Raw genomic sequence first — 57,671 nt, forward strand, 5'->3', positions numbered from 1 at the left:
CGACCACATCCGGTCGGCCGCCGTCCGGTCGGCGTCGCTCGGACCGAACACCGACCGGTCGGCCAGTGCCGCGAGACCCGTGCCGCCCTCACCCGGCGCTCCGACGACCGCTTCCCGGCGGGTCGCCGACCGCGCGACGTCGTGCCCGCGGTCGACCAGGGCATCCCGGTACTCGTCCCACGCGCCGACGATGCGCCCCCGGGGCGTCGGGGCTCGACGACGACGTCGGCGACGGATGCGCTTGAGCAGCACGATGACGCCGAACGGCAGCAGCACGAGCGCGGCGAGGCCCAGCACGGCGAGCAGCCACGGCAGCACCGCGAGCAGGATCTGCAGCCAGAGCGGCTGCACGGGTGGCGTGTTGCGGTCGCTCTGCGGCGGCGCCTGCTGCGACTGGTCCTGCTGCTCGGCTGGGGGCGGCGGGACGACCGTCTCCGGTCGCGTCACCGGCTGCGGCGTCTGCTGCTGCTCGTTCGGGATCTCGCGGACCGCGGGGTTCGGGTCGATCATGACCCAGCCCCACTGCGCCGTGTCGACCTCGATCCGTGCGGTCACGTCGGACCCGCGGAACGTCGTCGTCCGGCCGGAGGTCGCGTCCGCTCCGGTCCCGCCGCCGGCGTCGCCGCCCGCGGTGAACCCCATCACGACGCGCGCCGGGAAGCCGAGCTGGTCGGCCATCAGCGCAGCCGCGACCGCGTACTGCTCCTGGTCACCGATCATCAGCGGCGAGGTCAGGAGCTCCTGGATCCGGTCGGCCCCGTGCCCCGAGCGGCTCGCCCGGTCGTCCCCCACGCCGTGGCTCACGTACCCGTTGCGCTTCAGCGCCTCCACCGCGGCGACGAGCTTCGCCCCGTCGGTGCCCGCGTCGGCCGTGGTCGCCTCGACGGTGGACCGGACGGCATCCGGAACCGATCGCGGCGTCGGCACCGAGGCGCTGCCCGGACGGGCCGATGCGAGCTCCTCGTCGGTCGGCTGCCCGGGCAGGACGGCCGTGAGGTCGTACTGCGTTCCCTCGCCGACACCCCCGACCACCGCGCCGGTGCCGGTCGAGCCGTTGTAGAAGAACGCGCCGCGCTCCTGCTCGGCGTCGGAGCCCGAGAACTCGACGCGCTCGAGGTCGCCCACCGTCGGCAGCCAGACCCCGCGGTACCCGTCGACCCGGACACCGACGCGCACCGTCGTGCCGTCGACACCGCGGACGTCCACCGAGGTCGGGACGCGCTCGAAGGTGCCGGACGCCGCGGCGCCGTCGGACCCGCCCACGCGGTAGACGACGCCGTCGTACGTGTCGAGCGTGGCGATCCGGACGAACCCGTTCTCGGGCAGACCCGTCACCGTCAGCTGCGGCGTGTCCGACGCCGTGTCCTCCTCGTACGCGCGGAAACCGCTGAGCGGGCTGATGTAATCGCGCGGGTCGAAGGGCTTCACGACGTCGGTCCGGGCCACGGTCCGCCCGACCGAGGGCGGCGCGACGAGGCCGAGCCCCGTGGCGACGACGGCCGCCGCGACGATCGTCCCCGTCCCGACGAGGGCCGGACGCAGCACCGACCGCGCCACCGGCACACGGGCCCCGATGGTCGTCGCGACGGCCACCGCACGCCGGGCGTGCCGCACCGTCAACGCCCACACCAGGGCGATCCCGGTGAGCGCGACGGCCGTCGCGATCGACGTGTCCAAGCGAGCGGGTCCGACCACCACACCGGCCGCGAAGACGACCAGCGCCGGGATGCTGGCGAGTTCCTGCCGGGAGGCGCGGGTCGCCACGCTCACGCCGGTCACGGTGGCGACGAGCATCGTCACGAAGTACGGCACGAGCAGCGACTCGTAGGAGCCGACCGGCAGGCTGATGGTGACGAGCTGCTTCCAGCCGAGCGCCACGCCGGCGAACAGGTCGACCAGGCCCTGGCCCGTAGGCAGGACGCCGTTCACGCCACCAGGCACCGCGGCCGGCACGCCCGTGAGGGCGAACACCGCGACGGTCGCGACCGCCACGACCGCGGTCGGCAGGCGGAACACCGTGCCGACGAGCGCGACGAGGGTGCCGGACACGACCGCGGTGACGGCGGCGACGACCATCGCGTCGTCCCGGTAGACCGGCCACCACGCAACGCTCGCGACGGCGAGGACCAACCACACCGCGAGCGTCCCGCCCACGAGCCGCGAGGGTGCGAAGCGACGGGCGTCCCGGCGCGCGTCCCGCCGGACCGTCTTCCGTGCCCGGGTCTCCGGGCCCGCTGCGACGCTCATGCCGCCGAGGCCGATCGGTGCAGGGCGTAGCGGAGGTCGTCCAGGTAGCCGATCGTCATCACCGTGAGGCCGGCGACGCGGAGGAACCGTGGCTGCGCCTCGGGCTCGCAGATCACCGCGACGACCTCGACCCCGATCGGGAACCGCGTCGCGGCGAGGCGCAGCGCGGGCAGTTCGACCGTCGAGCCCACCACGAGGAAGGCGACCGAGATCCCGGCGGTGTCCGTCCCGACGATGCGTGCGACCTCGGCGATCGGCAGGCAGGCGTCTGCGAGCCCGACGGACGCGAACTCGTCGAGCAGGCGCGTCGGGGTCACCGTCGGCAGCGGGTGCACGGCGTACACCGGGCGCTTGGCGAACTCCGGCGTCCGCTCCGACACCACGACCGTGACCTCGCGGCCGTCGCGGATCGCCCGGGCCCCGAGCGACGCCGCCGCGCTCACCGCGAGCTCGAACTCCTCGTCGTCGGCGAACTCGGCGCGCGACAGGCCGAGCGCGACCACGAGGTGCGAACGCCGCGTGTCCTCGAACTGACGCACCATGAGCGCCCCGGACTTCGCGGTCGACTTCCAGTGGATCGTGCGGGGGTCGTCCCCGGGCATGTACTCGCGGATGGCGTGGAAGGCGATGTCCGACGGGGACAGGTCGGTCGTGGCCTGGCCCTCGAGGTCCCGCACGAGGCCGGTGCTCGTCGACGGGATCGCGATCGTCCGGGGATGCACGATGACCTGCTCCCGCGCCGTCCACACGATCTCACGCCGGACCAGCCCGACCGGGTCCGCGCGGACACCCGTCACCGGACCGACGTCCAGCACGCCGCGCCGGACGGTCGGGACCGGGACCTCGCGCTCGAACGTGCCGCGAGGACCGATCGACGGGATCGCCACGTCCACGAGGCCGGAGCCCACCGGCACCTCGACCGTCGTCGGTACCGACGGCAACCGCACGGGGTTCTCCGCCGTGACCACCACGCCGGCCGCATCCCCCACCGCCACCCGGTGCTGCGGCAGACGCATCCGGATCACGAGTCGCGACCGACCGATCAGCGCGACCGCGGCGACCACCACGAGGAGTGCCCCGGCGAAGCCGACGACCACGACCTCGCGCAGGCCGAAGCGGTACCCGACGACGAAGGCGACCAGCGTGAGCGCCGCGACCGTCCAGCCCAGGCCGGTGACCACGGACGAGACCTCTGCCCACCCGCGCTTGACGAGCCTCCAGGCCGTCGACCAGGCCCGTGCGAGACCGACGACCGCATCCGCTGCCACGCCGTCACGGTCCCCGACCAGGCGTGTGCGGACGTTGGTGAGGCCGGCGACCGTCCCGGTGCGCTCGTACGCCGTCGAACCGCGACGCGACCGCGTCGAGGACGGACGGCGCGAACGCGTCGAGACGGGCCGGCGGTCGGTCACGACGCGGCCCGGTCCGCCGGCGGCGGGGTCTCGACCAACAGCTGTGCGATGACGCTCGTCGCGCTGACGCCGTCGAACTCGGCCTCGGCGTCGAGCACCAGGCGGTGCGCCAGGATCGGCACCGCGAGGGCCTTCACGTCGTCCGGTGTCACGTAGTGACGGCCGGTCAGCGCGGCGAAGACACGGGAAGCGCGCATGAGGCCCATGGCGCCGCGGACGCTGACGCCGAGCCGGACCTCGCTCGCCGAGCGCGTCGCGTCCACCAGCCGGGCCACGTAGTCCGCGATCGTCGGGTCGACGTGGACGGACCGCGCGAGCGTCGCCATCTCGGTGATGGTCGCCGCCGGCACCACGCTCGCCAGCGGGACCGAGCTCGACGGCGCCGACGACGTCTCGAGGATCTTCACCGTCGCCGCGTGGTCCGGGTAGCCGATCGACGCCTTCATCAGGAAGCGGTCCAGCTGGGCCTCCGGCAGCCGGTACGTGCCGGCCTGCTCCACGGGGTTCTGCGTCGCGATCACCATGAACGGCGCAGCGAGTCGGTGGTTGACGCCGTCGACCGTGACCGCGGACTCCTCCATCGCCTCGAGCAGGGCCGACTGGGTCTTCGGGCTCGCGCGGTTGATCTCGTCAGCCAGCACGATGTTCGAGAACACCGGACCCCGGTGGAAGTCGAACTCCTGGGTCTTCTGGTCGTAGACGCTGATGCCCGTGATGTCACCCGGCAGCAGGTCCGGCGTGAACTGGATGCGGTTCGTCGACCCCTGCACGCTCTGGGCCATCGCGCGCGCCAGGCTCGTCTTGCCCGTGCCGGGGACGTCCTCGAGCAGCAGGTGCCCCTCGCTGAGCATCGCCGTGACCGCGAGACGGATCACGAACGTCTTCCCGAGGAGCACCTGCTCGACGTTGGTCACGATGCGGCCTGCGACGTCGGCGAACCAGGTGGCCTGCTCCGGGGTCATGCTCATGCGGTGTCGTTCCTCGTTCTCGGGGATGGCAGTAGGGGCAGCGTAGGGCAGGTCAATTCCCGGTCGAAGCCGCGTCAGCATCGTACGAGTACGTGTAAGCGTGGTTGTCGACGGTCACTGTGATTTCGATCCTGGTAGGGATGAGCAGGCGCCGTTCCGGCACCACGGAGTTGATCGTGTAGGTGGTCGGCGGGTCGGTCGAGACGTCCGAATCTTGGCCGTTGAACTTGACCACGTAGGTCGGTTGCAGGTCTCCGTTCGACGGCCCCTGGACCTGGAGCGCCTGGCCTTCTGTCTTCTGTGTGACGTTGATGACTGTCGTGATCGGCGTGACGGTAGCGGCTGCTGGTGATGCGGGACCGCAGTAGTCGTAAGTCGGGCCCGAGCAACCCTGGACCTGCACGTTCACCTGCGATCCGTATCCGAGACCGCTCGTGTCAGTGTTCGGGACATCGCGCCAGACGTCGGACTCTGAGTACCGGATCCGGTACCGGTCTGCATCAGTTCCGTCGGTCAGGCCGTAATTGCTGATCCTGAGCTTGAACGTCCCATCTCTTTCATCAACGACGTCGACCTCTGGGGTCGCGGCTTGCGCAGGCTTGACGTAGGACGTCGCCGTGTCTGCACTGACCCCGTACGAACAGAACCCCTGTGAGTTTCGCGCAACCACGACGTAGCGGAAAGCGCGGCCGGGATCGGCGCCCGAATCCTGCATGGACCCGCCACGCGGACCCGCGGTGTCGATCGGCCCGGATGCCGAGGAGCAGTTGAACGACGAAGATGGGTTGATCCGGTAGAGCTCGTACCCGCTCAGCGGTGCACCCTGTCCATCTGCTGTCACGTACGTCACGTCGACGGTCGTTCTGTCAGAACCTGGCCGAGCATTCACGGTGACGCCCGAAGGAGCGGTCGGGTTACCGACGGCGGTCCCGGACCCGGTTCCCTCATTCCATTGCACTGCGGTGCCGTTGCGGTCCGCGCCGTTCCGCGCCGAGATCTTCACGGTGTACGGCTGCCCGCTCTGCACTCCCGTGAAGGAGGTGTTCGTGGCCGTGCCCGTGCTGCGGGTCGTCGAGAGGCCCGCTCCCTCGATCGAGACGACGTAGTTGTCCACGGCGCTTCCGTTGTTCGGCGCCGGCACCGCGTTCCACTTCACGTCGAGCTGGTTCGGCGTGCTCGTGCTCGGGGTGACGCTGATGCCGGTGGGCGGCGCGGGGACGAAGTCGGCGCTGATCGGCGCGGAGTTCGCGGAGGCAGCCGAGTCGCCGACCGCGTTGGTCGCCACGACGGAGAACTGGTACGAGCCCTTCGGGTCGAGCCCCGTGATCGTGCACACCGTCGCGGTCCCGCAGTCCTTCGCGACCCCGTTGGTGCCCTGCAGTCGGTAGCCCGTGATCGGCGAGTTGTTCGCCTGCGGCGTCGACCAGGTCAGGGTCGCCTGCCCGCCCTGGTAGGAGCCGGTGCGGGTGGGGGCACCCGGTGCGTCCGGCACGTCCTGCACCGAGATGGTGACGTCGCCCCAGACGTAGCGGTCGGGGTCGTCCGTCGCGTCGGCCACCTGGTACTGCAGGTGGGTGTCGACGGGCTTGGCGTTGTCCGACACGCTGACCTGCAGGCGGGACTTGTCGGCGCTCGGCGTGACGGTCACGCCGCCGGGCAGCCCGCCACCGAGCCCGCGGATGTTCACGACGCGCAGCCGCTGGCCCGGGAACGGGTTCGTCGGCTGGTCGTTGGCGAGGACGTCGATCGTGGTCGTCTGGCCACGCTTCGTGACGGACGTGTCGGCTCCCGGCTGCACGAGCGGTCGCGTCGAGGCGACGACGTCCACGGTGATGACGCCCGACCGGCCGGCATTGGCGTCGTCGGCGACCCCGATGCCGATCGAGGCGGTGGTGTTCTTCTTCGCGGTGTCGGCGACCGTGATGGTCAGGGTCTGGCCGCTGATCGTCGCGGTGGTCCCGTCGCTCGGCTTGCTGACGACCGAGTACTTGAGCTCGGGCAGGTCCTGCGGGTACGGGTAGTCGGTGAGCTTGCCGAGGTCGATGGTGCGCGACTCCCCCGGCTGCATGTCGACCGCGGAGCCGGTGAACGCGGGCGGCTGGTTGGACCGGGGCGTCACCTTGATCGGCAGCACGAGTGTCGCGACCCGGCCCTTGCCGCCGTTGGCGTTCGACCCGTCGGTGACCTCGAACGAGATCGACGCGTTGCCGTAGTAGAGCTTCGACGAGGTGAACTGCAGCGTCGAGGAGTCGACGACGAGCCCCTGGCCGTTCGCGTGCGTCGCCTTCACCGTGCCGCGGTCGGTGATCTTCGCGGTCTGCCCGTTCGCGGTGACGACGTACTTCGACAGCGGGATCCGGACGGTGGCCTCGCTCTTCACGGTGATGGCGCCGGCGGTGCGGTTCACCTGGGGCAGGGCGTCGTCGAAGCCGGGGACGTGGATGAACCCGTAGGAGATGATGTCCGGGTGGTCCACGCGGGCGACCGAGAACGGGATGACCTGCGAGTCGTCGGACAGCCGGACGACGATCCGCCCGTCGTCGGTGGTGCGGGCGTTGTCGCCGTACCCGTCGACGACGCCCACCTTGAGGTCGGCGGTGGTCCCCTCGGCGAAGAAGACGTTCTCGAGCACGTCGACGGTCACGCTCTGCCGGTGCAGGATGTCCTGCAGGTCGAGCGTGGTGTCGTCGACCTCGGGGCGGAGCGGCTGCGCGTCCGGGTCGACCGTGACGGTGAGGAAGGCCGTGCTCGCGCCGCCGTTCTCGTTCGTCACTGTGTACAGGACCGCGTAGTCGCCGCGCTTCGCCGACTTGGGCGGCGTCACCCGGACCTGCTGCTTCTGCAGGATCTTCGCCGAGACGCCGTCGGCGGTGGGCTCGGCCTTCGTGACGGTCAGCTGGCCGCCCTCGGGGTCGGAGTCGTTCTGCAGCACCCTGACGGTCACCGATCCACCCGGACGGATCGTCACGTGGTCGGCCTCGGCGACGGGGTTCGACGCCTGTTCTGCCCGCGGCGCGATGCCGACGCGCACGGTGCCGGTCGCGCGGGCGCCGAGGGCGTCGACGACCGTGTAGGTGAACTCGTCGGTTCCCGCCGAGTAGTCGCCGGCCTCGTACGTCAACGCGTCCGTGGAGACGTCGGCGACGGAGCCTTTGTCGGGGTTGGACGCGACGCCGACGAGCTGCACGGAGTCACCGTCGGGATCGATGCCGTTCAACGGGATCGACACGCGGACGGACTGTCCGGCGACGACCCGCGCGGTCACGGTCTGCGGGACGGGCGGGTTGTTCGTCGCGGCGTCGCGTTCGCGCACCGAGATCGACACGGTCGCGTCGGCGTTCTGCCCGTCGGGTCCGGCGACCCGGTACACCGCGGTGTAGTTGCCGGGGGTCGTCGGCGCGAGGTACCGCAGGTGGTCGCCGGAGACGAACAACAGGCCGCCGTCACCGGGCACGTTCTGCACGAGGTCGGGCTGCAGCGTGAGGGGCTCCCCCTCGGGCTGCGTGTCGTTGTCGAGCACGTCGATGTTCGCGACGTCGCCCACGCGGACGGTCGCGCTGTCCGGCTGCGCGACGGGCGGCTGGATCCGGTCCGGCTTCGGGATCTCGACCACGGTGATCGTTCCGGTCGCCGAGGCCAGACCGTTCGTCTCGGTGTAGCCGAACGAGACCGGACCGTCGAGCGGCGCGGTGAGGGTCACCCGCACGGTGTGCTGGTCGAGGATGCTCGCCTCGACGCCGGCGCCGCGTTCGGGCCCGTCGAGCGCGGTCACGAGCAGGACGCCGCCGGCCGGGTCGATGTCGGTGGCGGTGACGTCGGTGTCCTTCGTCGACAGGGTGTTGACGAACACGGTCTTCGGCGTCGTGATCGGCGCGGTCGACGCGTCCGGCGGGGCGAGGATCGTCACGCGCACGATGCCGCTCGACGTCTTCGTGCCGTCGGTCACGGTGTACTCGAGCTGGTGCTCGCCCGCACCGGCGCCCTGGACGCGGAACGTCCCGGAGTCGTAGCTCGGAGTGACCGTCAGGCCGGTCGACGAGGACACACTCGTGAGCGTGACCGTGCCGTTGCCGCCGCGGACGTGGTCGAGCGGGTCGACCGTGAAGGCCTTGCCCGCGTAGCCGCGCACGGGGAACGGGTCGGCGTACAGCGGCACGCTCCCCTGCTTCGCGACGTGGATCGTGACCGAGCCCCGTCCGTCGGCACGTCCGTCGCTCACCACCAGCTGGACCGCACGGTCACCGGTGCGCGCGCTCGTGTTGCGGTAGTCGAGCAGGCCATCGGGCGTCGTCGACACCCGGTCCCCGTCCGCTGCGGTCGCCGACTTCAGGTACACCGGGTCGCCGTCGGGGTCGACCCAGTCGCCGAGCACGTCGGAGACGACGTGGCCGTTCTGCACGACGTCGGCCGAGGTGTCGCGGACCTGACGGGGTGCCTCGTTCTCGGACTCGGGCCGGACGGTGACCCGCACCGTGGCGGTGTCCGACCCGCCGTTGCCGTCGGTGATCGTGTACGGGAACGACACGGTGCCCGTTGCACGCCCGGAAAGGGTGATCTGCAGCCGCTGTCCGTCGCCGACGATGGCCACCTTGCCGATCGCGTCGTCGATGGTGCCGACCTCGCTCACGATGATCGGGTCACCGTTCGGGTCGTAGTCGTTCAGGAGGACCGGGAGGCTCGTGGTGCGTCCAGGACGAGCGCCCAGGTCGTCGTCGACCGCCACCGGCGGCTTCTGGTCCTTCTCGACCTCGGGGTCGTCGTCGGAGATCTGCTCCTGCTGCTGGTCCTCGTCCTTCTTGATGAGGTCGGCCCAGTTGTCGATGAGCTGCCCGCTGCGGTCGATCGCCCAGGAGCGTCCGCTCTGCGGGTCGTTCGCGACGACCGTCTCGCCGTTGTGCAGGATCTGCAGGTCGCCCGTGCCCGCGGTGCTCTGGAGCCGCTGCAGCCCGGATCCCCTGCAGGTGTCCATGGCCTGCCCGCCGGCCCACGCCGCGTACGTGCAGGTGCCCACGACGGTGGGTCGCGCGGCCCGGCCGGACACCTGGAGCGCGGTGGAGCTGACGTCCCCGGAGGCCGAGACCCGGACGAGCCCGGCGGTGCCGGCGACGACGACCTCGGATGCGTCGTCGGCCGAGTGCTGCAGGGCGGGTGCGCTGCCGACCCGGTCACCGAGCTCGACCGTGCGACCGTCCACGGACATCCGGCCCGAGGTGCGGTCGAGGACCGCGAGGTGGTCCCCGAAGGACGCGACCTGGAAGTCGTCGGCACGGTCCATCTTGACGGTCCACCGCTTCGCGACGGTCGGCGTGGTGCCCACCTCGACGAGCGCTGCGGAGCCGGTCCGCGGCGAGTAGACGGCGACGTGCTCGTCGGAGGCGTCGAAGACCGCATCGGCACCGAGGGTGAGGTCGGCCTTGGTGGACGCGTCGAACTCGCCGAGGTCCTTCGCGGGGGTCGCCCAGAGCTCGCCGGTGTCCCCGTTGCCGATCACCGCCGTGGACCCGGCGAAGAACACCTGCGGGGTCCCGGCCGGCAGTGTGACGGGATCGGCGACCGTGGCGTCGGCGACGTCGACCTTCGCCACGGTGCCCTTGGTCTCGTCCACGCTGTAGACCGTCGACCCACGCTGCAGGACGGACAGGTCGTCGCTCGCGGTCTCGACCGCGGTGTTGAGCTGCAGCACCCCGGTGTTCGCACGACCGACCGCCCCGTACTCGGCGGACGGCACCCAGACGGTGCCGTCGCCGAGGTCGACCCGCTGCGTGTGGTACCCGCTGGAGACGACGGCCGCGGTCGCGACGACCGCACCGACGACGACCGAGGCGCCGACCGTCACCGCTGCGGACCGGTGCTTCGCGAGGAACGCCCGGATCACCCGGCACTCCCGATCGTGGCGCACTTCTGTGCGCTCGCGACCCCGGTCTTGCCGTCACGGTTGACCGCGACGGCGATGCACTCCTCGTCGCCCTCCTGCCCGGAGACGACGAAGCTGGTGCCCGTCTGCTGGCTGGCGGCGCCGTTCGACGAGATGACGTAGGTGTCACCCGAGCGCAGTCCGGGGTCCGCCCAGGTGAACGTGACGGACGACGGCGACGGCTCGGCTCGGACGTCGGCGACGACCGGGATCGCACCCGAACCGAGCCGCCCGATCACGAGCACGGTGGCGACGGCGAGGGCCGCGACCACGACGACCGCGATCGAGGTCGCCCAGACCAGGGTCGAACGCGTCCGACGACGGGCGCGGGTGACGGAGCCGGTGCGGTGGACCGTGCCGACGCTCTGCCCCGCCGACACCGCGGACCCGCCCTGCACCGCCTTGCGGGTCCGACGGCGTGCCCCGACCCGGGTCGGGGGCTGGAGTTCACGGATCATCGTCCGGTCGCCGGCAGGGGTGGGCGTCGCGACGGCCCACGCCTCGACCGCCACGTCCGCCGACGTCTGCGGGATGCCGAGCTCGGCCTCGACCTGCTGGAAGCCGCGGACGAGCTCCATCACCGTCGTGGGCCGCCCGGCGACCTTGCGGGACATCGCGGCCGCGAGCAGACGTTCGAGGGAGGGCGGGACGTCGGTCCGGCCGGTCGGCTTCACGCCGCCCTTGTCGATCCGGCCCATGAGGTCGGCCGCGCCGTTCTTGCCACCGCGGACCTCGAACGGGCTGCGACCGGCGAGCAGGGAGAAGACCGTGGCGGCCAGCGAGTAGACCTCGGACTGGATCGTGCCGCGCGACTCGTCGATGAGCACCTCGGGCGCGGACCACGGGATCGACATGCCGATCGGCTCGTCCGGGTCGGCCTCGCCGATGGTCGCCGCGATGCCGAAGTCGGAGAGCACGGGGTTGCCGTAGGCGGTGAGCAGGATGTTGGACGGCTTGATGTCGCGGTGCAGCACCCCTTCACGGTGAGCCGTCTCGAGGGCGGAGCCGATGCGGATGCCGATCGCGAGGACCTCGGACACGGGGATCGGCTCGCGCCGGTACCGCTCGCTGAGCGACGACGAGCAGAGTTCCATCACCAGGTACGGTCGACCGTCGGAGGCCACGCTCGCCTGGAACACCGTCAGGATCGACGGGTGCGTGCTGAGGCGTGCCATCAGGTTCGCCTCGGCCTGGAACATCTGCCGGACGCGGTCGTCGACGACCTCGTCGAGCAGCACCTTCACCGCGACCTGCCGGCGCGGCATGTCCTGCTCGTAGAGGAAGACGTCGGCGAAGCCGCCGGAACCGAGGACGTGCACGGGGCTGAAGCCCGCGATGACGGGCGGGGTGGACGGCAGGCGTCGCGCCATCGTCACTCCTCCCCGGCCGAGCGGCCAGCTCTCTCGTCACGGCCATGCCATTGTACGAACCGTGGGTGACCGACATTCCGCACTCCGCGCACGGCCGCTGGCCACCCGCCCCCCAGTTCGGGGGGCACTCAGTGTCGGGGCAACGTGTCCTCGACGTCGCCGTCGTCGGGGGCCGCGTCCACCTGCAGCACGACGACGGTGACGTTGTCACGACCGCCCGCGACGACCGCGTCGCCGACGAGTCGTTCGGCGAGGTCCTGTGCCGCCGGCACGCGTGCGGCGATCCGGGCGATGCCCGCGTCGCCGAGCTCCTTGGTGAGCCCGTCCGAGCAGACGATGTACCGGTCCCCCGCACGGAGCGGCAGGGTCCACCAGTCCGGCTCCGGCGGCTCGCCGAAGCCCACGGCCCGGGTGATGACGTTGCTGTCCGGGTGGCGTTCGGCGTCCTCGGCGCGGAGCAGACCGGCGTCGACCATCTCCTGGACGACCGAGTGGTCGACGGTGACGCGTCGGAGCACCCCGCCCTCGATGCGGTAGGTGCGCGAGTCGCCGACGTTGAAGACCAGCGCGGCGGGCTGTCCCTGGGCCGCGACGAGCGCGATGCCGGTCACGGTCGTCCCGGCGCCGATGGCGTTGCCGCCGGCGGCCCGCTCGATGTCGGCGGTGGCGAGCAGGAGCGCTCGCTGGATCGACTGCCGCGTCGTGAACGGGCTCTCCGTCGCCTGTTCGAGCCGACGGACCACGGCATCGCTCGCACGGTCGCCGGCGAGGTGGCCGCCCATGCCGTCGGCGACCACGAAGAAGGGGGCGCCGACGATGTAGCTGTCCTCGTTGTGGTCACGACGTCGACCGACGTCGGTCGCCGCTCCCCACGAGAGCGTCAGGGTGGCGCCGTCGGCACCGGGGACGTCGATGGCGTGCGCAGTCGCTGCTCGGCCGAGTTCGGTCACGTTTCAGGATCGCTCTCTGGGGGTTCGGGGCGTGCCGGCGGGTGGGTCGGTCGGCCACGTGGGAAGGGGTGGGAGGTCCCTCGACGACGGTGCGACCCGCAGGTGTGGCGAGAGGACCTCGATCACGTTGCCGTCACCGATCTCGACAACCGTACCCGTCAGCACGACGTTCGACGCACCCGACGGCATCCGGAACGGTGCCGAGCCGGCGGGCCGGACGACGGTGCCGTTGGTGGAGCGGAGGTCGTCGACCACGGCCGCCTCGCCCTCGGCGTGCAGGAGCACGTGCGAGGACGACACCTGGCCGCTCGGCGACGGGACGGACACCAGTTCCGGCGACGGGCCGCGCAGGATCCGCGGCAGCGCGGGCCGTCGGCCCACGATCACCGGGTGGTCGAGTCGGATGACACGGCCGCCGATCCGCACGGACGGCACCCTGGTCGAGGGTCCGGGACGCTCGGACGGGAGGCGCGGGTCGCCCTGGGCGGGCACGCCGGCCTGGTCGCCCGGTTGCGTCCGGCCGCCCACCACGGTGTCGTCGACCGCGTCGTCCGACGGGCGCGGCGCCCGACCGGGTCGCACCAGGGTGTCGTCGACCTGGTCCGTCTGCGCGGCGTCGGACGCTCCCGGCGCGGCGGGCACCGACCGCACCGCACGGATCACCGTGTCGTCGACGTCATCAGACGACGGCGGCGAGGCGTTCGTGCCCGGGATCGGCGGCACCGGGCGGATCACCGTGTCCCCGAACGGATCGTGCGACGGGTCCGGCACGCTCGGCACGCCCGGGAGGGGCGGGACCGGACGGATCACCGTGTCCCCGAGTGCATCGTCGAGACGATCGTCGGAGTGCTCCGTACGGGGTCGACGGACGACGGTGTCGTCGATGTCGTCGTCGCGCACCCGAGCCCTCCAAGCGTGGTCGAGACAACCGTAGACGATCCTGTCCGCCGTCCGTCATCCGCGGTCCCACGCGGGCCCGCTCCGTGCCCGCACCGACCGGAGCACGAGGGCCGCCAGGGGGTCGTCCGCCCGGGTGTCGAGCGCGTGCTGCGCACGGGTCTGTGCCCGAGCGGTCGACCCGAGCGCCCAGGAGCACCACGCCGCCACCGCCAAGGCCCCGGCGGCACCGGCGGCCGAGTCGGCACCGGCGTCCTCGGCGCGCCAGAGCCGCCACGCGTCGGCGCACCGGTCTCCGGCGGTCCGGAGTCGATGACTCTCCGGAGCGGGCCCGAACCCGCGGAGCGCCGGTGGCGTCAGGTCGTGGAAGGGGTCGAACGGCCGAGCCGCGCGCGGGTCGACCGGGGACCGTTCGGCCAGGAACCGGATCACCCCGAGCCGGGTCGACAGGGCGGCGCAGGCCGTGACGATCGCGATGGACCCGGCGCGTGACGTCGGCGCGTCCGGCGGCGCGACGAGCGCCGCGCAGGCGGCGGGGAGGGTGACGGCGGCCGCGATCTCGCGCGGGTAGCGCACTGCGGCATCGGGACGGCTTCGTGTCGTGACGGGGATCATGCACGTCATCGAAACGCATGCCGCGCCTCCGGGCCCCGTGATCGGGAGCACCTGTGGAAGGGGAACCGCCCCACCCGTGCTGTGGAGGACGAGTGGGGCGGCGCGGCGGATCAGACCGTCGCGGGTTCGAGGCTCTCGGCGACGAGGTCCCAGGCGCCGTCGTGGCGCTCGAGGACGACCCCGTGCGCGGCGGCCCAGTCGAGCAGGTCGTCCGACGTCGCGATCGCCGCGCCCGACCGGGCGAGGAGTGCGACGAGCCGTCCCTTGGCGGTCTTGTTCCAGTGGTTCAGGGCCTTGCGGCGGCCGGACGCGTCCACGCTCACCACACGCGGGACCACGGCACCGGCAACGGGACCGAGCTGGCGGTACCCCTCGGACCGCAGGTCGAGCACGAGACCGTCGGCCGTGTGCTCCGCCAGCGCCCGAGCGGCCGGCTCCGGCCAGAGCGACGCGAGCCGCACGGAACCGAGCCGCGAGTCGTGGGACAGGCGGTAGGCAGGGACGAGGTCACCGCCCCGGATCGGGCCGAACATGGCGGACTGCACCACGACGTGGTCGAACCACCACGTCCGGGTCGCCAGGTCGGCGTCGAGCGCGCCGAGCGGGTCGTAGAGCACGCCCGTGTACCGGTCGATCGCCGCCATCGTGCCCGAGGTCTCGAGTTCGAGGTTGCGCACGCGCTCCCCGATCGACTTTGGGCCGAGCTTGAGGGCCGTCCGGGCAGAGGACTCCTCGGAACTGACGGAACGGGCCGCGGTGATCACCGCGGCCCGTTCAGCAGCCAGCTCCGGGAACGAGAGCGCACGCAGGTCGAGCGTGTGCTCCGTGTCCCCACCCTCCCGCTTCGTCTCCGAAGGCGGGAGGAGGACGGTCAGTCCGGTCAGGACGCCAGCGCGGCCTGCCGCGCCACGATCGTGACCGTGTCGTGCTCGACCGACAGGAAGCCGTCCTCGGCGTCCGCGGCCACCGTCGAGCCGTCGGCTCGGGTGATGCGGACCTGTCCCTGCGCGAGGGTCGCGAGCAGCGGCTCGTGTCCCGCGAGGATACCGATCTGGCCTTCCGTCGTGCGTGCCACGACCATGGTGGCGTCGCCTGACCAGACCTCACGGTCGGCCGAGACGACGCTCACGGTGAGTGCCGCCATGTCAGCGGTTCTCCTTCTGGATCTGCGCCCACTTCTCTTCGACGTCGTTGATGCCACCGACGTTGAAGAAGGCCTGCACGGCCACGTGGTCGAACTCGCCGTCGGCGATGGCACGGAAGGACTCGATGGTGTCCTTCAGCGGAACGGTCGAACCCTCGACGCCCGTGAACTTCTTCGCCATGTACGTGTTCTGCGAGAGGAACTGCTGGATCCGACGAGCGCGCTCGACCGTGATCTTGTCCTCTTCGGAGAGCTCGTCGACACCGAGGATGGCGATGATCTCCTGCAGTTCCTTGTTCTTCTGGAGGATCTGCTTGACGCGCGTGGCCGTCTCGTAGTGGTCGGCACCCAGGTACCGGGGGTCCATGATCCGAGAGGTCGACGTCAGCGGGTCGATCGCCGGGTAGAGACCCTGCGAAGCGATCTCACGCGACAGCTCGGTGGTGGCGTCCAGGTGCGCGAACGTGGTGGCCGGCGCCGGGTCGGTGTAGTCGTCGGCCGGGACGTAGATCGCCTGCAGCGAGGTGATCGAGTGACCACGCGTCGAGGTGATGCGCTCCTGGAGCACACCCATCTCGTCGGCGAGGTTCGGCTGGTAGCCCACCGCGGACGGCATGCGGCCGAGCAGCGTGGAGACCTCGGAGCCGGCCTGCGTGAAGCGGAAGATGTTGTCGATGAAGAGGAGCACGTCCTGCTTCTGGACATCGCGGAAGTACTCCGCCATCGTCAGCGCCGACAGGGCCACGCGCAGACGCGTTCCCGGCGGCTCGTCCATCTGGCCGAACACGAGGGCGGTCTTGTCGAAGACGCCCGCCTCTTCCATCTCGCCGATGAGGTCGTTGCCCTCACGGGTGCGCTCGCCGACACCGGCGAACACCGACACACCACCGTGGTCCTGCGCGACGCGCTGGATCATCTCCTGGATGAGGACCGTCTTGCCGACGCCCGCACCACCGAAGAGGCCGATCTTGCCACCCTGCACGTACGGGGTGAGGAGGTCGATCGACTTGATGCCGGTCTCGAACATGGAGGTCTTCGACTCGAGCTGGTCGAAGGCCGGGGCCTTGCGGTGGATCGGCCAGCGCTCGGTGATCTCGAGCTTCTCGTCGGTGTTGAGCACGTTGCCCAGCACGTCGAAGACCTTGCCCTTGGTGACGTCGCCGACGGGGACCGAGATCGGAGCGCCCGAGTCACGGACCTCCTGGCCACGGACCAGACCGTCGGTCGGCTTCAGGGAGATGGCGCGGACGAGGTCGTCGCCGAGGTGCTGCGCGACCTCGAGGCCGATCTCCTGCGACGAGTCACCGATGGTGATGGTCGTGAACAGGAGGTTGTACATCTCGGGGATGGCGTCGTGCGGGAACTCGATGTCGACGACGGGGCCCGTGACACGGGCGATCCGGCCGACACCGGGCGCCGACGACGTCTCGACCGCGGTGGTTGCGGTGTCGGTCATGGCTGGTGCCTTCCTGAGGGTGGGTAACTGTCCGCGAACGACGCGGACTACTTCTTCTTCGACGAGAGGGCGTCGGCGCCGCCGACGATCTCGGAGATCTGCTGGGTGATCTCGGCCTGTCGGGCGTTGTTCGCGAGACGCGTGAAGTCGCGGATGAGCGAGTCGGCGTTGTCGCTCGCCGCCTTCATCGCCTTCTGCCGGGCGGCGTGCTCGGAGGCAGCCGACTGGAGCATGGCGTTGAAGATGCGGCTCTCGATGTAGACCGGCAGCAGCGCGTCGAGCACCGCGTCGGCGTCCGGCTCGAACTCGTAGAGCGGGAGCGGCTCGTCGTTCGACGGGGCCTCGACCCCCTCGACGACCTCGAGCGGGAGCAGCCGGACGACCTGCGGCTCCTGCGTGGCGAGGCTCAGGAAGCGGTTGAAGACGATGTGGATCTCGTCCACGCCGCCCTCGGCCGTGTCCTGCAGGAACTTCGCCACGACGGCGTCGCCGATCGACTTCGCGGTCGAGAACTCCGGCTGGTCGGTGTTGCCGACCCACTGCTGCTCGGACGAACGCTCACGGAACGCGAAGTACCCGACGGCCTTGCGGCCGACCAGGTAGAACACGACGTCCTTGCCCTCGCTGCGGAGCAGGGAGGCGAGCTCCTCGCCCTGCTTGAGGACGTTCGTGCTGAACGCGCCGTTCAGACCGCGGTCCGACGTGAACAGCACGACGGCTGCGCGCGTCGACGACTCCGGCTCGGTGGTCAGCACGTGGTCGACGTTCGAGAACGTCGCCACGGCCGACACCGCACGCGTCACGGCCCGCGAGTACGGACCCGACGCAGCCATGCGGGCCTGCGCCTTCTGGATCCGCGACGCCGAGATCAGTTCCATCGCGCGAGTGACCTTCTTCGTGGTCTTCGCGGACTTGATTCGCTGGCGGTAGACCCGGACCTGCGCTGCCATCTAGCGACGACCCTTGACGATCTGCTCCTGGTCGACGTCCTCGGCCGAAGCGGCCTCGAACTGCTCGGACCCGAGCGTCTTGCCGTCGCTCGTCTGGAAGCTCTTGGAGAACTCGTCGATCTGCTTCGTCATCTCGGCGACGGTGTCGTCGCTGAGCTGGTTCGTCTCACGCAGGGTGGTGAGCACGTCCGAGTTGCGGCGCAGGTGGTCGAGCAGCTCCGACTCGAAGCGCAGGACGTCGGCCACGGGGACCTCGTCGAGCTTGCCGTTCGTGCCGGCCCAGATCGAGACGACCTGCTCCTCGACCGGGTACGGCGAGTACTGCGGCTGCTTGAGGAGCTCGGTCAGGCGGGCACCGCGCTCCAGCTGGCGACGCGACGCCTGGTCGAGGTCGGACGCGAACATCGCGAACGCCTCGAGCGAGCGGTACTGCGCCAGCTCGAGCTTGAGCGTGCCGGAGACCTTCTTGATCGACTTGACCTGCGCGTCACCACCGACGCGGGACACCGAGATGCCCACGTCGACGGCCGGACGCTGGTTCGCGTTGAACAGGTCCGACTGCAGGAAGATCTGGCCGTCGGTGATGGAGATCACGTTGGTCGGGATGTACGCCGAGACGTCGTTCGCCTTGGTCTCGATGATCGGGAGACCCGTCATCGAACCGGCGCCGAGCTCGTCGGACAGCTTCGCGCAACGCTCCAGCAGACGGGAGTGCAGGTAGAAGACGTCACCCGGGTAGGCCTCGCGGCCCGGCGGACGACGCAGGAGGAGCGACACGGCGCGGTAGGCCTCGGCCTGCTTCGAGAGGTCGTCGAAGATGATCAGGACGTGCTTGCCCTGGTACATCCAGTGCTGACCGATGGCCGAGCCGGTGTACGGGGCGAGGTACTTGAAGCCGGCCGGGTCGGAGGCCGGGGCGGCGACGATGGTGGTGTACTCCATCGCACCGGCGTCCTCGAGCGCACCCTTGACGGAGGCGATCGTGGAGCCCTTCTGACCGATGGCGACGTAGATGCAGCGGACCTGCTTGTCCTCGTCGCCCGACTCCCAGTTGGCCTTCTGGTTGATGATCGTGTCGATCGCGATGGCCGTCTTGCCGGTCTGGCGGTCGCCGATGATCAGCTGACGCTGACCGCGGCCGACGGGGATCATCGCGTCGATGGCCTTGATGCCGGTCTGGAGCGGCTCGTGCACCGACTTGCGGGACATGACGCCGGGCGCCTGCAGCTCGAGGGCGCGGCGGCCCTCGGCCTTGATCTCGCCGAGACCGTCGATCGGGGCGCCGAGCGGGTCGACGACGCGACCGAGGAAGCCGTCGCCGACGGGAGCCGAGAGGACCTCGCCGGTGCGGGTGACTTCCTGGCCCTCTTCGACACCGGCGAACTCGCCGAGCACGATGGCGCCGATCTCGTCCTCGTCGAGGTTCTGCGCGAGGCCGAGCGTGCCGTCCTCGAAGCGGATGAGCTCGTTCGCCATGACGCCGGGGAGGCCCTCGACGTGCGCGATGCCGTCGCCGGCGTCGATGACGTGCCCGACCTCGGCCGTGGAGGCCTTCGTCGGCTCGTAGTTCGAGACGAAGTCCTTCAGGGCATCACGGATCTCATCGGGGCTGATGGTGATGTCTGCCATGGGATTTTCCTTGTTGGTTTCCGGGGCCGTACGGCTCCGAGAGGGTGACGCTGCCTGACTCGGCAGTTCCCGTTGTGGACTTGGGAGGGGCGGCTTCGACCGTACGCTCAGCCGGCGAGCTGGAGCCGGAGCTCCGAGAGACGCGTGGAGACGGTGCCGTCGATGACGTCGCCGCCGATCTGCACCCGGACCCCGCCGACGACCGAGGGGTCGACGACGTGGTTGATGCTGATGTCCTTGCCGTGCTGCTGCGCGAGCGCCCGGGCGACGCGAGCCGCCTGGCCGTCGGTGAGCGGCGTCGCGGTGATGACCGTCGCGACGAGCTTGCCGGCCTGCTCGGCCACGATGCGCGAGGCGTCGCGGACGAGTTCACCGATGCGCCGACCGCGCGGCTGCTGCACGAGGTGCGACAGGATCACGATGGTCTGCTCCGTCGCCTTGCCGCCGAGCAGCCGCTCGACGAGGGCGCTCTTCTCCGACGGGCTGCCGAGCTTGGTGCCCAGTGCCAGTTCGAGGTCGGCGTCCGAGCGGACGGCGGTCTCGAAGGAGAACAGCTCGGCTTCGATCGGCGTGCCCGCGGGGGCGGTGGCGGCGACGGCGCGGATGCCCGCGTCCTCGATGCCGACGAGCAGGTCCTGGTGCGAGGACCAGCGCGAGCCGGCGACCGCGGTCAGGACCGCACGCGTCGCAACCGACTGGCCGGCGAAGACGCGGTCGATGACGACCTTCTTGCCGGCCGGGTCGGCCGTCGGGTCGGACAGCAGACCGAGCAGCTGCGGCGCACCGGCGATCGCACGCCCTGCGGCGAGGATCTCGGCACCGGCGGCGAGGTCGGCTGCACCGCCGAGGTCGGCGAGCACCGCCCTCGTGGACGCCAGTGCTTCCCTGGTGGCGCTGCGCATGCTCAGCGCTCCCCGGCCGATGCCGACGAACCCTGCGAGGCCTCGAGGTCGGCGAGGAAGCGATCCACGACCGCGGTCGACTTCGCGTCGTCCTTGAGGGACTCACCGATCACGCCGGAGGCGAGGTCGAGCGCGAGCGTGCCGACCTCGGCACGGAGCGACTGGAGCGCGCTCTGGCGCTCGGCCTCGATCTGCGCCTGCGCGTTGGCGGTGATGCGTGCTGCATCGGCCTGCGCCTGCTCACGGAGCTCGTTGCCGATCGCGTTCGCGTCGGAACGAGCCTGCTCACGGATGCGGGACGCCTCGGCGCGAGCCTCGGCGAGCTGCTTGTTGTACTCGTCGAGCGCGGCAGCGGCCTGCTCCTGAGCAGCCTCCGCCTTCTTGATGCCACCTTCGATGGCCTCGGTGCGCTCGTCGAGCATCTTCGTGATCCGCGGGATGATGACCCGCCAGAAGACCAGCAAGATGACGACGAACGCGACCGCCGACCACAGGATGTCGTACAGCGGAGGGATCAGCGGGTTGTGCGTCTCCTCCGCCGCGAGGATCAGTGCGTTCTGCATCGAGAGGCCTTAGTTGGTGAAGATGAAGTACGTCGCGATACCGATGAAGGCGAGGGCCTCGGTGAAGGCGATACCGATGTACATGAGGGTCGTCAGACGGCCCTGGAGCTCCGGCTGGCGAGCGACGGACTCGATCGTCTTGCCGACGACGATGCCCACGCCGATGGCCGGGCCGATCGCCGCGAGGCCGTAGCCCACGGTCGCGATGTTGCCGGAGATTGCCGCGAGAACGGTCGTTGCGTCCACGTGTTTTCCTTTCAGGATGCGGCCCGACGGATGCCGTGCCGTATTGGGGGTCAGTGCAGGTCGTTGGTCAGTGCTCGTCAGCCAGCGCGAGCTGGATGTACACAGCGGTCAGCAGCATGAAGACGTACGCCTGCAGCAGCGCGACCAGGATCTCGAAGAAACTGAACGCGATGCCGAACGCGAGCGTCCCGACTCCGAAGGCCTTGAAACCGAGCGAGGCGTCGACGAAGAAGAACTGCGTGGCAGCGAAGAACAGGACGAGCAGCAGGTGGCCGACGACCATGTTCATCAGGAGTCGCAGGGTCAGCGTCACCGGTCGGAGCACGAAGGTCGAGACGAGCTCGATCGGCGTCACGATGATGTACAGGTACCACGGGACCCCCGGCGGGAACAGCGAGTTCCGGAGGAAGGTGCCCGGGTGCTTGCGCAGACCCGCGTAGATGAAGGCCACGTAGGCGACGATCGCGAGGATCATCGGGTACGCGATGCGGCTGGTGCCCTGGAGGTTGAACCCCGGGATGAGACCCGTGAGGTTCAGGAACAGCACGGAGAAGAAGATCGTCGCCAGCAGCGGGAGGAACCGCTTGCCGTCCTTCTCACCCAGGTTGTCGAAGGTGTTCCGGCGGACGACGTCGAACGCGTACTCGATGAGCGCCTGGCCGCGGCCGGGGACGAGCTTGAGCGAACGGGTCCCGATGATGCCGATCAGCAGCAGGACCGCGACGGCGATGAACCGGATGATGACGAGTCGGTCGATCTCGAAGGGCGTCCCGGCGAAGAAGATCGCTTCCGGGAAGAACTCGTTGATCGACGGACCATGGAACTCGGCGGCCTTGCTGCTCCCCGCCGCAACGGTGTTACCCGCAGCGGTGAGGGACAGGGGAAGAGCGTGGGATAGCAGCGCTGTCTCCTGTGTCGGCGCGCGCACGCATGGCACGCGATGGTGGACGTTGTGGAGGCTCGTCCGCTCCGAGCTGTGCTCCGGACGCGGACTTCGAGAAGCCTATCAGGTGCTGGAGGCTTCCCGGGCTCTCAGTTGCGGGGGTCGCGCTTCTCAGGAGACGCGGAGTCTCCGGGGAGCGAGACCCCGATCGGGATGCGGGCCTTGGCGACCGCGACGACGTCGATCACGAGCGAGCCGACGACCCCGACGATGATCGCGACCGCGAGCACCGGGAAGTCCACCCAGTCGCGGTCCCGCAGCAGCACGAGCACGACGATGAAGACGACGAACTTGAGCAGCCACGTGCCCATCACGATGCCGAAGAAGGCCCCGGAGATCATCTGTCCCTTCGAGACGCGCAGCGCCACGAGCACGCTCACGGCGGTGAGGCCGAGGAACACCACGCTGAGCACGGCGCCGAGCAGCCCGCCGGCGAGCCCCGGGCCGCCGGCCACGAGCAGGCCCACGACTCCCCCGACGACGGCGAGCCCGACGGCCAGCAGCGCGCCCCAGGTGATGATGCGGCGGAACACCGGCCGGACGTGGTCGAGCGCGTTCGGTGCGGTCACGAGTTGTCTCCTGGGATCGATCGGTCGTTGGCGGCCCGGTCGAGCGGGTCGAGGCTGGCGTCCACCACGGCGGTGGACCGGGTGGCGACCTGAGCGGCGAACTCGGCGCGCTTGCGGCCGAGCGGGGCGAACGTGGCCACCGCGCAGACGGCGAAGCCGACGGCGACGAAGACGACCACCCAGTACCAGTCCACGAAGAGGAACAGCAGGCAGCCGACCGCCACGGTGGCCGTCCACGCGTAGAATATGAGCACGGCGTGGAAGTGCGAGTGCCCCATGTCGAGCAGGCGGTGGTGCAGGTGCTTCCGGTCGGCCGAGAACGGTGACTTCCCGGCGCTGAGCCGGCGCGTGACGGCGAGCCCGAAGTCGAGGATCGGCACGATGAGGATCGCGAACGGCAGCAGGATCGGGATGAACGCCGGCAGCAGCGCCTGGCGCGTCTGCACCGCGGCCGGGTCGATGTTCCCGGTGACGGAGACCGCGCTCGTGGCCATCAGGAAGCCCACGAGGAGGGCACCGGCGTCCCCCATGAAGAGCTTCGCGGGGTGCCAGTTCAGGATCAGGAAGCCGAAGCAGGCGCCGACGAGCACCGCGGTCAGCAGCGAGGGCAGGTTGAAGAAGAACTCGGTCTGCACGACCACGCGGTTGATGAAGAACGTGTAGAGGAAGAACACGCCACCGGCGATGATCGCCACGCCCGCGACCAACCCGTCGAGTCCGTCGATGAAGTTCACGGCGTTCATCACGAGCACGACCGCGAGCACCGTGAAGATCAGGCTCATGTACGACGAGCCGACGCCGAGCGTGTTGCCGATCGGCAGCGACACGATCGCCACGCCCTGCCACGCGAGGATGCCCGCGGCGATGATCTGCCCGGCGAGCTTCGTCATCCAGTCGAGGTCCCAGATGTCGTCGGCGACGCCGAGGACCACGATGATGGTCGCCCCCGCGAGGACGGCGATCACGCGCCCCGGCTCCGAGAACACCAGCCGGAAGTAGTCGGTGCCGGCGATCGACGGGAACAGGAACCACGCCGCGAGCATCGCCACGATGACGCCGAGGTACATCGCGATGCCGCCGAGCCGCGGGGTCGGCGTGCGGTGCACGTCACGCTCGCGGACCTTCGGGTACCACTTGTACTTCAGCCCCAGCTTCCAGACGACCCAGCTGACGCAGAAGCTCACCACGGCCGCGATGGCCCCGGCGAGCAGGTAGTACTTCATCCGACCAGGTCGGCTCCGACGACCCTGGTGATCTCGTCGTCGGGGATCACACCGTGGCGCACGATCCGGAGCTTCCCGCCGTCGGACAGCCCGGTGGCGTCGACGATCGTGGAGCCCGTGGATGCCTCGAAGCCCTCGTGCGCGGTGATCGGACCGCCGTCGAGGTACACGGCGACGCTGTCGCCGAGCATCGCCTCGGCCTGGTCCGCGTCCATCGCGGCCGGGTCCCCCGTCGAGTTCGCGGAGGACACCGCGAGCGGCCCGACCTCCTGCAGGAGCTCGAGGGCGATGCGGGAGTCCGGCATGCGGAGCGCGACCGTGCCGCGGGTCTCGCCGAGGTCCCAGTCGAGCGACGGCTGGGCGCGGAGGATCACGGTGAGGCCACCCGGCCAGAACTCGTCGACGAGGTCCCGCACCTGCTGCGGGATGTCGCTCGCGAGCGCGTCGAGGGTGGGCGGACCGGGGATGAGGACCGGCGGCGGCGACTGCCGGGTACGGCCCTTCGCGTCGAGCAGGCGCTGGACGGCGGCCGCGCTGAAGGCGTCCGCGGCCACGCCGTAGACGGTGTCGGTGGGGACGACGACGAGCTCCCCGCGTCCGAGAGCGGCACGTGCGAGCCGCATCCCGGTCAGGAGCCCGTCGGAGTCGGTGCAGTCGTATCGGGATGCCATGACTCGACGATGATAGTGCGACACAATGGGTGGCATCGTGAACGAGACCCCTGCGCCCCGCCTCCTGTTCCTCTTCGACATGGACGAGGTCCTCGTCCGGTACGACTGGAAGGTGCGGATGGCCGCCCTCGCCGAGTTCACCGGGCACGACTTCGACGAGCTCCGTCGGCGGTGGTGGGACTGCGGCAACGAACAGCGCGCCGAGGCCGGCGGGTACGCCGACGGCGACGAGTACCTGGCCGCCTTCGCCGAGGCGATGGACTGCGACGTCCCCGAGGCCGAGTGGGCGCGGATCCGCGGCGCCGCGATGACCGAGCTGCCCGACCGCATCGAGGCGGTGCGCGTCGCGAGCGAGCACGGACGGGTCGGGCTGCTGACGAACAACGGCCCGCTGGCCGGCCGGTGGATCCACCGCTGGGCGCCGTCGCTCGCGCCGCTCTTCGGCGAGCACCTCGACACGACGAGCAACTTCGGTGCGCGGAAGCCCGAGCCCGAGGTCTACCGCCGGGCCCTCGAGCACCACGGCGTGCCCGCCGAGCGCACGTTCTTCGCGGACGACATGCCGATCAACGTCGAGGGTGCCCGGAGCGTGGGCATCCACGCGGTGCTCGTCGAGGAGCACACGGACCTCCGACAGGCGGTCCTCGCCTTCGTCGCGGAGCAGCAGGAGGTCGTGCCCGCCTGACGCGGGCCAGGAGGCGCGGCTCGGCCCCGGCTAGCGGGTCGCGGTGGTCGTGCGGTCGCGGCCGGTCAGGTCGACGTGCGTCTCCGGGGACCGGAACCCACGGCGCGTCAGGACCTCGCGCACGCCGGCGCCCTGCGGTTCGGCGTGCTCGATGACGAGCACTCCCCCGGGCACCAGGAGGCGCCAGGCGGTGTCCGCCAGGGCACGCACCGCGTCGAGGCCGTCCGGCCCGCCGTAGAGCGCCATCGCGGGGTCGTGGTCGCGGACCTCTGGATCGATCGGCACCGCGTCGTCCGGCACGTAGGGCGGGTTCGACACGACGACCGACACCGTGCCGTCGAGCTCCGGCAGCGCGTCGGCGAGGTCGCCCTCCACCAGGCGGACCGTCCCACCGTGGGCCGCGACGTTGCGCCGGGTCCACGGCAGTGCCTCTGTCGAGCGTTCGACCGCGTACACGACCGCGTTCGGCACCTCGGTGTCCATGGCGATCGCGATCGCGCCGCTGCCGGAACCGAGGTCGACCGCGACCGGTGCCGGCACGGCCACCGCGCGGAGTGCGTCGATGCCGAACTGCACGACGCCCTCGGTCTCGGGCCGCGGGACGAACACGCCGGGTCCGACGGCCAGCGTGAGCGCGCGGAAGTGCGCCTCGCCGGTGATGTGCTGGAGCGGCTCGCGGGTGGCACGTCGGGCGACCGCGTGCCGGAAGCGCTCGACGTGCTCCGGAGCGATCGCACCCCCGGTCATCGCGCGGGCCTGCACGGCGCCGCGCGAGGTGTCGGTCGCCCAGGCGAGCAGCAGCTCGGCGTCCACCTGCGGGGTCGGGACGCCGGCCGCGTCGAACGCCGCGGCCGCCTCACGCAGGAGGCGGTCCGCGGCGAACGCGACGGGCGTGTCGGAGGTGATCCGTGCCTCCAGGGCTACGCGTCCTGGTCGCCGATGGCGGCCAGTCGTGCTTCTTCGTCCGCCTGGATGGCGGACTGGATGACGGGCTCGAGGGCGCCGTTCATGACCCGGTCGAGGTCGTACGCCTTGTACCCGGTGCGGTGGTCCGCGATGCGGTTCTCCGGGAAGTTGTACGTGCGGATGCGCTCCGAACGGTCCATGCCACGGATCTGCGACTTGCGCGCGTCCGAGGCGATGGCGTCGAGCTCCTCCTGCTGCTTCGCGAGGATGCGGGCGCGCAGCACGCGCATGCCGGCCTCGCGGTTCTGCAGCTGCGACTTCTCGTTCTGCATCGCCACCGTGATGCCCGTGGGCAGGTGGGTGATGCGGACCGCGGAGTCGGTCGTGTTGACGGACTGCCCGCCGGGGCCCGAGGACCGGTACACGTCGATCTTGAGGTCGTTCTGGTTGATCTGGACCTCTTCGGGCTCGTCGACCTCGGGGAAGACGAGGACGCCGGTCGTCGAGGTGTGGATGCGCCCCTGCGACTCGGTCGCCGGCACGCGCTGCACGCGGTGGACGCCGCCCTCGTACTTCAGGTGCGCCCAGACACCCTGGGACGGGTCGGTCGCGTTCGACTTGATCGCGACCTGGACGTCCTTGTAGCCGCCGAGGTCGGACTCGGTGCGCTCGAGCATCTCGATCTTCCAGCCCTTGGACTCGGCGTAGTGCGAGTACATGCGCAGGAGGTCGGCCGCGAACAGCGCCGACTCCTCGCCGCCCTCGCCGCCCTTGATCTCCATGATCACGTCGCGCCCGTCGTCGGGGTCGCGCGGGATGAGCAGCCGGCGGAGACGCTCCTGGCGCTCCGTCAGCTGCTCCTCGAGCGCCGGGACCTCGTCCGCGAACGCCTCGTCCTCACGCGCGAGCTCCTGGGCGGCGGCGAGGTCGTCCCCCGCCGCCTTCCAGGACTCGTACGCGGACTTGATCTGGTTGAGCTCGGCGTACCGCCGGTTCACCTTCTTCGCGCGGGCCGCATCGGCGTGGAGCGCGGGGTCCGACAGCTGCTGCGTCAGGTCCTCGTGTTCCGCCAGCAGCCCTGCCACCGACTCGAACACGCGTTACTCCTGGTGGCCGTTGTGGTGCCCACCGGTCGTGGGGACCGACTTCTGCACCTGGACCAGGAACTCGACGTTCGACTGCGTCTCCTTGAGGTTCCGCAGCACGATCTCGAGGGCCTGCTGCGGGTCGAGCCCGGCGAGGGCACGGCGCAGTCGCCACGTGATCTTGACCTCGTCGGCGGAGAGCAGCTGCTCCTCGCGACGGGTGCCGGAGGCGTTGACGTCCACGGCCGGGAAGATCCGCTTGTCAGCGAGGTGCCGGTTGAGGCGGAGCTCCATGTTGCCGGTGCCCTTGAACTCCTCGAAGATCACCTCGTCCATCTTCGACCCGGTCTCCACGAGAGCCGTCGCGAGGATGGTCAGCGAGCCGCCGTCCTCGATGTTGCGCGCGGCGCCGAAGAAGCGCTTCGGCGGGTACAGGGCCGACGAGTCGACGCCACCGGAGAGCACGCGACCGGAGGCCGGCGTCGCCAGGTTGTAGGCACGGCCCAGACGGGTGATCGAGTCGAGGAGCAGGACCACGTCGTGCCCGAGCTCGACGAGGCGCTTCGCACGCTCGATGGCGAGCTCGGCGACCGTGGTGTGGTCCTCGGCGGGACGGTCGAAGGTCGAGGCGATGACCTCGCCCTTCACCGTGCGCTGCATGTCGGTGACCTCTTCGGGCCGCTCGTCCACCAGGACGACCATGAGGTGCGCCTCGGGGTTGTTCTTGGCGATCGCGTTCGCGATGGCCTGCAGCACGACGGTCTTGCCGGCCTTCGGCGGGGACACGATCAGGCCGCGCTGGCCCTTGCCGATCGGCGACACGAGGTCGATGATCCGGGTGCTGAGCTTCGACGGCTCGGTCTCGAGACGCAGGCGCTCGTTCGGGTACAGCGGCGTGAGGTCCTGGAAGTCGACGCGCGCGGCGGCCTCGTCGGCGGTCTGCCCGTTGACCGAGTCGACCTTGACGAGCGCGTTGTACTTCTGGCGGCTCTGCTGCTCGTTGTCCCGCGGCTGCTTGATCGCGCCGACGACCGCGTCGCCCTTGCGCAGGTGGTACTTCTTCACCTGGCCGAGCGAGACGTAGACGTCGTTCGGCCCGGGCAGGTACCCGGTGGTGCGGACGAAGGCGTAGTTGTCGAGGACGTCGAGGATGCCCGCGATCGGGATGAGGACGTCGTCCTCGGTGATCTCCGGCTCGAACTCGTCGTTCTGCCCGCCGCGACCGCGCTTGCGGTCACGCTGACGACGGCTGCGGCCGCCCTCGGTCTCGTCGGCGACCTGCTGGGCCGGCTGCTGCTTCTGCTGGCCCTGCTGCTTCTGCTGGCCGTTCTGCCGGTTCGCGTCGTTCCGGTCGTCCTGCTGGGCGTTCTTCTGGTCGCCCTGCTGGCCGTTCTGACCGTTCTGGCCGTTCTTCTGGCCGTTGTCGTTCTTCGGCGCGGCGTCGCGACCGTTCTGGTCGCCGCCCTGCTCGCCGTTCTCGGCGTTCTGGCCACGGCCACGACCCCGACCGCGGCTGCGACGACCGCGACGCGAACCGCCCTCGCCCTGCTGGTCGTTCTGGTCGCCCTGGTCGTTCTGGTCGCCCTGGTCGGTGGACTGGTCCTGCTGCGCGGCGGCGTCCTGCTGGGCCGGCTGCTCGGCCTGGTCCCGCGGCTGCTCGGTGCGCTCGGCACGCTCGGCCTGCTGGCCGTTCTGCTGCGCGCGCGGGCCGCGCCCGCGACGCTGGCCGCCGGTCTCCGCGGCTTCCTGCGCGTCCTTCTCGGCGCGGACCTGGTCGAGCCCGGCGAGGAGGTCCTCGGTGCCGGTGTGTCCGGCGTTCGTGTGCTCGGCGGCCGACGTCGGCGCCGCGTTCACGGTGCCGCCGGAGGAGGCACGGCGCGAACGGCGGGCACGCGAGGAGGCGGGCTGCTCGGCCGGGGCCTCGGTGGTCGCCGGTGCGTCGGCGACGGCCTCGGCAGCGGGTGCCTCGGTCGGCTCCGGCAGCGTCGGCTGCTCGGCCACGGGGGCCTCGACCGCGGGTGCAGCCGACTCGGTCGTGGCGTCGTCCGTCGCCGGACGCTTGTCCTCGATCGAGGCGATGAGGTCGCCCTTGCGGAGCTTCGAGAGCCCCGTGATGCCGAGGGAGGAGGCGATGCGCTGGAGTTCCGGGAGCCGGAGGGCGCGCAGATCGCTGGGGATCTCCACCTGGGTGGAGTCGTTGACGTTCGTCAAGGTCGGTGTTTCCTTTCGAACCGCAGAACGCGGAGAGTTTCCACCGTCCCGGATGCATGGGTGTGCATCGACCGCCGTTCAGACGACGGACCGGGATTCGGTGATCTGAAAGAGATTGCCCCCGCGCACCGGACCCTGCATGGCGAGGAAAGTCCTGCTGCCTACGCGGGTTCGGCTTGGAGCGCCGAGTGCGGCACCACTGTAGCACCACCCAGGTCGACGGCCAGCATGAGCGCCCGCCAGTCGGATTCCCCGTGTCGCGACACGAGGTCGGCGGCGGTGAGTCGCTGAGCGGGATCGCTGCCGAGGACCAGGAGGCTCGGGCCGGCTCCGGAGACGACCGCCGCGAGTCCGTGCTGCCGCAGCAGGCCGATCAGGGCGTCGGTCTCCGGCATGGCGCTGGCGCGGTACGCCTGGTGCAACCGGTCCTCGGTCGCCGCCAGCAGGAGCTCGGGGCTCTGGATGAGCGCCGCGACCAGCAGGGCGGAGCGCGACACGTTGAACGCCGCGTCCTCGTGCGGGACGCTCGCCGGCTGCAGGGAGCGCGCGAGCTTGGTCGAGAGCGTCGAGGTCGGCACGAAGACCACCGGCGCGACACCACGGTGGACGAGCAGGCGCTTGTACGCCGGCCCCTCGGCCGTCATCCACGCGATCGTCAGACCGCCGAAGAGCGCCGGGGCGACGTTGTCGGGGTGCCCCTCCATCTCGGTCGCGAGCGCGAGCAGGGTCGAGGCGTCGAGGTCGACGACGCCGTCGAGCAATCCGCGCGCGGCCATCAGCCCGGCCACGATCGCCGCCGCCGACGACCCCATCCCGCGGCCGTGCGGGATCGCGTTCACGGCGTGCAGCTCGAGTCCGGGCTGCGTCACGCCGGCGTGCTCGAGGCCGCGGCGGAGCGCACGGACGACCAGGTTCGTGTCGTCGGTCGCGACCTCGCCGGCGCCGACACCGTCGACCGTGACGGTCGCACCCGAACCGGGACGGACCCGCACGACGACCTCGTCGTAGAGCGAGAGCGCGAGGCCGAGGGAGTCGAACCCCGGGCCGAGGTTTGCCGAGGTCGCCGGGACCCGGACGCGGACCGCCCGTCCGGCCGGTACAGCGATCTGGGCGCGCACGCCCTCCCCCGGTCCGGACGAGCGGTCGGGGCTCACTCGGCGCCGACCAGTCCGAGCACGTCGGCGATCGACTTGGTGTCGACCGGGACGCTCGTCGGGGCGACCTCGCCACCGTCCGGTGTGCGGAGGGCCCACTGCGGGTCCTTGAGGCCGTGGCCGGTCACCGTGATGACGACCTTGGCGCCCTTCGGGACGACCCCGGCGTCGGCACGCTCCAGGAGCCCGGCGACGCCGATGGCCGATGCGGGCTCGACGAAGACGCCGACCTCGGCCGAGAGGATGCGGTGCGCGGCGAGGATGGCCTCGTCGGTGATCGCGCCGAAGTAGCCGTCGGTCTCGTCACGGGCCTCGAGCGCGAACTGCCACGACGCCGGGTTGCCGATGCGGATCGCCGAGGCGATGGTGTCCGGCTGGCGGACGACCTCGCCGCGGACGATCGGGGCGGACCCCGCGGCCTGGAAGCCGAACATGCGCGGGAGCTTCGACGCGCGACCGGCGGCGACGTCCTCGCGGTACCCGCGGGAGTAGGCCGTGTAGTTGCCGGCGTTGCCGACCGGCAGGAAGTGGAAGTCCGGGGCGTCGCCGAGGACGTCGACGACCTCGAACGCCGCGGTCTTCTGGCCCTCGATGCGGTCGTTGTTGACCGAGTTCACCAGGTGCACCGGGTAGTTCGCGGCGAGGTCGCGGGCGATGTCGAGGCAGTCGTCGAAGTTGCCCTGCACCTGCAACAGCTGGGCGTCGTGGGCGACGGCCTGGCTGAGCTTGCCCATGGCGATCTTGCCCTCGGGGACGAGCACCGCGGCCGTGATGCCGGCGTGCGTGGCGTACGCGGCGGCCGAGGCGCTCGTGTTGCCGGTCGAGGCGCAGATGACCGCCTTCGCACCGTGCTCGACGGCCTTCGAGATCGCCATCGTCATGCCGCGGTCCTTGAACGACCCGGTCGGGTTCATGCCCTCGTACTTGACGTAGACCTCGGCACCCGTGCGCTCGGAGAGCCGGCGCGCCGGGATGAGCGGGGTCCCGCCCTCGCCGAGCGTGACGACGGGCGTCGCCCCGGTGACGTCGAGACGGTCGGCGTACTCGCGCAGGACACCCTGCCACTGGTGGGCCATGAGGCTCCCCTTCTTGTCGGTTCTTGGGTTCGTGGGTCGGCGGGGCTCAGGCGCCGACGACGCGGAGGACGCTCGTGACCTCGACGACGACGTCCTCGTTGCGGAGCGCGACCACGGTCGCGGCGAGGTCGGACTCGCGCGCCAGGTGGGTGCCGATGACGAGGGTCGCGGTCGCGTCGGACCCGGTCGCGACGGTCTGCTCGACGGTCTCGACGCTGACGCCGTGCTTCGCGAGCACCCCGGCGACGGTGGACAGCACGCCGGGTGCGTCCGTCACGTGCAGCGTGATCTGGTAGCGGGTGCGGACGGTGCCGATCGGGAACACCGGCAGCGCCGACTGGGTCGACTCGGCGATGCCGGGACCGCCGATGACGTGCCGGCGCGCCGCCGAGACCAGGTCGCCGAGGACCGCGGAGGCCGTCTCGACGCCGCCGGCACCGGCGCCGTAGAACATGAGGTCGCCGGCGGCCTCGGCCTCGACGAACACGGCGTTCTTCGCGCCGTGGACGCTCGCGAGCGGGTGCGACTCCGGCACGAGCGCCGGGTAGACGCGGGCGCTGACGCCCTCGGTGCCCTGCTCGTCGGTGAGCCGCTCGGCCGTGGCGAGGATCTTCACGACGTAGCCGGCCTTCCGCGCCGCGCGGACCTGCTCGATCGTCACCGAGGTGATGCCCTCGCGGTGCACGGCGGCGAGCGGGACCGAGGTGTGGAACGCGAGCGAGGCGAGGATCGCGGCCTTCTGCGCGGCGTCGTAGCCCTCGATGTCCGCGGTCGGGTCGGCCTCGGCGTAGCCGAGCTCGGTGGCCGTCGCGAGGGCGTCCTCGAAGGTCGCGCCCTCGCGGTCCATCAGGTCGAGGATGAAGTTCGTCGTGCCGTTGACGATGCCCATGATCCGCTCGATGCGGTCCCCGGCGAGGGAGTCGTGCAGCGGCCGGATGATCGGGATCGCACCGGCGACGGCGGCCTCGTAGTAGAGCTGCGCGCCCACCTGCTCGGCGACCGCGAAGAGCTCCGGCCCGTGGGTCGCCAGGAGCGCCTTGTTGCCGGTGACGACGTCGGCGCCGGACTGCAGCGCCTGGAGCACGAGGGTCCGCGCCGGCTCGATGCCGCCGATCAGCTCGACGACGATGTCCGCCCCGAGGATGAGCGAGGCAGCGTCCGTCGTGAAGAGCTCCTTCGGCAGGTCGACGTCACGAGGGGCGTCGAGGTCGCGGACCGCGATCCCGACGAGCTCGAGGCCGGCCCCGGCGCGCGAGGCCAGCTCGTCGCCGTGTTCGAGGAGCAGCCGCGCGACCTGGGAACCGACCGAGCCGGCTCCGAGCAGCGCGACGCGGACGTTGCGGTATTCGATCATCTGGTGCGGGTCCTGTTCGTGGGGAGTCGGGTCGTCCGAGGGGCTCAGGCCCCCGGGACCACCCCGGTGTCGCGGGCGAGGAGGTCGTCGATCGACTCGCCACGCACGAGGATACGGGGTACGCCGTCGGCCACCGCGACGACCGGCGGGCGTCCGACGTGGTTGTAGTTGCTCGCCAGGCTCCAGCAGTACGCACCGGTGGCGGCCACGGCGAGGAGGTCCCCGCGGTGCACGTCGCCGGGCAGGTACTCGTCGTTCACGACGATGTCGCCGGACTCACAGTGCTTCCCGACCACCCGGGACAGGACCGCGGGGGCGTCCGAGGTCCGGGCGAGCCGGGCCGTGTAGTCGGCGCCGTAGAGGGCCGGTCGGGCGTTGTCGCTCATGCCGCCGTCGACCGACACGTACGTCCGGGTGGCGGGCTCGTGGTCGTCGTCCGCGAGGGTCACCGGCTTGATCGTGCCGACGCGGTAGAGCGTGACGCCGGCGGGCCCGACGATGTAGCGGCCGGGCTCGACCGCGATCTCCGGGACCGGGATGTCCCGCTCCGCGCAGGCCTCGGCGACGATGGTCGCGAGCGCGTCGGCGACGTCCTCCGGCTCGAACGCCGAGTCGGCCTCGGTGTAGTCGATGCCCCAGCCGCCGCCGAGGTTGAGCTCCGGCACCGGGCCGGTCGCGACGAGCGTGGCGTGCACGTCCATCAGGCGTCGCGCGGCCTCGCGGAAGCCGGACTCGTCGAAGATCTGCGACCCGATGTGCGAGTGGAGGCCGACGAACACGAGCGACGGCTCGGCCCGGACGGCCTCGGCGGCGGTCACGGCCTCGGTCAGCGGGATGCCGAACTTCTGGTCCTCGCGCGCGGTCGCGAGGTACTCGTGCGTCGATGCGTGCACCCCGCTGTTGATCCGGATGCGCACCCGCTGCACGACCCCGGCGCCGGCCGCCGCACGGGCGACGCGCCCGATCTCCTCGTGACTGTCGAGGACGATCGTGCCGACGCCGACCGCGACCGCGCGGGCGATCTCGGCGTCCGACTTGTCGTTGCCGTGGAAGCCGAGGAGCGCCGGGTCGACTCCCCCGGCCAGTGCGACCGCGAGCTCGCCGCCGGTGCACACGTCGACGCGCAGGTCGGCAGCGACCATCCACGCAGCGACCTGGGTCGTCAGGAAGGCCTTGCCGGCGTAGTAGACGTGCGCCCGGGTGCCGATGCGCTCGAACGCCTCGGTGAAGGCGTTCCGCACCCGCACGGCCCGCGACTGCACGTCGCGCTCATCGACCACGTAGAGCGGCGTGCCGAACTCCGCGACGAGGTCCGACGCCGTGACACCGCCGACGACGAGCTCGCCGTCGTCGGTCCGGGTCGCGGAGGCGGGCCAGATCCGCGCGGTCAGCGCGGAGGGGTCCGTCGGGAACCGCAGGTGCTGCGGGGCAAGGGGGTTCTCGCTCACGGGACCCGATCCTACCGAGCCGAGCCGCGCCTCCTGGCCGTGTGACGCCGGACGGCGCTCAACCGCACGAACCGACCGTCTGCAGCCCCGCCTCGTTGAGCGGCAGCGAGTCCGCCGTGACGCGCACGGTCGCCTCGGACGCCGTGACGTCGAGCGACCGCACACGGAGCTGCGACGGCAGGAACCGGGCGGTGCAGACCTCGACGGGGACGTTCGTGACCCCCGGGATCGAGTCGACCTTGAGGCCGAGCGACGAGTTCGTGATGCGCACCGTCTTCGGGGTGATCGTGATGCCCTTGCCGTCGTCCTGCGCGGCGACGTCGCCCTTGGCGGCGTAGGTGATGTCGTAACCGAGCACCGCGGTCGTGCCGGAGAGCTCGACACCGCCGTCGACCAGGCTGAGCCGGTCGAAGAGCGGGCTGTACTTCGCCAGGTCCTTCACCGACGTCGCCGCCAGGCGGACGTTGCCGTCGACGTCGCGGACGGCACCCTTGCCGTCCACGGGGACGTCGTGCGCCGTGACGTCGGCCGCGAGCGGGATGCCGTCGATCGTGAGCTTCTCGGAGGAGATCTCGACCTCGTCGAGCCGACCGCCGAGCAGCTGCGGGATGACGATGCCCGTCGCGTGCGCCTGGACCTCGCCGGTGGCGCCGGACGGCAGCGACTGCTCGACCTGCTGCGCGATGATGCGGTCGACGACTCCGCGGAGGACGAACTCGGCGACCACGAGCAGCGCGGCGAGCACGACCACGACGACGACGAGCACGACGGGCCAGCGACGGCGCTTCCGGGGGGTCACGGTGGCGGCGGACATGCGTCCCACCTTGCCAGGTGGCCCCGGCAGCGAGCCTGGAGGCGCGGCGTGCGCCCGGCGCGGCGGCGCGGTGGGCGGCGGCGCAGCGGCGGCGCGGCGACGCGCGGCGGTGCGGTGCGGCGTCGAACCACGAATCCGACATCGAACCAGGCCGCGAGGGCGGTTCGATGTCGGATCCGTGGTTCGGAAGGGGCGACCCTACATGCGTTCGGGAGCCGTCACGCCGAGCAGGCCCAGGCCGTTGTGGACGACCTGGCCGGTGGCGTCGTTCAGCCACAGGCGCGTGCGGTGCAGGTCGGTCACGGCCTCGTCCCCGAGCGGGGTGACCCGGCAGGCGTCGTACCAGCGGTGGTAGAGGCCGGCGAGCTGCTCGATGTAGCGCGCGATGCGGTGCGGCTCGCGCAGCTCGGCCGCCTGGCGGACCACGCGCGGGTACTCCGCCAGGGCGCCGAGCAGGGCCCCCTCGGTGTCGTGCGTCAGGAGCGAGGCGTCGAAGGCCGACCGGTCCACCCCGGCGTTCGCGGCGTTGCGGGCGACCGACTGCGTGCGGGCGTGGGCGTACTGGACGTAGAAGACCGGGTTGTCGTTCGTGCGCTTCGTGAGCAGGTCGAGGTCGATGTCGATCGACGTGTCACTGGCGAACCGCACGAGGGCGTACCGACCGGCGTCGACACCGACGGCGTCGACGAGGTCCTCCATCGTGACGATCGTGCCGTTGCGCTTCGACATGCGCATCGGCTCGCCGTCCTTGAGCAGGTTCACCATCTGCCCGATGAGGATCTCGAGGTTCTTGCCCGGCTCGTCCCCGAACGCGGCGCACATCGCCATCATCCGGCCGACGTAGCCGTGGTGGTCGGCGCCGAGCATGATGAGGTTCCGCTCGAACCCGCGCTCGCGCTTGTCGAGGTAGTACGCCAGGTCGCCGGCGATGTACGCGGGCTCGCCGTCGGACTTGATGACGACGCGGTCGCGGTCGTCGCCGAAGTCGGTCGTGCGGAGCCACTCGGCACCCTCGGCCTCGTACATGACGCCCGAGGCCCGCAGTCGGTCGATGGCGCGCTCGACGGCCTTCGACTCGTGCAGGGCGTTCTCGTGGAAGTACACGTCGAAGTCGACGCCGAAGTCGTGCAGCGACGACTTGATGTCCGCGAACATGAAGTCGACGCCCTCGCGCCGGAAGAGCTCCTGCGCCTCGTCGCGCGGCAGGTCCTTGACGTCGACCGACGGGTCGAGCGTCGCGATCACGCGCGCCGCGATCTCGGCGATGTAGGCGCCGCCGTAGCCGTCCTCGGGCGTCGGCTCGCCGAGGGCGCTCGCGACGAGGGACCGCGCGAAGCGGTCGATCTGCGCGCCGTGGTCGTTGAAGTAGTACTCACGGGTGACGAGGCCGCCCTGCGCCTGGAACACCCGCGCGAGACTGTCGCCCACCGCCGCCCAGCGCACGCCGCCCATGTGGATCGGGCCGGTCGGGTTCGCGGACACGAACTCGAGGTTGATGCGGACACCGTCGTACAGGTCGCCGTGCCCGAAGGACTCGCCGCCCTCGACGATGGTGCGCGCGATCTCGCCAGCGGCCGCGGCCTCGAGCGTGATGTTGATGAACCCCGGTCCGGCGACGTCGACCGAGGCCACGCCGTCGAGCTCGGTCAGCTCGCCGGCGATCTCGGTCGCCAGCTCGCGCGGGTTCGTCCCGAGCCGCTTCGCGAGCTGCATCGCAGCGTTCGAGGCCCAGTCGCCGTGCGCGCGGTTCTTCGGACGTTCGAGGGCTGCGTGCGACTCCTCGACGGTCACGGTGTCGGACGCGCCTCGTCGCTCGACGATCCCGGTCAGGATCGACAGGTACGCGGCGGAGAGTTCGGCAGGAGTCACGAGGGTCGAGTCTACCGGGACGCACAGGTCCTCCCCGGTCGATGCACCATCATGTCGGGATGACCACCCGCAGCCGCGTCCGGGCGATCAGCGTCGCCCTCCTCACCGTGTCCGCGTCCGTCGTCCTCGTCGGCTGCTCCGGCGGCGGCTCGGGCGGCGCCACGCCGAGCGCGACCGCGGGTCCGATCGGCGAGCGGGTCGCGCAGACGTGCGCCGAGCTCCTGCCCGCCGAGTCCCTCGCCGTGTACGGGAAGACCTTCACCCTCGACGACGACTTCACGCCGGAGAAGGGCACACCGGCCGCCCGGATCGCCGAGCAGCGGGGGCGCGTGTGCCACTGGAGCGCGACCGACGACGCCGCGACGACCATCACGCTCGCCGTCGCCGACCTGCCTGAGAAGTCGCTCACGAACCTCAAGGACGCGCTCTACGAACGGGGCGGGTCCGTGCCGACGTACCGGGTCGAGGGGTACTTCTCGCTCACCGACGGCGTCGGCCGTGCGGACGCCTTCGCCGACCCGTACTGGATCACCGCGACCTCGACGCTCTTCACCGAGCCCGGCGGTGCGCAGCCCGTCGTCGACGCGGTGCGGGGCGTCCTGCAGCCGACCGCGTCGGCGACCCCGGCCGGCTGACCATCTGCCGCGTCCGCAGCGACCCCGGGCGTCCCCGGCGGGACCGGGCGTACCGGCCACGAAGGGGCGTACCTGTCGTAAACGGGCGTGCCTGTCGTAAACGGGCGTGCCTGCCGGGAACGGGCGTACCTGGTCCATTCTTCCGACCGGGTACGCCCGTTCCCACCTCCCATCGCGCGCGTTCTGGGAAGGACCGATCGCGACACGCGTGGTCTCGGGCAGCCGTGCGGACCTGCTACGGTTGATCTCACCCAGGGCCCCCATAGCTCAGGGGATAGAGCACTGCCCTCCGGAGGCAGGGGCGGAGGTTCGAATCCTCCTGGGGGCACAGTGACATTTCCGCGGAAGCAGACGACTTCGCTCCGCTCAGGCGGCTGCCCGCGATGCCGGCTTCGCCGACCTCCCCTCCGGGGGCGGTCAGGGCGGGGCCATCATGATGCTGGTTCCGCCGACCTTCCGTCCGGAGCGGCTGGGGCACGGGCGTCGGGGCGGGGCCGCCGTGGCGCGTGCGTGCTCGGGTAGCGTCGGGCGCATGACGATGGTGTTCCCGGAACCTGACGTTGCTCCGCTCCGAGGCGGCCCGACACTCCGGTGGGGCGTGATCGGCCCCGGCACCATCGCGAACGACTTCACCGCCACACTCCACGCCGCGTCCGACCAGCGCGTCGTCGCCGTGGGCTCCCGCTCCCACGAGCGCGCCGCCGCCTTCGCCCGCCGCCACGGCATCCCCGGGGTGCACGGCTCGTACGAGGCGCTCGTAGCCGACCCCGCCGTCGACGTCGTCTACGTCGCCTCGCCGCACCCGCAGCACCTCGGCCACGCCCTGCTCGCGATCGCCGCCGGCAAGCACGTCCTCGTCGAGAAGCCGATGACCACCTCCGAGGCGGACACCCGGACCCTCGCCGACGCCGCCCGCCGCGCCGGGGTGTTCGCGATGGAGGCGATGTGGACCCGGTACCTGCCGGGCACCACGGTCGTCGCGAGGCTGCTCGCCGACGGCGTCCTCGGCGACGTCCACCTCGTGTCCGTCGACGTCGGCTGGCCGCACGAGCCCGACCCCGCCGACCGCATGTTCGACCCGGCCGCCGGCGGCGGCGCCCTGCTCGACGCCGGTGTCTACGGACACTGGTTCGCACGCTTCGCCACCGGCGCCCCGGTGACCCGGCGCACGACCGGTGCGGTCTCGGGACGCGGGGTGGACCTCCAGTCGGTCACCGTGTCGACGGCCGCCGGCGGCGCGCAGACGGTCGTGACCACGACGATGACGGCGTGGACGCCGGGACTCGCGGTCATCGCGGGCAGCACCGCCACCGTGCGCTACACGGACCACTTCGTGTTCCCGGCGTCGTTCGCGCTGCACCACGGCGCCGAGGCGGCGCACTGGGCGGACACCAGCGGCCTGCGGGGCCGGCAGGGCCTCGTCTGGCAGGCCGCGGCGCTGGCGCGCTCCGTCGCCGAAGGGCGCACCGAGTCGCCGCTGCACTCCCTCGACGACTCGATCGGGCTCGCCGCGACGCTCGACGCGGCACGGGCGTCGCTCGGTCCGACGCGAGCGATGCCCGCTGCACCCGCGTCGCTGTTTCCGGCGCGGGCGATGCCCGACGCACCGGCGTCGCTCGGTCCGGCGCGAGCGATGCCCGACGCACCGGCGTCGCTCGGTCCGGGCACAGCCGCCCCGGGAGTTTCCGGACGCGACACCTCCACCCCCTAGGATCACGGGCCGGTCGACCCCGCACGCGACCGGGAAGAGGACTCGATGACCGCAGCCACCGGGAACCCGCAGCACGAACTCGCCCGCGGCGACCGTGCACCGGCACCACGGACGTTGCTCGACGTCCTCACCGCGACCGCCGCCGAGCACCCCGACGCCACCGCGCTCGAGGACCCGGCCGGCACCCTCGACTACGCGACGCTCGTCCGGCGGGTGCACGAGCAGGCCGACGAGCTCGGCCGACGCGGGGTCCGACGGGGTGACCGGGTCGGCGTGCGGATTCCCTCCGGTGGACGCGACCTGTACGTGTCGATCCTCGCGGTGCTCGCCGCCGGCGCCGCGTACGTGCCCGTCGACGCCGACGATCCCGAGGAACGCGCGACCCTGGTGTTCGGCGAGGCCGACGTCGTGGGCGTCATCGGAGCCGGCGGCGTCCTGCGCGACCGCGACGGCGGCGAACTGCCCGTGACGGACCCCGCGGCGAGCGCCGCACTCCCCCACGAGGACGACGATGCGTGGATCATCTTCACGTCCGGGTCCACGGGTGTGCCGAAGGGCGTGGCGGTCACCCACCGCAGCGCTGCGGCGTTCGTGGACGCCGAGGCGCGGATGTTCCTGCAGGCCGCACCGATCGGTCCGGGCGACCGGGTGCTGGCGGGGCTGAGCGTGGCGTTCGACGCGTCCTGCGAGGAGATGTGGCTGGCGTGGGGGCACGGTGCCGCTCTGGTTCCGGCGCCCCGGTCACTGGTGCGGACGGGGGTGGACCTCGGTCCGTGGTTGATCGCGCACGGGATCACGGTGGTGTCGACGGTGCCGACGCTCGCGGCGCTGTGGCCGGACGACGCGCTGGAGCAGGTGCGGCTGGTGATCTTCGGGGGTGAGGCGTGTCCGCCGGAGCTCGCGGCGCGGATCGCGAGCCGCCACCGGGAGGTCTGGAACACGTACGGGCCGACCGAGGCGACGGTGGTGGCGTGCGGGTCGTTGCTGGACGGGAGCACGCCGGTGCGGATCGGGTTGCCGCTCGACGGCTGGGACCTGGCGGTGGTGGACGCGGCGGGGGCCCGGGTCGCGCCCGGCGAGGTCGGGGAGCTCGTGATCGGCGGTGTCGGGTTGGGGCGGTACCTGGACCCGGCGAAGGACGCCGAGAAGTACGCGCCGTTCCCGGAGCTCGGGTGGGAGCGGGCGTACCGGAGCGGTGACCTGGTGCGGTACGAGCCCGAGGGGCTGGTGTTCCAGGGTCGTGCGGACGACCAGGTGAAGCTCGGTGGTCGTCGGATCGAGCTGGGCGAGATCGATGCGGCGTTGCAGGCGCTCCCGGACGTGGCCGGTGGTGCCGCGGTGGTGCAGCGGACGCCGGCGGGCAACCAGGTGCTGGTCGGGTACGTGGCGCCGGCGGCGGGTGTCCCGGTGGACGTGGCGGCGGCGAACGCGCGGTTGCGGGCGGAGCTCCCGGCGGCGCTGGTCCCCCTGCTGGCGGTGGTGGACTCGTTGCCGACGCGGACCTCGGGCAAGGTGGACCGGGCTGCGCTCCCGTGGCCGTTGCCGGGGTCGTCGGACGCGGCGCTGCTGCCGGACACGGTGGCGTGGATCGCGGAGCGGTGGTCGGCGATCCTGGGGGTGCCGGTGGGGAGCGTCGACGACGACTTCTTCGCGCACGGCGGCGGGTCCCTGACGGCGGCGCAGCTGGTGTCGGCGATCCGTGAGCGCTTCCCGACGACGACGGTGGCGGACGTGTACGACCACCCGAGGATCGGGGCGTTGGCGGATGCGCTGGACGATTCGGGTCCTGTGGTCTCCGTCCCGCGTGACGTCCGACCGGTCCCTCCGGTGACGGGGTTCGCGATGACGCTGCTGGGGGTGCCGCTGCAGGTGCTCCGCGGGCTGCGGGTGCTGACGTGGACGGCGTTGGTCGCGGCGGTGCTGCACGCGACGACCCTGCCGTTCGTCCCGGTGGTGCCGTGGCCGGTGCTCGTCGTGGCCCTGGTGCTGTTCGTGACGCCGGCGGGGAAGATGGCCGTGACGGTCGTCCTGGTCCGGCTGGTGCTCGCGGGGGTCCGACCGGGTGACCATCCCCGGGGTGGTCAGGTGCACGTGCGGGTGTGGTTGGCGGAGCGGATCGCCGAGGCGGTGGACGGCCCGTCGACCGCGGGTGCGCCGTGGATCAGTTACTACGCGCGGGCGCTGGGTGCGTCGATCGGTCGGGACGTCGACCTGCACGCGTTGCCGCCGGTCACCGGCATGTTGACGATCGGCAAGCGTGCGTCGGTGGAGCCGGAGGTGGACCTGGCCGGGCACTGGGTCGACGGAGACGTGTTCCGGCTGGGCCGGGTCCGGATCGACGCGGACGCGGTGGTGCACAGCCGGACGACGCTGCTGCCGGGTGCGCACGTCGGGGTGGGTGCCGAGGTCGAGGCGGGGTCCGCGGTCGCGGACCGGGTGCCGGACGGGGAACGGTGGGCGGGGTCGCCGGCGGAGCGCGTCGGGTCGGCTCGGCACGACCGGGAGGCGCGGCCGCCGTCGCGACGCCGGTGGCTGCTGGCGTACGGGGCCGGGTCCCTGGCCGTGGCCGGGTTGCCGGTGGTCGGTGCGGCCGCGGGGGTGGTGCTGGTGTGGCTGCTCGTCGGTCGCGCGGACTCGCTCGGGGACGCCGTGCTGCGCGCGCTGGCGTGGGTGCCGCTCGGGACCGTGGTCGCGGGTGTCGTGTACGCGGGCCTGGTGGTGGCCGCGGTGCGGTTGCTCGGCATCGGTCTGCACGAGGGTCGGCACCCGGTCCGTTCCCGGATCGGGTGGCAGGTGTGGACGACCGAACGGATCCTCGACGGCGCGCGGACGCTGCTGTTCCCGGTGTACGCGTCGCTCGTGACCCCGCTGTGGCTCCGACTGCTCGGGGCCCGGGTGGGGCGGAACACCGAGATCTCGACGGTCCTGCTCATCCCGGCGCTCACGCAGATCGCGTCCGGGGCGTTCCTCGCCGACGACACGATGGTGGCGACGTACGAGCTCGGTGGTGGTCGGGTGCGGATCGGCCGGTCGAAGGTGGGGCGTCGGGCGTTCCTCGGCAACAGCGGGATGACGGGTGCCGGTCGGTCGGTGCCTCGCGAGGCGCTGGTGGCGGTGCTGTCCGCCGTCCCGAAGAAGGCGAAGCGCGGATCGTCGTGGCTCGGCTCTCCCCCGGTGCGGCTCCGGCGCGCCACGGCGGAGTTCGACGAGGAGCGCACGTTCCGGCCGCCGCGGTCCCTCAAGGTCGCGCGCGGCTGCTGGGAACTCCTGCGTCTGGTCGCCCCGATGGTGTCCGCGGGGATCGCGCTCGGGGTCGTCGGCACGCTCCTCGCGCTCTGGACGGCCGTGGGCATCGGGTGGACGGTGCTGCTCGCCGGGCCGGTGCTCATCGTCGCCGGTGCCGTCGCGGCGGTGGTGTCGACGATCGCGAAGTGGTCCTTCGTCGGCCGGATCGCCGCCCGCGAGCACCCGCTGTGGTCGTCGTTCGTGTGGCGGAACGAGGTGCAGGACACGTTCGTCGAGACGGTGGCGCGTCCGTGGTTCGCCGAGCAGGCCACGGGGACGCCGGCCCTCGCGGCGTGGCTCCGCAGTCTCGGAGCGACGATCGGCCGCGGCACCTGGATCGAGACGTACTGGTTGCCGGAGGCCGACCTCGTGACGATCGGGTCCGGTGCCGCCGTCGCGCGGGGCACGGTCGTGCAGACGCACCTGTTCCACGACCGGGTGATGCAGCTCGACGAGGTCCGCCTCGACCCGGGCGCGACGCTCGGTCCGCACAGCGTGGTGCTGCCGGCGGCGGGCATCGGGGCGGGGGCGACCGTGGGGCCGGCCTCGCTCGTGATGCGCGGGGAGCAGGTGCCCGGTGGGACCCACTGGTCGGGGAACCCGATCGCTCCGTGGACATCGGCGCCGCGGGTGCCGGCGCGGTCGTCCGTCGAGCACGTCGCCGTGGCAGACTCGACGGCACCGTGAAGCCCGCCTCGACGAACCCAGACGCCGACCCGTACACCCCGCACAGCGGCGACCGACGGTGGAGCGCCCACCACTACGAGCTCCGACTGGAGTACCGCGTCGCGACGAACCGCCTCGACGCCACCGCGACGATCACCGGCCGTGCGCACGAGGACCTCGACCGCATCGTCCTCGACCTGCACGGCATGACGGTCGACCGGGTGGACGTCGACGGCAAACGGGCGAAGAAGCACACGACCGCGACGCACAAGCTCACCGTGACCCCGGCCGAGCCCGCCGCCGCCGGCACGGAGTTCACCGTCCACGTGCGGTACCGCGGCACACCGCACCCGCTCCGCAGCCCGTGGGGCCAGATCGGTTGGGAGGAGCTGACCGACGGCGTCATCGTCGCCGCGCAGCCGACCGGTGCCCCGTCGTGGTTCCCGTGCAACGACCGCCCGGACGACAAGGCCACCTACCGGTTCGAGATCACCGCCGAGGCCGCCTACGACGTCGTCGCGAACGGGGAGCTGCTCGGCAAGGAGCGCGCCCGCGCCGGCACGACGTGGACGTACGCCACGACCGAGCCGATGGCGACGTACCTGGCGACGGTGCAGATCGGGCGCTACCGCACGACGAGGCTCCGTGGCTCGGACACCCCCGTCACGCTGCACCACCCCGCCGACCTCGCCACTGCCGCGAAGACCGACTTCGGACGGGTGCCGGACATGCTCGCCCTGTACGCCGACCGGTTCGGGCCGTACCCGTTCGCGTCGTACGGCGTCGTGGTGACCGACGACGAGCTCGAGATCCCGCTCGAGGCGCACGGCCTGGCGGTCTTCGGCCGGAACCACGTCGACGGCGAGCACGGTACCGACCGCTTGATCGCGCACGAGCTCGCGCACCAGTGGTTCGGCAACTCCGTCACGGTCACCCGCTGGCAGGACATCTGGCTGCACGAGGGCTTCGCCTGCTACGCCGAGTGGCTCTGGTCGGAGCACCGCGGCGGCGCGACGGCGGACACCCTGGCGTCGACGTACCGTGACGGGCTCCTCGAGCAGCCCGAGGACCTCGTCGCGGCCGACCCGGGCCCGAAGGACATGTTCGACGACCGTGTCTACAAGCGCGGGGCGCTGGCCCTGCACGCCGTGCGGCGATCGGTCGGCGACGACGCCTTCTTCGCCGGGCTCCGGACGATCACCGAGCGACACCGGCACGGCTCGGTCACCCCGGCGGACGTGCACGCCGCGTTCGCCGACGCGGCCGGGACCGACGTCGACGCGGTCCGGGCCGTGACGGCACCCTGGCTCGACGAGTCCGCCGTCCCCGCGCTCTAGGGATCGGTCGGCGGCATCGCGTGCGTCAGCTCGCGGTCTCGACCAGGTCCGGAGCGCCGCCGAGGTCGGCCGTCCCCGGGGTGCGGTTCACCTCGGCCCACACCGCGTCGAGGGACAGCCCGACGACCCCGGCGACGGACGCGATCGTCGAGAACGCCGGCGTCGCGATGCGGCCGGTCTCGATCTTCCGCAGCGTCTCCGGCGAGATCCCGGCCCGCAGCGCGGTCTCGAGCATCGAACGCTCCCCGCGCGCACGGCGGAGCAGGGCTCCGAGCCGGCGCCCGCGGGCGACCTCGTCGGGGCTGAGCGGGAGACGGACCATACCCCTACTCTAATACCGGCCAGAGAGTACCGGTATGATCATCCCGTGATCGAGATCCTCACCCCGGCCGAGGTCGACCGTGCCCGCGCCACCGGAGCCCTCGTCGGCACGATCCTGCAGACCCTGCGCGACCGCACGCGCGTCGGCACGAACCTGCTCGAGATCGACCGGTGGACGAAGGCGATGATCGAGGACGCCGGCGCCCGGTCCTGCTACGTCGACTACGCCCCGTCGTTCGGCCGCGGGCCGTTCGGCCACCACGTCTGCACCGCGGTCAACGACGCCGTCCTGCACGGGCTCCCCCACGACCGGACGCTCGAGGACGGCGACCTGCTGACGCTCGACCTGGCCGTGTCCCTCGACGGCATCGCGGCCGACGCGGCGATCAGCTTCGTCGTGGGCACCGCGGACCCCGCCGACCTCGCCCTGATCGACGCGACGGAACGCGCCCTCGCGGCAGCGATCGCGATCGCTGGCCCCGGAGTGCGGACGGGCGACCTGTCGCACGCCATCGGCACGGTGCTCGAGGGCGCCGGCTACCCGGTCAACGTCGAGTTCGGCGGCCACGGCATCGGCTCGACGATGCACCAGGACCCGCACGTGTCGAACACCGGGCGACCCGGGCGCGGCTACACCCTCCGCCCGGGGCTGCTCCTCGCCCTCGAGCCGTGGGTGATGGCGGACACCGACGTGCTCGTGACCGACCCGGACGGCTGGACGCTCCGCAGCGCCACCGGGGCCCGCACCGCACACACCGAGCACACGGTGGCGATCACCGAGGACGGCGCCGAGGTCCTCACGCTCCCACGCTGACCGGAACCCCTCCCGCCGCGACGGCGAGCACGAGGTCCTCGCCGGGGAACACGACCGTGACCGGCTGCTCGGCGCCGTCGAGCGTCGCCGCACCCCGGACGAGGTCGACCTCGACACGCGACGGATCGACCCGGAGTCCGCGGCCGTCGCGCTTGAGGACCGCCTCCTTCACCGCCCAGCAGGCAGCCCGCGCGGTGGCGTCGCCGGACCGCGCGAGCTCCCCGGGCGTGAACGCGTCGAGCGGGGCTGCCGCGACCCGCGACACGCGCTCGAGGTCGACGCCGATCCCCGGTGGTCCGACGGCCAGCGCGACGAGGTCGGTGGTCCGCGCGAGGCTCACGCCGACGGCGGAGCCGTCGACCTCGGCCCAGGGACGGCCGTGGTCCGTCGCGGCGCAGTGCGGGCAGACGCGCCCCGCGCGCACGGCCGCGACGTCGACACCCGTCGCCGACGCGACGGCGGCGAGCAGCGCCTCCCGGTCGGCAGCACGGTCCGGACCGGACGCACGGAGCGTCACGACGACCGACTGGAGGAGCGGCAGACCCACGCAGGTGAGCCTACGTGGGTGGTTCAGGCGTGGGTGAGCGCGATGAGCGCGACGTTCATGGTGCTGTAGAGGCCCTCGGACCGCGTCGCCTGGCGCACGCGTCCGCGGAGCACCTCGTACCGGCCGTCGTGCTCCCGCACGAAGCCGATGACCCCGCTCGCGGGGGTCGACACGCGGTGGTAGCCGTCCTCGAGTGGGACGACCTCGGTGCTGGTTGTTCGCTCCATCGCAGTTCCCCTGTCTCGTTCGTCGTCGAACGCTCCACGAGCATACCCCGGCTCGGGGTACAACACTTCCACAGACCAGACGTTCCACGAGGGTTCGCCCGGAGTCTGTCCGAGGGCTGCGCCGCGTGGATAGACTCCGGGCAACAGCGCTCCGGGGCGCGGTTCCGGGGCTGCTCGGACGGCGACCACGGCGACGGACGGAGGACGGATGCGAGCGGTCCAGGGCGGATCGGCCACGGGCAGGACGAGGACCGACAGGGGGACGCCGGGACGGATCGGACGCATGGCCGCAGCGCTCCTGGCAGGGTTCCTCGTGCTCGCGCCGGCAGCCACGGCACACGCGACCGCACCGGTCGACCTGGGTGGCGAGTACGTGCTCGACGAGGCCGACGTGCTCAGCTCCTCACAGCAGTCGCAGGTCGAGGACGCCGTCCAGAAGCTCTACGCGGACACGAAGACCCAACTCTACGTCGTGTTCGTGCCGGAGTTCACCGACCCGTCCGACCACACCGCGTGGGGCACCGCGACGCTGTCCGCGAACCAGATCGACTCGGACGGGATCCTGCTGTCCGTCGCCGTGGACGAGCGGAACTACGACGTCCAGCAGACCAACGAGACGAGCATCTCGGAGTCCGACGTCGAGAGCGCGGTGGACGACGACCTGGTGCCGGCCCTGAAGCAGAGCGACTGGTCGGGCGCGGCCGTGGCGTTCGCGAACGGCCTCGCCGCGACACAGGCGCCGCCGGACCTCACCTGGCTGTGGATCCTCCTCGCCGTGGTGGTCGTCGCGGGCGTCGTCACGGTCCTCGTCATCCGGACGCGCAACAAGCGCCGCACCGCCGCCGCGATGAAGGCGCAGGAAGCCTCGCTCGCCGACCTCGAACGCACCGCCGGCGGCGCACTCGTGACGATCGACGACGAGCTGCGCACCGCCGAACAAGAGGTCGGGTTCGCGACCGCCCAGTTCGGCGCCGACGCCGCGAAGCCCTTCGCCGAGGCCGTCGCCCAGGCGCAGCGCGCGGTCCGCACAGCCTTCACGTTCCAGCAGCAGCTCGACGACGAGGTGCCGGACACCCCGCAGCAGCGCGCCGACTGGGCGAACCAGATCATCGCGATCTGCGAGCAGGCGCACGCCTCGATCGAGGAACAGACCGAGGCGTTCGACCGGCTCCGCTCGCTCGAGGACGGCGTCGAGGACGCCGCCGCGCAGCTGGCGCAGGACGTCGCCGCTGCCCCGGCATCGGTGCAGCAGGCCGGCGCGGCGCTCGACCGCGTCCGCCGGGCGTACACCGGCCGGACCCTCGCGACCGTGTCCGACAGCGTCGACCAGGCGCAGCAGGTCCTCGCGTACGCGACCGAACGCTCCGAGGCCGCCACCGCCGCGATCGCCGCGGGCGACAAGGGCGAGGCCGTCGTCGCCGTCCGGGACGCCCAGCACGCCCTCGCGCAGGTGCAGCAACTGACACAGAGCGCGAGCGCGGCCGAGTCCACCTTCGCCGAGGCCACCGCACGCGCCGAGGCCATGCGGGTCGACATCGAGGGGGACGTCGCAGCGGCTCGGACGCTCACGGCCGGCGGGCCGGAGCTCGCTGCCGCGGTCACCCGTGCCGAGACCGTGCTGCGGCAGGGCCTCGACCCGAAGGACCCGATCGCCGCGGTCGACGCACTCACCAAGGCGAACACCGACATCGACCAGGCCATCGCCGCCGCACGCGGAGCCGAGGAACAGCAGCGCCGTGCCGCGCGTGCCCTCGACGACGCCCTCCGCGACGCGCGCAACCGGATCAGCCAGGCGCGCGAGTTCATCTCACTGCACCGCGGCGCCGTCGGGACGACCGCACGCACCCGGCTGTCCGAGGCGCAGCGCGCGCTCGACGACGCGGTCGACCTCGCGACGACCGACCCCGGACAGGCACTCCAGGCGGCACGCGCGGCCGAGCAGTACGCGGCAGCGGCGATGGACGCCGCGAACGACGACATGGGCGGCTGGGGCGGTGGCGGCGGCTTCGGCGGTGGCGGCGGCAACGGCGCCCAGCTCGGCGGGCTCGTCACCGGCATCGTGCTCGGCGGACTCCTCGGCGGTCGCGGTGGCAGCTACGGCGGCGGTTCGTTCGGGGGCGGGGGCTTCGGCGGCGGGGGCGGCTTCGGGGGCGGCGGCGGCTTCGGCGGTGGCGGGGGCGGCGGAGGCGGCGGGGGCTTCTCCGGCGGCGGTCGCTTCTAGCGCGGACACCCACAGACCAACAGCACCACACCAGTCATTCCAGGAAAGGGAACAGCAATGGCAAAGCAGACGATCTTCGGTCGCATCTCGACCCTCGTCCGGGCGAACATCAACCAGCTCATCGACAACGCCGAGGATCCGCAGAAGATGCTCGATCAGCTCGTGCGGGACTACACGAACAACATCGCCGACGCCAAGACGGCGATCGCGCAGACGATCGGCAACGTCCGACTGCTCGAGCAGGACCACGAAGAGGACAAGAAGGCCGCGGTCGAGTGGGGGCAGAAGGCCGCCAACGCCTCCACCGCGGCCGACAAGTACCGCGCCGAGGGCAAGACGGCCGAGGCGGACAAGTTCGACAACCTCGCCAAGATCGCGATCGGCAAGCAGATCGCCGCCGAGCAGGAGGTCAAGGACGCCGAGCCGAACCTCGCCTCGCAGAACGAGGCGGTGGAGAAGCTCAAGGCCGGGCTCGCCGGCATGGAGCAGAAGCTCGAGGAGCTCCGCTCGAAGCGCGACAACCTCGTCGCACGCTCGAAGACGGCCGAGGCGCAGTCCAAGGTCAACGACGCGCTCGGGAACATCGACGTCCTCGACCCGACGAGCGACCTCGGTCGCTTCGAGGAGAAGGTCCGCCGCGAAGAGGCGAAGGTCCTCGGCCAGCAGGAGCTGCAGTCGTCGAGCCTCGACGCCCAGTTCGAGAGCCTCGAGGACGTCGGCAAGGACGCCGAGGTCGAAGCGCGCCTCGCCGCCCTGAAGTCCGGCGGTTCGTCGAGCCTCTGACACACCGTTCGGAACGACGCCGGACCGCGCCTGACAGACTGGCACGATGCACTTCCTCGTGGTCGGTCAGTGGCAGGGTTCGGCGTCGTCCCGTGCGATGCGCCTCGGGGACGGTGCCGCCGCGATCGCGGCCGACCTCCCCCGCGCATCCACCACCGTGGTCGACGTCCCCGCCGGAGCCGGCGACCGGCTCGAGACCGCCGTCGCCCGGTACACCTCGGTGCTCGCGGTCGCGGAACGGGTGGCCGAGGAGACCACCGTCGCGAGTGAACCGGTCCTCGTCGTCGGCGGTGACGGTGCGAGCGTCCTCGGCGCGACGGTCGGCCTCGGCGCCGACACCGCCTTCGTGCGCATCGCGGGGTCGAGCGGGTTCCGCGCCCTGAACCGCGCCCAGCCGCTCGCCGCCGAGACCGCGGTGCTCCGGATCCTGGTCGACCGTCCGGACGACCTCTTCCCCGCGCTGCCCACCCTCGCACCGACGTCCGTCGTCGTCGCCGGGGTCCGCGGTGTCGAGGACGCCGAGACGAACGCCCTCGACCGCGCCGGCATCGTGCACCTCGACGTCGACGCCGCCACGCCGGACGCGATCGCGGCGGCGGTCGACGCAACCGGCGCCGGGGCGGTCTTCGTGCACGTCGACCTCGACGTGCTCGACCCGTCCGAGGTCGACGGACTGCTCGAACCCGTGCCGTTCGGCCTCGACGGCGCCGGGCTCGTCGAGCGGATCCAGGCCGCCACGCGCGGGCGACGACTCGCGGGCGCGGCACTCACCGGGTTCGCGCCGGTGGACCCCGACCGCGCGGTCGACGACCTCGGCGTGATCCTCCGTGCGGTGGGCGCGCTGACGAGCGCTTCCCGGACGGCCTGACGGACGCCACCGGGGCACACGTCGCTCGGCGTGACCCATGCCGTCGCGCGTACGCTCGGCCCCATGACGGACTACGACCTCATCGTGATCGGCGCCGGCGCAGTCGGCGAGAACGTGGCGGACTACGCCAAGAAGCGCGGCCTGAGCGTCGCCGTGGTGGAGGCCGAGCTCGTCGGCGGTGAGTGCTCCTACTGGGCGTGCATGCCCTCGAAGGCGCTCCTGCGGAGCGGGCACGCCCTGGCTGCGGCGAAGCGACTCGACGGTGCCGCGCAGGCGGTCACGGGCGACCTCGACGCCGCGCACGTGCTCGCCCGACGGAACTCGTTCACCTCGGACTGGAAGGACGACGGCCAGGTCTCGTGGCTCGAGTCCGCGGGCATCGACCTGATCCGCGGCCACGCCCGGATCACCGGCGAGAAGACGCTCGAGGTCGACGGCACGACCTACACGGCAGCGGCGGCCATCGCGCTCGTGACGGGCTCGCTGCACGCGCTCCCCGACGTGCCGGGTCTCGCCGACGCGAAGCCGTGGGGCACGCGCGAGGGCACCAGCGCGAAGGAGGTCCCGGAGAGCCTGCTCGTCATCGGCGGCGGTGTCGCCGGCTCCGAGCTCGCGACCGCCTGGGCCTCCCTCGGGTCGAAGGTCACCCTCGTCGCCCGGCACGGACTGCTCGGCGGGATGGAGCCGTTCGCCGGTGAGCTCGTCACCGACGCCCTGCGCGAGCTCGGCGTCGACGTCCGCACCGATGTGAACCCCACGCGTGTCGACCGCGACGAGCACGGCCTCGTGACGACCACGCTCGACGACGGGACGACGGTCGTCACGAGCGAGGTGCTCGCCGCGACCGGTCGTTCGGCCCACACGAAGGACCTCGGGCTGGAGACCGTCGGCCTCACCCCCGGTGACTGGCTGCGGGTCGACGACACCATGCTCGTGCAGGGCACCGACTGGCTGTACGCGGTCGGCGACGCCAACCACCGGGCACTCCTCACCCACCAGGGCAAGTACCAGGCCCGCGCCGCCGGCGAGGCGATCGCCGCCCGGCACCAGGGCACCCCGCTGCACACCGAGCCGTGGGGCGCGCACGTCGCGACGGCCGACCACGCGGCGGTCCCCCAGGTCACCTTCACCGACCCCGAGGTCGCGAGCGTCGGCCTGACCGAGGCGAAGGCCCGCGAGCAGGGCCTGAACGTCCGGGCGGTCGAGTACGAGCTCGGCAACGTGGCGGGCGCCTCGCTGCAGGCCGACGGGTACACCGGGCGCGCGAAGATGGTCGTCGACGAGGACCGTGGCGTCGTGGTCGGTGTGACCTTCGTCGGACAGGACGTCGCCGAGATGCTCCACGCCGCGACGATCGCCGTCGTGGGTGAGGTCCCGGTCGACCGCCTGTGGCACGCCGTCCCCGCCTACCCGACCATGAACGAGATCTGGCTGCGGCTGCTCGAGACCTACGGCCGCCCGGAGTAGCGGTGCGGAACCCCCTGCTCGACTCCCCCGTGTCCCGGGCGGGCTGGGCATTCGCGACCGCGGTCGGCCTCGCCGTCGGCGTCCCGCTGTCCACCGGGGAGGTGCGGGTGATCGACGGGCTGATCGTCTGCACCGGGCTGCCGCGGTGGGTCTTCCGCCGTGGTGGCACCTGCGTGGGGTCGGTGTACCTGACGCGGGACAACGACGGCGAACGGGTCCTCCGGCACGAGCGGGTGCACGTCGACCAGTGGCGGCGCTACGGGATGCTCATGCCCCTCGTGTACGCGCTGGCGGGGCGGGACCCCCTGCGGAACCGGTTCGAGATCGAGGCCGGGCTCGAGGACGGTAACTACCGCTGACGCGCCCGCGCCGTGCCCCCGCCCGCGCGCCCGCCCCGCCCCGCCCCGCCCCCGCGAGCGGGCGAAATACGTCCCGTTCGACGCGGGCCAGCGGCAGGTCCCGCCCGCTTGGCGGACGCGAGCGGCATGTCGTGCCCGCTCAGCTGGCAGGCGCGGCCGGACGGGAGGCACGGCGCGAGCCCGCCCTTCGCCTCCAGTCCGGCGTCCCTTGCTCACCGGATGCGTCGGCCCGAGCGGGCGGGATACGTCCCGTTCGACGCGGGACAGCGGCAGGTTCCGCCCGCTCGGCGGACGCGAGCCGCGTGTCGTGCCTGCTCGCGCGGCGGCGCGCGGAGCCCGAGCGGGCGAAATACGTCCCGTTCGGTGAGGGCGAGCGGCAGGTTCCGCCCGCTCGGCGGACGCGAGCCGCGTGTCGCGCCCGCTCGCGCGGCGCGCCTGCGGCGCGCGCGCCGCGCGCCCGCGCGCGTCAGGCCGCGCGGCGCCGCGGCACCACGAGGGGCGTGCCGGTCTCGGGGTCGGTCACGACGACGCAGGGCAGCCCGAACACGTCCTCGACCAGCTCCTCGGTCACGACCGACGCCGGCGGCCCCGAGGCCACGATCGACCCGTCCCGCATCGCGATCACGTGGGTGGCGTACCGCGCCGCCTGGTTCAGGTCGTGCAGCACCGCGACGACCGTCCGACCGGCCGCGTGCAACGCCGACGCCAGTTCGAGCACGTCGTACTGGTGCGCGATGTCGAGGAACGTGGTCGGTTCGTCGAGCAGGACGATGTCGGTCTCCTGCGCGAGCACCATCGCGATCCAGACGCGCTGCCGCTGCCCCCCGGAGAGCTCGTCCACGCCGCGGTCGGCGAGCGACACGGTCGACGTCTGCTCGAGCGCGGCCTGCACGGCGCGCCGGTCCGAGCCCGAGGACGGGTGCAGCAGGTCCTGGTGCGGGAAGCGCCCGCGGGACACGAGGTCGCGGACGGTGATGCCGTCCGGCGCGATCGGCGTCTGCGGGAGCATCCCGATGCGGCGCGCGACGGCCTTGGGGCGGAACGACGAGATCGGGGCCCCGTCGAGGTACACCGTGCCCGCCGTCGGCTTGAGCGTGCGGGCGAACGACTTCAGCAACGTCGACTTGCCGCACGCGTTCGGCCCGACGATGACGGTGAGCTCCCCGTCCGGGACGTCGACGTCGAGCGCCGACACCACCACGCGGTCGTCGTACGCGAGCGTCAGCCCCCGGGCCCCGAGCGCGGTCGCCGGCACAGACGACGCAGACCCGGCACCGTCGACGGAAGGGCTCAATTCTCGGCCTTGCCGTGCCGCCAGTACCCCATGAACGCGACCTGTTCCCGGTCGAGCCCGACCCCGCGCACGAGGTGGCGTCGGAGTTCCTTCACGCAGCCGGCCTCGCCCGCGATCCAGGCGTACACGGGCCGCGACGCCTCGGCGTCGGGGACGTCCCACAGCACCTGCTCGTCGACGTCCACGTCCTGCAGGTCCGCTCCGTCGCCGCACGCGGGCCCGGCGGCGACCGTCGATGCCCAGGCGTGCACGTGGTCGGTCATCCGGACGCCGTGCGAGGCACCGTTCCGGGCGATCCAGCGGACCTCGACGCCGGCGGGCGCGGACACCGGCAGCCGGTCGGCGTCGGTCGGGACCTCGATGAAGACGTGGCCGACGGTGGCGACGTCGAGCGCCTCGAGGATGGCGCAGATGGCGGGGGCGGCGGTCTCGTCACCGGCGAGCAGGATCCGGTCGGCGGCACCCGGGTCGAACTCGGCCGCACCGGTCGGGAGCTCGGCGGGCGACGACGGCACGGCGGGCCCCACGATGCGGAGTTCGTCGCCGACCCGACACGCCGAGACCCAGCGCGAGGCGGGTCCGGTGTCGCCGTGCGCGACGAAGTCGATGTCGAGCTCGCGGGCGTCCGGCCGGAACGACCGGACCGTGTAGGTGCGCAGCGGGTTCCGGATCGCGTCCGGCAGGGCGCGCCAGGCGCCGTACCAGTCCTCGCCGTCGGGCAGGTCGGTGAAGCCGTGCCCGGGGATCGGCAGCACGATCTTGATGCGCTGGTCGAGACCGACCGACGAGAACTCGGCGAGGGCGTCGCCCGTCAGGGTCACCCGGACGAAGTGCGGGGTGAGCGACGTGACGGCCGCCACGCGGACGGAGAAGACACGGTACCGGGCTGCCACGACCCAAGTATGGCATGCCTTACCTAAGAGCCCCAAGGGTCCGCACGGTGCGAGGATCGTCCCCGTGCCCGATGCCGACGACGAATTCCACGACCTGGCCGACCTCGCTCGCGCGAGCGGCGTGACGGCGCCGATGCGCGCCTCCAGGCAGGTGGTCCGCACCACCGCCGGACAGGAGATCGCCGCGATCCGGTGGGAGACGGCGGACGGCCGGGAGGCGCGGATCACCTACCTGCACGGGCTCGGCATCGACGCGCACAGCTTCGACCAGACCGCGCTCGCCGTCGGCGAGCCGGCGGTCGCCGTCGACCTGCCCGGCCACGGCCGGTCCGGGTGGCGCGAGGACGCGGACTACGGTGCCGGTGCCACGGCGCCGGACGTCCTCGCGGCCCTCCGGGCGCTCGACGTCCCGCCCGGGATCGTCGTCGGCCACTCCCTCGGCGCGATCCTCGCCGCCCGGCTCGCCGCGACCGCCCCGGAGCGCGTCACCGGTCTCGTCCTGGTCGACATGTCGCCGGACTTCGCCCAGCGGGCCGTCGACCGGATCGCCCGTGCCCTCGAGGACGAGGAGCCGTTCACGTCGCTCGACCAGGTGGTCGAGCGTGCCGTCGAGGCCCGGGTCGGGGACGACCGTCGGGTGCTCCTCCGCGAGGCCCGGCACACCACCAGGCTCGGCGCGGACGGCCGGCTCGTCCGGCGCCACCACTTCCCGCACCTGCCCGCCGGACGCACCTCGTCGGTGGGGCGCTTCGCGGACGCGTGGCCCGACCTCGAGGCCCTCGACGTGCCGGTGCTGCTCGTCCGGGGCGACCGCGGGTACGTGTCCCCGAAGCTGCACACGCAGTTCGCCGAGCGCCTGCCCGAGGCCGAGATCGTCACGGTCGCGGCCCGGCACGCCGTCCAGAACCAGGCACCCCTCGAACTGGCCGCAGCGATCCGGGCATGGGCGGAAGGTAACGGTTTGTTGCATCCGATCGAACAACCGTCGCCGGAGCACCCCGGCCGCCGCTAACCTCGTGCAAGCGCGCGCGACGACCGTCGCCACCGCGCCGGAAGGAACCCACCACCCATGAGTCCGCTCCCCGCCCGCAGCACCGCACGTCTCGGCCGCGCGGTCGTCGCCGCCACCGCGGTCGTCGTCGCTTCGGCCCTCGTGCTGACCGGATGCTCCGGATCCTCGACGGAGAACGGCGGCACCGACGCCACCGTCCGCGTCGGCCTCGTCCTCGAACCCACCAGCCTCGACATCCGCACGCAGTCCGGTGCCGCCCTCGACCAGGTGCTCATCGACAACGTCTACCAGGGGCTCGTCGGCCGCACGGCGGACGGCGGCGTCCGCGACGTGCTGGCGTCGAAGCACGCGGTGTCGGACGACGGCCTGACGTACACGTTCACACTGCGCGACGGCACCACCTTCCAGGACGGCAAGGACGTCACCGCCGCCGACGTCGTCTGGTCGCTGCAGCAGGTCAAGTCGAACGCGTCGTACGTCGACTCCGCGCAGCTCGCGAACGTGACGTCGATCACCTCGCCGTCCTCCGGTGTCGTGGAGCTCAAGCTCGCCAAGCCCGACTCCGACCTGCTCTGGAACCTGACCGGGCGCGCCGGCCTCGTGCTCGAGAAAGCCGCGAAGAACGACCTGTCCGACTCCGCCAACGGCACCGGCCCGTACGAGGTCGCGAGCTGGAAGCAGGGCGACTCGCTGACCTTCGCGCGGAACGCCGACTACTGGGGCACCAAGGCGAAGGTCGCGAAGGTCGTCTTCCGGTACATCACCCAGCCGTCCACCGCGGTGAACGCCATGGCGAACGGCGACCTCGACGTGCAGACCTCCGTCGACGGCACGCTGAAGAGCCAGCTGGAGAACAGCTCGGACATCTCGCTGCACACCGGCAAGACGACCGACAAGTACACGCTCGCGTTCAACGACCAGAAGGCGCCCTTCACCGACAAGCGCGTCCGTCAGGCGATCCGTCAGGCGATCGACGCCAAGGCGATCATCAAGGCGATCGGCGGCACCGGTGTCGAGCAGGGCGGTCCGATCCCGGAGCTCGACCCGGGCTACCAGGACCTCACCGACATCGACGCGTACGACCCCGAGAACGCGAAGAAGCTCCTGGCCGAGTCAGGGCACCCGAAGCTCGACCTCACGCTGACGTACGCGAACATCTACTCCGCCACGATCGGCGACGTGCTGAAGTCCCAGCTCGCCGACGTCGGCATCACGCTGACGGTCAAGCGGGTCGACTTCGCCACGTGGCTGTCGCAGGTGTTCGAGGCGCCGAAGAGCGGCACCCGCGACTTCGACCTGTCGATGGTGAACCACGTCGAGGCGCGCGACTTCGGCAACTGGGCGAACCCGGACTACTACTTCGGGTACGACAACGCCGAGGTGCAGTCGCTCTACGCCGACTCGGTCGCCGCGACCGACCAGGCCACCAAGGTCGCCGACCTGCAGAAGGCGGCGAAGATCGTCAGCGAGGACGCGGCCGGCGAGTGGCTCTACACGGCGACGTCGATCACGGCCGTCCGGAAGGGCGTCACCGGGTTTCCCTACGACGGCACGAACTCGCGCCTCGACCTGTCGAAGCTCGCCGTCAAGTGATCCTGGCAGGGACCACGGTTCCCGGAGCGCCGGTGTCGTGACCCGGTTCCTGATCGGGCGGGTGCTCCTGCTCGTCGTCGGCCTGCTGGTGGCCAGCGTCATCATCTTCGCCACGCTCCGGGTGCTCCCGGGGGACGTGGCGCAGATCGTCGCGGGCACGCAGGCGTCGCCGGCGCAGGTCGCCGAGCTCCGACAGCAGCTCGGGCTCGACCGACCGGTCGTCGTGCAGTACCTCGACTGGATCGGCGGGCTCCTCCGCGGCGACCTCGGCCGGTCGCTCGTCACCGACGGGCAGGTCGCACCCGAGATCGCCCAGAAGCTCGGCGTCACGCTGCCGCTCGCGGGCATGTCCCTCGTCGCCGCGCTC

Annotated in this window: 48 protein-coding genes and 1 tRNA gene (2 of these 49 cut by a window edge); 15 read left to right on the forward strand and 34 right to left on the reverse strand. The window is 71.8% G+C overall.

Annotated features, from left to right (window positions below; genetic code table 11):
- From ACIQUC_RS03595 to ACIQUC_RS03690, 20 genes are all read right to left on the reverse strand, one after another.
- Positions 1 to 2,247, reverse strand: the 5' portion of a protein-coding gene (locus ACIQUC_RS03595) for a transglutaminaseTgpA domain-containing protein (RefSeq protein ID WP_402263291.1). Its footprint begins 252 nt before the window's first position; only the first 2,247 of its 2,499 coding nucleotides appear in the window; it begins with the start codon at positions 2,245 to 2,247; its stop codon lies beyond the left edge, outside the window.
- A complete protein-coding gene (locus ACIQUC_RS03600) occupies positions 2,244 to 3,515 on the reverse strand; it encodes a DUF58 domain-containing protein (RefSeq protein ID WP_261974835.1) in 1,272 nt (423 codons plus the stop codon). Before ACIQUC_RS03600 ends, ACIQUC_RS03595 begins: the two co-directional genes overlap by 4 nt.
- 140 nt (positions 3,516 to 3,655) lie before the next feature.
- A complete protein-coding gene (locus ACIQUC_RS03605; protein ID WP_402263294.1) occupies positions 3,656 to 4,627 on the reverse strand; it encodes an AAA family ATPase in 972 nt (323 codons plus the stop codon).
- A 52-nt stretch (positions 4,628 to 4,679) separates the two neighbouring features.
- Positions 4,680 to 10,502 (reverse strand): Ig-like domain-containing protein, encoded by a 5,823-nt coding sequence (locus ACIQUC_RS03610; RefSeq protein ID WP_402263297.1) that lies wholly within the window; start codon positions 10,500 to 10,502, stop codon positions 4,680 to 4,682.
- The gene (locus ACIQUC_RS03615; RefSeq protein ID WP_402263300.1) at positions 10,499 to 11,911 is read right to left on the reverse strand and encodes a serine/threonine-protein kinase; all 1,413 of its coding nucleotides are present in this window, start codon (positions 11,909 to 11,911) and stop codon (positions 10,499 to 10,501) included. Before ACIQUC_RS03615 ends, ACIQUC_RS03610 begins: the two co-directional genes overlap by 4 nt.
- A 128-nt stretch (positions 11,912 to 12,039) precedes the next feature.
- Positions 12,040 to 12,861, reverse strand: coding sequence for a PP2C family serine/threonine-protein phosphatase (locus ACIQUC_RS03620; RefSeq protein ID WP_022905462.1), 822 nt, complete (start codon positions 12,859 to 12,861; stop codon positions 12,040 to 12,042).
- Between the two features lie 3 nt (positions 12,862 to 12,864).
- Positions 12,865 to 13,761, reverse strand: coding sequence for a hypothetical protein (locus ACIQUC_RS03625; RefSeq protein WP_402263302.1), 897 nt, complete (start codon positions 13,759 to 13,761; stop codon positions 12,865 to 12,867).
- A gap of 54 nt (positions 13,762 to 13,815) precedes the next feature.
- Positions 13,816 to 14,373 (reverse strand): hypothetical protein, encoded by a 558-nt coding sequence (locus ACIQUC_RS03630; RefSeq protein ID WP_402263305.1) that lies wholly within the window; start codon positions 14,371 to 14,373, stop codon positions 13,816 to 13,818.
- 110 nt (positions 14,374 to 14,483) lie between these two features.
- Positions 14,484 to 15,257 carry a YaaA family protein gene (locus ACIQUC_RS03635; RefSeq protein WP_402263836.1) on the reverse strand — a complete coding sequence of 258 codons (774 nt, stop codon included), beginning with the start codon at positions 15,255 to 15,257 and terminating at the stop codon, positions 14,484 to 14,486.
- Positions 15,254 to 15,517 (reverse strand): F0F1 ATP synthase subunit epsilon, encoded by a 264-nt coding sequence (locus tag ACIQUC_RS03640; protein WP_022905458.1) that lies wholly within the window; start codon positions 15,515 to 15,517, stop codon positions 15,254 to 15,256. The genes ACIQUC_RS03635 and ACIQUC_RS03640 overlap by 4 nt, the downstream gene beginning before the upstream one ends.
- Position 15,518: 1 nt before the next feature.
- On the reverse strand, positions 15,519 to 16,973 hold the full coding sequence (gene atpD / locus ACIQUC_RS03645; protein ID WP_022905457.1) for a F0F1 ATP synthase subunit beta: 1,455 nt from the start codon (positions 16,971 to 16,973) through the stop codon (positions 15,519 to 15,521).
- Between the two features lie 47 nt (positions 16,974 to 17,020).
- Positions 17,021 to 17,923, reverse strand: coding sequence for a F0F1 ATP synthase subunit gamma (locus ACIQUC_RS03650; RefSeq protein ID WP_402263309.1), 903 nt, complete (start codon positions 17,921 to 17,923; stop codon positions 17,021 to 17,023).
- A complete protein-coding gene (gene atpA / locus ACIQUC_RS03655; RefSeq protein WP_402263312.1) occupies positions 17,924 to 19,552 on the reverse strand; it encodes a F0F1 ATP synthase subunit alpha in 1,629 nt (542 codons plus the stop codon).
- 107 nt (positions 19,553 to 19,659) lie between these two features.
- Positions 19,660 to 20,454 (reverse strand): F0F1 ATP synthase subunit delta, encoded by a 795-nt coding sequence (locus ACIQUC_RS03660; protein ID WP_402263315.1) that lies wholly within the window; start codon positions 20,452 to 20,454, stop codon positions 19,660 to 19,662.
- Between the two features lie 2 nt (positions 20,455 to 20,456).
- Positions 20,457 to 21,017 carry a F0F1 ATP synthase subunit B gene (locus tag ACIQUC_RS03665; protein WP_402263317.1) on the reverse strand — a complete coding sequence of 187 codons (561 nt, stop codon included), beginning with the start codon at positions 21,015 to 21,017 and terminating at the stop codon, positions 20,457 to 20,459.
- A gap of 9 nt (positions 21,018 to 21,026) precedes the next feature.
- The gene (atpE, locus tag ACIQUC_RS03670; protein WP_022907197.1) at positions 21,027 to 21,263 is read right to left on the reverse strand and encodes an ATP synthase F0 subunit C; all 237 of its coding nucleotides are present in this window, start codon (positions 21,261 to 21,263) and stop codon (positions 21,027 to 21,029) included.
- 67 nt (positions 21,264 to 21,330) lie between these two features.
- Complete coding sequence (atpB, locus tag ACIQUC_RS03675; protein ID WP_022907196.1) at positions 21,331 to 22,191, reverse strand: F0F1 ATP synthase subunit A; 861 nt, start codon at positions 22,189 to 22,191, stop codon at positions 21,331 to 21,333.
- A gap of 104 nt (positions 22,192 to 22,295) precedes the next feature.
- Positions 22,296 to 22,775: a hypothetical protein gene (locus ACIQUC_RS03680; protein ID WP_402263321.1), complete on the reverse strand. Its 480-nt coding sequence runs from the start codon at positions 22,773 to 22,775 to the stop codon at positions 22,296 to 22,298.
- Positions 22,772 to 23,998, reverse strand: coding sequence for an MraY family glycosyltransferase (locus ACIQUC_RS03685; RefSeq protein ID WP_402263324.1), 1,227 nt, complete (start codon positions 23,996 to 23,998; stop codon positions 22,772 to 22,774). The genes ACIQUC_RS03680 and ACIQUC_RS03685 overlap by 4 nt, the downstream gene beginning before the upstream one ends.
- Positions 23,995 to 24,669 carry an L-threonylcarbamoyladenylate synthase gene (locus ACIQUC_RS03690; protein ID WP_022908087.1) on the reverse strand — a complete coding sequence of 225 codons (675 nt, stop codon included), beginning with the start codon at positions 24,667 to 24,669 and terminating at the stop codon, positions 23,995 to 23,997. The genes ACIQUC_RS03685 and ACIQUC_RS03690 overlap by 4 nt, the downstream gene beginning before the upstream one ends.
- Positions 24,670 to 24,706: 37 nt before the next feature.
- Here ACIQUC_RS03690 and ACIQUC_RS03695 point away from each other — a divergent pair, with 37 nt between their 5' ends.
- A complete protein-coding gene (locus tag ACIQUC_RS03695) occupies positions 24,707 to 25,354 on the forward strand; it encodes an HAD family hydrolase (protein WP_402263328.1) in 648 nt (215 codons plus the stop codon).
- Positions 25,355 to 25,384: 30 nt separating this feature from the next.
- On the opposite strand, the gene prmC is transcribed toward ACIQUC_RS03695, so the two are convergent.
- The 9 genes from prmC to argS all read right to left on the reverse strand — a co-directional run bounded on the left by prmC (position 25,385) and on the right by argS (position 37,271).
- Positions 25,385 to 26,260, reverse strand: a complete 876-nt coding sequence (prmC, locus tag ACIQUC_RS03700; protein WP_402263839.1) for a peptide chain release factor N(5)-glutamine methyltransferase — start codon at positions 26,258 to 26,260, stop codon at positions 25,385 to 25,387.
- Positions 26,261 to 26,274: 14 nt separating this feature from the next.
- Positions 26,275 to 27,357: a peptide chain release factor 1 gene (gene prfA / locus ACIQUC_RS03705; protein ID WP_022908084.1), complete on the reverse strand. Its 1,083-nt coding sequence runs from the start codon at positions 27,355 to 27,357 to the stop codon at positions 26,275 to 26,277.
- Between the two features lie 3 nt (positions 27,358 to 27,360).
- Entirely contained in the window at positions 27,361 to 29,556 is a 2,196-nt protein-coding gene (gene rho / locus ACIQUC_RS03710) for a transcription termination factor Rho (protein WP_402263331.1), read from the reverse strand.
- A 161-nt stretch (positions 29,557 to 29,717) separates the two neighbouring features.
- A complete protein-coding gene (gene thrB, locus ACIQUC_RS03715; RefSeq protein ID WP_402263333.1) occupies positions 29,718 to 30,674 on the reverse strand; it encodes a homoserine kinase in 957 nt (318 codons plus the stop codon).
- A 32-nt stretch (positions 30,675 to 30,706) separates the two neighbouring features.
- Positions 30,707 to 31,786, reverse strand: coding sequence for a threonine synthase (gene thrC / locus ACIQUC_RS03720; RefSeq protein ID WP_022908080.1), 1,080 nt, complete (start codon positions 31,784 to 31,786; stop codon positions 30,707 to 30,709).
- Positions 31,787 to 31,832: 46 nt separating this feature from the next.
- The gene (locus ACIQUC_RS03725) at positions 31,833 to 33,140 is read right to left on the reverse strand and encodes a homoserine dehydrogenase (protein WP_022908079.1); all 1,308 of its coding nucleotides are present in this window, start codon (positions 33,138 to 33,140) and stop codon (positions 31,833 to 31,835) included.
- 44 nt (positions 33,141 to 33,184) lie between these two features.
- A complete protein-coding gene (gene lysA, locus ACIQUC_RS03730) occupies positions 33,185 to 34,588 on the reverse strand; it encodes a diaminopimelate decarboxylase (RefSeq protein ID WP_402263337.1) in 1,404 nt (467 codons plus the stop codon).
- 58 nt (positions 34,589 to 34,646) lie between these two features.
- Positions 34,647 to 35,402, reverse strand: coding sequence for a DUF2993 domain-containing protein (locus ACIQUC_RS03735; RefSeq protein ID WP_402263339.1), 756 nt, complete (start codon positions 35,400 to 35,402; stop codon positions 34,647 to 34,649).
- 198 nt (positions 35,403 to 35,600) lie between these two features.
- A complete protein-coding gene (gene argS / locus ACIQUC_RS03740; RefSeq protein ID WP_402263342.1) occupies positions 35,601 to 37,271 on the reverse strand; it encodes an arginine--tRNA ligase in 1,671 nt (556 codons plus the stop codon).
- Positions 37,272 to 37,330: 59 nt separating this feature from the next.
- On the opposite strand from argS, the gene ACIQUC_RS03745 reads away from it, so the two are divergent.
- The 5 genes from ACIQUC_RS03745 (at position 37,331) to ACIQUC_RS03765 (ending at position 44,905) form a co-directional block, all read left to right on the forward strand.
- On the forward strand, positions 37,331 to 37,906 hold the full coding sequence (locus ACIQUC_RS03745) for a hypothetical protein (protein WP_402263344.1): 576 nt from the start codon (positions 37,331 to 37,333) through the stop codon (positions 37,904 to 37,906).
- A gap of 256 nt (positions 37,907 to 38,162) precedes the next feature.
- A tRNA-Arg gene (locus tag ACIQUC_RS03750) sits at positions 38,163 to 38,234 on the forward strand.
- Between the two features lie 204 nt (positions 38,235 to 38,438).
- Positions 38,439 to 39,617 (forward strand): Gfo/Idh/MocA family protein, encoded by a 1,179-nt coding sequence (locus ACIQUC_RS03755; protein WP_402263347.1) that lies wholly within the window; start codon positions 38,439 to 38,441, stop codon positions 39,615 to 39,617.
- Between the two features lie 45 nt (positions 39,618 to 39,662).
- Positions 39,663 to 43,589 (forward strand): Pls/PosA family non-ribosomal peptide synthetase, encoded by a 3,927-nt coding sequence (locus tag ACIQUC_RS03760; protein WP_402263350.1) that lies wholly within the window; start codon positions 39,663 to 39,665, stop codon positions 43,587 to 43,589.
- Positions 43,586 to 44,905 (forward strand): M1 family metallopeptidase, encoded by a 1,320-nt coding sequence (locus tag ACIQUC_RS03765; protein ID WP_402263353.1) that lies wholly within the window; start codon positions 43,586 to 43,588, stop codon positions 44,903 to 44,905. Before ACIQUC_RS03760 ends, ACIQUC_RS03765 begins: the two co-directional genes overlap by 4 nt.
- Before the next feature lie 25 nt (positions 44,906 to 44,930).
- Here ACIQUC_RS03765 and ACIQUC_RS03770 read toward each other — a convergent pair whose 3' ends face one another.
- A complete protein-coding gene (locus tag ACIQUC_RS03770; protein WP_402263356.1) occupies positions 44,931 to 45,227 on the reverse strand; it encodes a helix-turn-helix domain-containing protein in 297 nt (98 codons plus the stop codon).
- A 45-nt stretch (positions 45,228 to 45,272) separates the two neighbouring features.
- Between ACIQUC_RS03770 and map the strand changes: the two genes are divergently transcribed.
- The gene (gene map / locus ACIQUC_RS03775) at positions 45,273 to 46,040 is read left to right on the forward strand and encodes a type I methionyl aminopeptidase (protein WP_402263359.1); all 768 of its coding nucleotides are present in this window, start codon (positions 45,273 to 45,275) and stop codon (positions 46,038 to 46,040) included.
- Here map and ACIQUC_RS03780 read toward each other — a convergent pair.
- Together ACIQUC_RS03780 and ACIQUC_RS03785 are read right to left on the reverse strand one after the other, a co-directional pair.
- On the reverse strand, positions 46,024 to 46,587 hold the full coding sequence (locus ACIQUC_RS03780; RefSeq protein WP_402263362.1) for a 4'-phosphopantetheinyl transferase family protein: 564 nt from the start codon (positions 46,585 to 46,587) through the stop codon (positions 46,024 to 46,026). The genes map and ACIQUC_RS03780 overlap by 17 nt on opposite strands.
- 23 nt (positions 46,588 to 46,610) lie before the next feature.
- Entirely contained in the window at positions 46,611 to 46,814 is a 204-nt protein-coding gene (locus tag ACIQUC_RS03785) for a hypothetical protein (protein WP_022905704.1), read from the reverse strand.
- 283 nt (positions 46,815 to 47,097) lie between these two features.
- On the opposite strand from ACIQUC_RS03785, the gene ACIQUC_RS03790 reads away from it, so the two are divergent.
- The 5 genes from ACIQUC_RS03790 to ACIQUC_RS03810 all read left to right on the forward strand — a co-directional run bounded on the left by ACIQUC_RS03790 (position 47,098) and on the right by ACIQUC_RS03810 (position 52,512).
- Positions 47,098 to 49,035, forward strand: coding sequence for a TPM domain-containing protein (locus ACIQUC_RS03790; protein ID WP_402263365.1), 1,938 nt, complete (start codon positions 47,098 to 47,100; stop codon positions 49,033 to 49,035).
- A 57-nt stretch (positions 49,036 to 49,092) separates the two neighbouring features.
- Positions 49,093 to 49,818 (forward strand): PspA/IM30 family protein, encoded by a 726-nt coding sequence (locus ACIQUC_RS03795; RefSeq protein WP_402263368.1) that lies wholly within the window; start codon positions 49,093 to 49,095, stop codon positions 49,816 to 49,818.
- A 46-nt stretch (positions 49,819 to 49,864) separates the two neighbouring features.
- Positions 49,865 to 50,686 carry an arginase family protein gene (locus ACIQUC_RS03800; protein ID WP_402263370.1) on the forward strand — a complete coding sequence of 274 codons (822 nt, stop codon included), beginning with the start codon at positions 49,865 to 49,867 and terminating at the stop codon, positions 50,684 to 50,686.
- 63 nt (positions 50,687 to 50,749) lie between these two features.
- Entirely contained in the window at positions 50,750 to 52,153 is a 1,404-nt protein-coding gene (locus ACIQUC_RS03805; RefSeq protein WP_402263373.1) for a dihydrolipoyl dehydrogenase family protein, read from the forward strand.
- Positions 52,154 to 52,155: 2 nt separating this feature from the next.
- Positions 52,156 to 52,512: a Fe-S oxidoreductase gene (locus ACIQUC_RS03810; RefSeq protein ID WP_402263376.1), complete on the forward strand. Its 357-nt coding sequence runs from the start codon at positions 52,156 to 52,158 to the stop codon at positions 52,510 to 52,512.
- 466 nt (positions 52,513 to 52,978) lie between these two features.
- On the opposite strand, the gene ACIQUC_RS03815 is transcribed toward ACIQUC_RS03810, so the two are convergent.
- Complete coding sequence (locus ACIQUC_RS03815; RefSeq protein ID WP_402263378.1) at positions 52,979 to 53,806, reverse strand: ABC transporter ATP-binding protein; 828 nt, start codon at positions 53,804 to 53,806, stop codon at positions 52,979 to 52,981.
- Positions 53,803 to 54,699: a siderophore-interacting protein gene (locus ACIQUC_RS03820; protein WP_402263381.1), complete on the reverse strand. Its 897-nt coding sequence runs from the start codon at positions 54,697 to 54,699 to the stop codon at positions 53,803 to 53,805. The genes ACIQUC_RS03815 and ACIQUC_RS03820 overlap by 4 nt, the downstream gene beginning before the upstream one ends.
- Before the next feature lie 64 nt (positions 54,700 to 54,763).
- On the opposite strand from ACIQUC_RS03820, the gene ACIQUC_RS03825 reads away from it, so the two are divergent.
- The 3 genes in view from ACIQUC_RS03825 to ACIQUC_RS03835 are tightly spaced (at most 57 nt apart) and all read left to right on the forward strand, a layout consistent with a single transcriptional unit that may run on beyond the window.
- Positions 54,764 to 55,711 (forward strand): alpha/beta fold hydrolase, encoded by a 948-nt coding sequence (locus ACIQUC_RS03825; RefSeq protein ID WP_402263383.1) that lies wholly within the window; start codon positions 54,764 to 54,766, stop codon positions 55,709 to 55,711.
- A 57-nt stretch (positions 55,712 to 55,768) separates the two neighbouring features.
- Positions 55,769 to 57,304 carry an ABC transporter substrate-binding protein gene (locus ACIQUC_RS03830; protein WP_402263386.1) on the forward strand — a complete coding sequence of 512 codons (1,536 nt, stop codon included), beginning with the start codon at positions 55,769 to 55,771 and terminating at the stop codon, positions 57,302 to 57,304.
- 37 nt (positions 57,305 to 57,341) lie between these two features.
- On the forward strand, positions 57,342 to 57,671 hold the beginning of the coding sequence (locus tag ACIQUC_RS03835) for an ABC transporter permease (RefSeq protein WP_402263388.1). The gene runs 624 nt beyond the window's last position; the window shows 330 of its 954 coding nt (coding positions 1-330); its start codon is at positions 57,342 to 57,344; the stop codon falls past the right edge of the window.

This window comes from Curtobacterium sp. NPDC098951, assembly GCF_044759965.1.
In the GTDB taxonomy this organism is placed as follows: Bacteria; Actinomycetota; Actinomycetes; order Actinomycetales; family Microbacteriaceae; genus Curtobacterium.

Coding starts and splice junctions, on each gene's coding strand:
- ACIQUC_RS03725 (WP_022908079.1), bottom strand. CDS start 33,140: ATGATCGAATACCGCAACGTCCGCGTCGCGCTGCTCGGAGCCGGCTCG.
- ACIQUC_RS03685 (WP_402263324.1), bottom strand. CDS start 23,998: ATGAAGTACTACCTGCTCGCCGGGGCCATCGCGGCCGTGGTGAGCTTC.
- ACIQUC_RS03630 (WP_402263305.1), bottom strand. CDS start 14,373: ATGATCCCCGTCACGACACGAAGCCGTCCCGATGCCGCAGTGCGCTAC.
- ACIQUC_RS03770 (WP_402263356.1), bottom strand. CDS start 45,227: ATGGTCCGTCTCCCGCTCAGCCCCGACGAGGTCGCCCGCGGGCGCCGG.
- ACIQUC_RS03665 (WP_402263317.1), bottom strand. CDS start 21,017: ATGCAGAACGCACTGATCCTCGCGGCGGAGGAGACGCACAACCCGCTG.
- ACIQUC_RS03745 (WP_402263344.1), top strand. CDS start 37,331: ATGACCACCCGCAGCCGCGTCCGGGCGATCAGCGTCGCCCTCCTCACC.
- ACIQUC_RS03690 (WP_022908087.1), bottom strand. CDS start 24,669: ATGGCATCCCGATACGACTGCACCGACTCCGACGGGCTCCTGACCGGG.
- ACIQUC_RS03615 (WP_402263300.1), bottom strand. CDS start 11,911: ATGGCGCGACGCCTGCCGTCCACCCCGCCCGTCATCGCGGGCTTCAGC.
- ACIQUC_RS03760 (WP_402263350.1), top strand. CDS start 39,663: ATGACCGCAGCCACCGGGAACCCGCAGCACGAACTCGCCCGCGGCGAC.
- ACIQUC_RS03785 (WP_022905704.1), bottom strand. CDS start 46,814: ATGGAGCGAACAACCAGCACCGAGGTCGTCCCACTCGAGGACGGCTAC.
- ACIQUC_RS03755 (WP_402263347.1), top strand. CDS start 38,439: ATGACGATGGTGTTCCCGGAACCTGACGTTGCTCCGCTCCGAGGCGGC.
- ACIQUC_RS03830 (WP_402263386.1), top strand. CDS start 55,769: ATGAGTCCGCTCCCCGCCCGCAGCACCGCACGTCTCGGCCGCGCGGTC.
- ACIQUC_RS03735 (WP_402263339.1), bottom strand. CDS start 35,402: ATGTCCGCCGCCACCGTGACCCCCCGGAAGCGCCGTCGCTGGCCCGTC.
- ACIQUC_RS03795 (WP_402263368.1), top strand. CDS start 49,093: ATGGCAAAGCAGACGATCTTCGGTCGCATCTCGACCCTCGTCCGGGCG.
- thrC (WP_022908080.1), bottom strand. CDS start 31,786: ATGGCCCACCAGTGGCAGGGTGTCCTGCGCGAGTACGCCGACCGTCTC.
- atpA (WP_402263312.1), bottom strand. CDS start 19,552: ATGGCAGACATCACCATCAGCCCCGATGAGATCCGTGATGCCCTGAAG.
- atpD (WP_022905457.1), bottom strand. CDS start 16,973: ATGACCGACACCGCAACCACCGCGGTCGAGACGTCGTCGGCGCCCGGT.
- ACIQUC_RS03640 (WP_022905458.1), bottom strand. CDS start 15,517: ATGGCGGCACTCACCGTGAGCGTCGTCTCGGCCGACCGTGAGGTCTGG.
- ACIQUC_RS03660 (WP_402263315.1), bottom strand. CDS start 20,454: ATGCGCAGCGCCACCAGGGAAGCACTGGCGTCCACGAGGGCGGTGCTC.
- ACIQUC_RS03605 (WP_402263294.1), bottom strand. CDS start 4,627: ATGAGCATGACCCCGGAGCAGGCCACCTGGTTCGCCGACGTCGCAGGC.
- ACIQUC_RS03800 (WP_402263370.1), top strand. CDS start 49,865: ATGCACTTCCTCGTGGTCGGTCAGTGGCAGGGTTCGGCGTCGTCCCGT.
- ACIQUC_RS03805 (WP_402263373.1), top strand. CDS start 50,750: ATGACGGACTACGACCTCATCGTGATCGGCGCCGGCGCAGTCGGCGAG.
- ACIQUC_RS03650 (WP_402263309.1), bottom strand. CDS start 17,923: ATGGCAGCGCAGGTCCGGGTCTACCGCCAGCGAATCAAGTCCGCGAAG.
- ACIQUC_RS03790 (WP_402263365.1), top strand. CDS start 47,098: ATGGCCGCAGCGCTCCTGGCAGGGTTCCTCGTGCTCGCGCCGGCAGCC.